Annotated in this window: 39 protein-coding genes; 17 read left to right on the top strand and 22 right to left on the bottom strand. The window is 38.0% G+C overall.

Annotated features, from left to right (window positions below; translation table 11 throughout):
* Nucleotides 1-233 precede the first annotated feature (233 nt).
* The 12 genes from rpoS to N7931_RS14815 form a co-directional block, all read right to left on the bottom strand.
* Nucleotides 234-1,181 (bottom strand): RNA polymerase sigma factor RpoS, encoded by a 948-nt coding sequence (rpoS, locus tag N7931_RS14870; protein WP_262795134.1) that lies wholly within the window; start codon nt 1,179-1,181, stop codon nt 234-236.
* An 80-nt stretch (nt 1,182-1,261) separates the two neighbouring features.
* Nucleotides 1,262-2,086 (bottom strand): peptidoglycan DD-metalloendopeptidase family protein, encoded by an 825-nt coding sequence (locus N7931_RS14865; protein ID WP_262795133.1) that lies wholly within the window; start codon nt 2,084-2,086, stop codon nt 1,262-1,264.
* Nucleotides 2,087-2,107: 21 nt separating this feature from the next.
* Nucleotides 2,108-3,061 carry a DUF368 domain-containing protein gene (locus tag N7931_RS14860; RefSeq protein WP_262795132.1) on the bottom strand — a complete coding sequence of 318 codons (954 nt, stop codon included), beginning with the start codon at nt 3,059-3,061 and terminating at the stop codon, nt 2,108-2,110.
* A gap of 39 nt (nt 3,062-3,100) precedes the next feature.
* Nucleotides 3,101-3,748 carry a protein-L-isoaspartate(D-aspartate) O-methyltransferase gene (locus N7931_RS14855; RefSeq protein WP_262795131.1) on the bottom strand — a complete coding sequence of 216 codons (648 nt, stop codon included), beginning with the start codon at nt 3,746-3,748 and terminating at the stop codon, nt 3,101-3,103.
* Nucleotides 3,749-3,790: 42 nt separating this feature from the next.
* Nucleotides 3,791-4,546, bottom strand: a complete 756-nt coding sequence (surE, locus tag N7931_RS14850; protein ID WP_262795130.1) for a 5'/3'-nucleotidase SurE — start codon at nt 4,544-4,546, stop codon at nt 3,791-3,793.
* Nucleotides 4,543-5,565 carry a tRNA pseudouridine(13) synthase TruD gene (gene truD / locus N7931_RS14845; protein WP_262795129.1) on the bottom strand — a complete coding sequence of 341 codons (1,023 nt, stop codon included), beginning with the start codon at nt 5,563-5,565 and terminating at the stop codon, nt 4,543-4,545. The genes surE and truD overlap by 4 nt, the downstream gene beginning before the upstream one ends.
* On the bottom strand, nt 5,562-6,038 hold the full coding sequence (ispF, locus tag N7931_RS14840; protein ID WP_262795135.1) for a 2-C-methyl-D-erythritol 2,4-cyclodiphosphate synthase: 477 nt from the start codon (nt 6,036-6,038) through the stop codon (nt 5,562-5,564). The genes truD and ispF overlap by 4 nt, the downstream gene beginning before the upstream one ends.
* 7 nt (nt 6,039-6,045) lie before the next feature.
* Complete coding sequence (ispD, locus tag N7931_RS14835; RefSeq protein ID WP_262795128.1) at nt 6,046-6,765, bottom strand: 2-C-methyl-D-erythritol 4-phosphate cytidylyltransferase; 720 nt, start codon at nt 6,763-6,765, stop codon at nt 6,046-6,048.
* Between the two features lie 8 nt (nt 6,766-6,773).
* Nucleotides 6,774-7,067 (bottom strand): cell division protein FtsB, encoded by a 294-nt coding sequence (gene ftsB / locus N7931_RS14830; protein WP_262795127.1) that lies wholly within the window; start codon nt 7,065-7,067, stop codon nt 6,774-6,776.
* A gap of 5 nt (nt 7,068-7,072) precedes the next feature.
* Nucleotides 7,073-7,702, bottom strand: coding sequence for a hypothetical protein (locus tag N7931_RS14825; RefSeq protein WP_262795126.1), 630 nt, complete (start codon nt 7,700-7,702; stop codon nt 7,073-7,075).
* Between the two features lie 121 nt (nt 7,703-7,823).
* Nucleotides 7,824-9,119 (bottom strand): phosphopyruvate hydratase, encoded by a 1,296-nt coding sequence (gene eno, locus N7931_RS14820; protein WP_262795125.1) that lies wholly within the window; start codon nt 9,117-9,119, stop codon nt 7,824-7,826.
* 71 nt (nt 9,120-9,190) lie between these two features.
* Complete coding sequence (locus N7931_RS14815) at nt 9,191-10,828, bottom strand: CTP synthase (RefSeq protein WP_262795124.1); 1,638 nt, start codon at nt 10,826-10,828, stop codon at nt 9,191-9,193.
* A gap of 410 nt (nt 10,829-11,238) precedes the next feature.
* Here N7931_RS14815 and N7931_RS14810 point away from each other — a divergent pair, with 410 nt between their 5' ends.
* A complete protein-coding gene (locus tag N7931_RS14810) occupies nt 11,239-12,612 on the top strand; it encodes a GAF domain-containing sensor histidine kinase (RefSeq protein WP_262795123.1) in 1,374 nt (457 codons plus the stop codon).
* Here the strand turns inward: N7931_RS14810 and yghU are convergent.
* From yghU to guaB, 3 genes are all read right to left on the bottom strand, one after another.
* Nucleotides 12,609-13,469: a glutathione-dependent disulfide-bond oxidoreductase gene (gene yghU / locus N7931_RS14805; RefSeq protein ID WP_262795122.1), complete on the bottom strand. Its 861-nt coding sequence runs from the start codon at nt 13,467-13,469 to the stop codon at nt 12,609-12,611. The genes N7931_RS14810 and yghU overlap by 4 nt on opposite strands.
* 165 nt (nt 13,470-13,634) lie before the next feature.
* Entirely contained in the window at nt 13,635-15,212 is a 1,578-nt protein-coding gene (gene guaA, locus N7931_RS14800; RefSeq protein ID WP_262795121.1) for a glutamine-hydrolyzing GMP synthase, read from the bottom strand.
* A gap of 73 nt (nt 15,213-15,285) precedes the next feature.
* Entirely contained in the window at nt 15,286-16,755 is a 1,470-nt protein-coding gene (gene guaB, locus N7931_RS14795; RefSeq protein ID WP_262795120.1) for an IMP dehydrogenase, read from the bottom strand.
* A 175-nt stretch (nt 16,756-16,930) separates the two neighbouring features.
* Between guaB and xseA the strand changes: the two genes are divergently transcribed.
* The 3 genes from xseA to N7931_RS14780 all read left to right on the top strand — a co-directional run bounded on the left by xseA (nt 16,931) and on the right by N7931_RS14780 (nt 19,998).
* Entirely contained in the window at nt 16,931-18,289 is a 1,359-nt protein-coding gene (gene xseA, locus N7931_RS14790) for an exodeoxyribonuclease VII large subunit (protein ID WP_262795119.1), read from the top strand.
* Nucleotides 18,290-18,334: 45 nt separating this feature from the next.
* Nucleotides 18,335-19,258 carry an LpxL/LpxP family Kdo(2)-lipid IV(A) lauroyl/palmitoleoyl acyltransferase gene (gene lpxL / locus N7931_RS14785; RefSeq protein WP_262795118.1) on the top strand — a complete coding sequence of 308 codons (924 nt, stop codon included), beginning with the start codon at nt 18,335-18,337 and terminating at the stop codon, nt 19,256-19,258.
* Nucleotides 19,259-19,350: 92 nt separating this feature from the next.
* A complete protein-coding gene (locus N7931_RS14780; RefSeq protein ID WP_262795117.1) occupies nt 19,351-19,998 on the top strand; it encodes a toxin co-regulated pilus biosynthesis Q family protein in 648 nt (215 codons plus the stop codon).
* Nucleotides 19,999-20,005: 7 nt separating this feature from the next.
* On the opposite strand, the gene N7931_RS14775 is transcribed toward N7931_RS14780, so the two are convergent.
* Both N7931_RS14775 and N7931_RS14770 read right to left on the bottom strand, forming a co-directional pair.
* On the bottom strand, nt 20,006-21,667 hold the full coding sequence (locus N7931_RS14775; RefSeq protein WP_262795116.1) for a FapA family protein: 1,662 nt from the start codon (nt 21,665-21,667) through the stop codon (nt 20,006-20,008).
* A gap of 304 nt (nt 21,668-21,971) precedes the next feature.
* Nucleotides 21,972-22,667 carry a DUF2982 domain-containing protein gene (locus N7931_RS14770; protein WP_262795115.1) on the bottom strand — a complete coding sequence of 232 codons (696 nt, stop codon included), beginning with the start codon at nt 22,665-22,667 and terminating at the stop codon, nt 21,972-21,974.
* A 411-nt stretch (nt 22,668-23,078) separates the two neighbouring features.
* On the opposite strand from N7931_RS14770, the gene N7931_RS14765 reads away from it, so the two are divergent.
* The 3 genes from N7931_RS14765 to N7931_RS14755 all read left to right on the top strand — a co-directional run bounded on the left by N7931_RS14765 (nt 23,079) and on the right by N7931_RS14755 (nt 26,818).
* Entirely contained in the window at nt 23,079-23,306 is a 228-nt protein-coding gene (locus N7931_RS14765; RefSeq protein WP_262795114.1) for a ferrous iron transport protein A, read from the top strand.
* Nucleotides 23,307-23,309: 3 nt separating this feature from the next.
* Nucleotides 23,310-25,622, top strand: a complete 2,313-nt coding sequence (gene feoB / locus N7931_RS14760; protein WP_262795113.1) for a Fe(2+) transporter permease subunit FeoB — start codon at nt 23,310-23,312, stop codon at nt 25,620-25,622.
* 224 nt (nt 25,623-25,846) lie between these two features.
* Entirely contained in the window at nt 25,847-26,818 is a 972-nt protein-coding gene (locus N7931_RS14755; protein ID WP_262795112.1) for an SPOR domain-containing protein, read from the top strand.
* Between the two features lie 43 nt (nt 26,819-26,861).
* On the opposite strand, the gene N7931_RS14750 is transcribed toward N7931_RS14755, so the two are convergent.
* Nucleotides 26,862-27,668, bottom strand: coding sequence for a TatD family hydrolase (locus N7931_RS14750; protein ID WP_262795111.1), 807 nt, complete (start codon nt 27,666-27,668; stop codon nt 26,862-26,864).
* A 149-nt stretch (nt 27,669-27,817) separates the two neighbouring features.
* On the opposite strand from N7931_RS14750, the gene N7931_RS14745 reads away from it, so the two are divergent.
* On the top strand, nt 27,818-28,276 hold the full coding sequence (locus N7931_RS14745; protein ID WP_262795110.1) for an Hsp20 family protein: 459 nt from the start codon (nt 27,818-27,820) through the stop codon (nt 28,274-28,276).
* 78 nt (nt 28,277-28,354) lie between these two features.
* Here N7931_RS14745 and dbpA read toward each other — a convergent pair whose 3' ends face one another.
* Both dbpA and N7931_RS14735 read right to left on the bottom strand, forming a co-directional pair.
* The gene (dbpA, locus tag N7931_RS14740; RefSeq protein ID WP_262795109.1) at nt 28,355-29,743 is read right to left on the bottom strand and encodes an ATP-dependent RNA helicase DbpA; all 1,389 of its coding nucleotides are present in this window, start codon (nt 29,741-29,743) and stop codon (nt 28,355-28,357) included.
* A gap of 195 nt (nt 29,744-29,938) precedes the next feature.
* Nucleotides 29,939-31,030, bottom strand: coding sequence for an MBL fold metallo-hydrolase (locus N7931_RS14735; RefSeq protein WP_262795108.1), 1,092 nt, complete (start codon nt 31,028-31,030; stop codon nt 29,939-29,941).
* A 134-nt stretch (nt 31,031-31,164) separates the two neighbouring features.
* Between N7931_RS14735 and N7931_RS14730 the strand changes: the two genes are divergently transcribed.
* Complete coding sequence (locus N7931_RS14730) at nt 31,165-31,761, top strand: TetR/AcrR family transcriptional regulator (protein WP_262795107.1); 597 nt, start codon at nt 31,165-31,167, stop codon at nt 31,759-31,761.
* A 193-nt stretch (nt 31,762-31,954) separates the two neighbouring features.
* On the opposite strand, the gene srmB is transcribed toward N7931_RS14730, so the two are convergent.
* Nucleotides 31,955-33,217 carry an ATP-dependent RNA helicase SrmB gene (srmB, locus tag N7931_RS14725; protein WP_262795106.1) on the bottom strand — a complete coding sequence of 421 codons (1,263 nt, stop codon included), beginning with the start codon at nt 33,215-33,217 and terminating at the stop codon, nt 31,955-31,957.
* A 221-nt stretch (nt 33,218-33,438) separates the two neighbouring features.
* Here srmB and N7931_RS14720 point away from each other — a divergent pair, with 221 nt between their 5' ends.
* Together N7931_RS14720 and N7931_RS14715 are read left to right on the top strand one after the other, a co-directional pair.
* Complete coding sequence (locus N7931_RS14720; protein ID WP_262795105.1) at nt 33,439-36,549, top strand: SNF2-related protein; 3,111 nt, start codon at nt 33,439-33,441, stop codon at nt 36,547-36,549.
* Nucleotides 36,550-37,034: 485 nt separating this feature from the next.
* Complete coding sequence (locus N7931_RS14715) at nt 37,035-37,286, top strand: helix-turn-helix domain-containing protein (protein ID WP_262795104.1); 252 nt, start codon at nt 37,035-37,037, stop codon at nt 37,284-37,286.
* A gap of 23 nt (nt 37,287-37,309) precedes the next feature.
* On the opposite strand, the gene N7931_RS14710 is transcribed toward N7931_RS14715, so the two are convergent.
* Nucleotides 37,310-37,840, bottom strand: coding sequence for a DNA-deoxyinosine glycosylase (locus N7931_RS14710; RefSeq protein ID WP_262795103.1), 531 nt, complete (start codon nt 37,838-37,840; stop codon nt 37,310-37,312).
* Between the two features lie 185 nt (nt 37,841-38,025).
* Between N7931_RS14710 and N7931_RS14705 the strand changes: the two genes are divergently transcribed.
* The 6 genes from N7931_RS14705 to N7931_RS14680 are packed head-to-tail and all read left to right on the top strand — an operon-like array spanning nt 38,026 to nt 45,305.
* The gene (locus tag N7931_RS14705) at nt 38,026-38,982 is read left to right on the top strand and encodes an AAA family ATPase (protein ID WP_262795102.1); all 957 of its coding nucleotides are present in this window, start codon (nt 38,026-38,028) and stop codon (nt 38,980-38,982) included.
* A gap of 7 nt (nt 38,983-38,989) precedes the next feature.
* A complete protein-coding gene (locus N7931_RS14700; RefSeq protein ID WP_262795101.1) occupies nt 38,990-39,949 on the top strand; it encodes a DUF58 domain-containing protein in 960 nt (319 codons plus the stop codon).
* Nucleotides 39,949-40,566: a DUF4381 domain-containing protein gene (locus tag N7931_RS14695; RefSeq protein ID WP_262795100.1), complete on the top strand. Its 618-nt coding sequence runs from the start codon at nt 39,949-39,951 to the stop codon at nt 40,564-40,566. Before N7931_RS14700 ends, N7931_RS14695 begins: the two co-directional genes overlap by 1 nt.
* On the top strand, nt 40,559-41,557 hold the full coding sequence (locus tag N7931_RS14690; RefSeq protein ID WP_262795099.1) for a vWA domain-containing protein: 999 nt from the start codon (nt 40,559-40,561) through the stop codon (nt 41,555-41,557). Before N7931_RS14695 ends, N7931_RS14690 begins: the two co-directional genes overlap by 8 nt.
* A 2-nt stretch (nt 41,558-41,559) precedes the next feature.
* Nucleotides 41,560-43,590 (top strand): VWA domain-containing protein, encoded by a 2,031-nt coding sequence (locus N7931_RS14685; protein ID WP_262795098.1) that lies wholly within the window; start codon nt 41,560-41,562, stop codon nt 43,588-43,590.
* 41 nt (nt 43,591-43,631) lie between these two features.
* The gene (locus N7931_RS14680) at nt 43,632-45,305 is read left to right on the top strand and encodes a BatD family protein (RefSeq protein ID WP_262795097.1); all 1,674 of its coding nucleotides are present in this window, start codon (nt 43,632-43,634) and stop codon (nt 45,303-45,305) included.
* Nucleotides 45,306-45,502 lie beyond the last annotated feature (197 nt).

Below are 45,502 nucleotides of genomic sequence, written 5' to 3'. Positions count from 1 at the left end.
CGCTGCGTTGTGGGGGCGCATTATAGGGACAAAACAAACCCCGTCAACGCTTTTTTTGAATTTATTTCTTTTTTTTTATCGTTCGGTTAATTAACAAGCAAATTTGAGACATTTTGTATATTTTTAATTCGTTTTAGGGAAAAGTCTTAGTTGGATGGGGAGAGATTGATTCATAAAATAAAAAAGCTTTTAACCTCAACAAGGTTAAAAGCTTTATGGAAATTTAGATAGTTTTAAATCTGGAATAAAGATTCGATAGATAAACCTTCACTGCTTAAAATATCTTTCAAACGTTTTAGAGCTTCAACTTGAATTTGTCTTACTCTTTCTCTGGTCAATCCTATTTCTTTACCTACATCTTCCAAAGTTGCAGCTTCATAGCCTAGCAAACCAAATCGACGAGCTAATACTTCTCTTTGTTTTGGGTTTAGTTCTTCTAACCAATGCACAATATTAGATTTAATATCTGAATCTTGTAATGAATCTTCAGGGCCGTCATAACGTTCGTCAGTCAGGATATCTAACAGGCCTTTTTCCGAATCACCACCTATAGGGCTATCCACCGAACTAATTTTTTCATTTAATCTGAGCATTTTACTGACATCAGAAACAGGTTTATCCAATGCAGCAGCTATTTCTTCTGCTGTTGGTTCATGATCTAATTTTTGAGCTAATTCACGAGCGGTTCTTAAATAGACATTTAATTCTTTAACAACATGAATAGGTAATCGAATAGTTCGGGTCTGGTTCATGATAGCCCGCTCAATTGTTTGTCGGATCCACCAAGTTGCGTAAGTTGAAAATCTAAATCCACGTTCCGGATCAAATTTTTCAACGGCTCTAATTAATCCTAAATTACCTTCTTCAATTAAATCTAATAATGCTAAACCGCGATTGTTGTATCTTCTGGATATTTTTACAACCAATCTAAGGTTACTTTCGATCATTCGTTTACGTGATGCTTCACAGCCTTTTAATGCTTTTCGTGCAAAATAAACTTCTTCTTCTGCAGTTAATAAAGGGGAAAAACCAATCTCCCCCAAATATAATTGGGTAGGATCTAAATTTTTATGTGAATCATCAACTGTAAGAATTTCGTCTTCAAGCTGTGAATTTTCGATTTCAGAAATTTCAGCTTCTGTTGGCATATCTCGATTAGTAGCGCGTTCAGTTTGGCTCATTGTCATTCCCCTTAGAAAACAAAGACAGCAGTAATTAGCTATTATCTATATCCATATTTAAACTCACATTACCAAGCAAATTAGCGCTTAGGTAAAAACTTTTCAGGATTAACCGTATTACCTTTGAAACGAATTTCAAAGTGTAACTTGACCCTGTTAGTATCTGTGTCGCCCATATCAGCAATATGCTGACCTACTTTCACCCAATCTTTTTCTTTAACTCTAATCAAACTATTATGTGCATACGCACTTAGATAATCGTCAGAGTGTTTGATAATGATCAAGTTACCGTAGCCTCTTAATGCATTTCCGGCGTAAACCACTTTGCCAGAATTTGCCGCGAAAACAGCTTCGCCTTTTTTCCCTATTATATCTAGTCCTTTATTTCCTAATTCTTTGTAGGAAAAACGCTCAATGACTTTGCCTTTGGCTGGCCATTGCCAGTTACTTTGACTGAAAGAAGAGAACTCACTTCCCTCGCCACCATTTGTAACATTTTGTTTACCTTTAGTAACAACATACTCCTGACGAGAATCCTTATCAAGTGTTTTTTGTGTCGAATCTGACTTTTTTTTATTCGTTTTAGATATTTGATTAGAAGAGTTTGATTTATGAGAGGAGTTAAGCCTAATGATTTGCCCTGGGTAAATTGAATAGGGTGCAGATATGTCGTTTAACCGAGCAAGTGTTTTAAAGTCAACACCAGCTCTAAATGCAATACTATATAGAGTATCTCCTTTTGATACTTTATATTGTGATTGTCTAAGTGAGTTAGCTTGAAAATCATGAATACTCTTTCCTCGATAAACTGAATCAACCGGTGCAGGAGTGTTTCTCTGAGCACAAGCCGATAAAGCGCACACGATACATATAATTAGAGTATTCTGATATACAGCTAACTTCATTGTCTAACTCAACTATATAAATTAATCAGATATTTTGTGTTTATTTAAGTTTTCAGCGATTCGTTCGATACCAACAACTAACACAATCCCCAATATAGTACATATAATCACACCAGCTAACTGACTGTCTAAGCCTGTTAAGTGAGTAAACTGAGCCGGTAAAACATTTTGTTGCTGCAAAGGGATCACCTCTCCATGCCGATTAACAGCTGAACTAATAACTTGTTTCCATGGCCAAGTGACATTTAAAGAACCAATTAAAAAACCAATTAAGACTGCAATAGTTGTATGATAAAAACGAGCTAATAACCAAACCAATACACGAGAAAATATCAATAAACCAGAGATGCAACCAGCGCCAAAACTTGCCAGTGCAATAATATCTAACTGATTAATAGCATTTAAAAAGATAGGGTATAAACCAATTAACAATAAAATGAAGCTACCTGAAATACCGGGTAAAATCATGGCACAAATTGCAATAAAGCCACCTAAAAACAACATCCACCAATCACCCGGTACATGCGCAGGTTTTGCAATCGAAATTCCCACCACAATACCAATCCCTATCAGTAAAGCTATCCATTGAGTCGCTTTCCATTTAGGTTGTACTTTTACTAATAAATAGACAGATGCAGCGATTAAACCGGAAAAGAATCCCCAAACTAACAGAGGGTAATAATTTAAAGCAGTAGTAATTAAAGCCGCAAAGGTTTTTAAACTAATTAAAATACCGCCAAAAACAGATAATAAGAAAAAACCGTTAATATGTTGCCAAAATGCAGCAAAGCCATCTTTAAATAAAATTTTTAACGCAGCCGGACCTAATTGTTTTAACGAGTTAAGTAGCTCATCATATATGCCTGTAATAAAAGCAATGGTTCCGCCTGAAACGCCAGGCACAACATCAGCGGCTCCCATGGCCATCCCTTTTGCCGTTAATAAAAAGTAATCTTTCCGATTTCTAGTTTTCATAGTGTTCCATTTAATCCATTACCCAAAAAGGTGGTATTATTATTCAGTTTCACCGGCAACTAAAGGCACAAACTTCACATTTGCGACATCTGTAATTTTATAATCATCGCCATTACGTATTATTTTTTTCAAAATTTGCTCTTCTGTACCAATAGGTATAACCATAACGCCACCATCCGTTAACTGCTCAAGCAATTGAGTAGGCAAAGTGGCCGCTGCGGCTGTTACTAAAATAGCATCAAAAGGCGCTTTATTAATCCAGCCTTTCCAACCATCTCCGTGCTTAAAGCTAATATTATGTAAATCAAGTTGGCGCAATACTCTTTTTGCCTGAAATTGTAGCGATGCAATTCGCTCAACGGTACACACTTTATCAACTAGCTGAGCTAAAACAGCCGTTTGATAACCGCAACCTGTTCCAATTTCTAATACCGTTTTAATCGGTTTATCTGCATCCAGAATAATTTCTGTCATCCGAGCTACAATGGCTGGCTGAGAAATAGTTTGCCCTTTACCAATAGGTAAGGCTGTATTTTCATAGGCTTTGTGAGTTAAGGCTGGTTGCACAAATGCTTCTCTTGGCACTCTTGCAATTGCTTCTAATACCTGGTGGTTTTTTATTCCTACTTGCATCAATAATTGCGCAAGTTTTTCTCCACTTCTTGCTTTATTTAAAGTTAACGACATCGACTAAATATTACCAAATACGCTTCAATTATTTTTAACCCGTTAAATTTGAATTTGGGTTATCCAGTTTTCTAATAATGTAACACTTTGATGCGCTGTCATATCAACAGTTAACGGTGTTACAGATACATAATTATTTTTAATAGCAGCAAAATCTGTGCCTTCAGCAGCATCTTTGATTTTACCTATCGCGCCATACCAAAATACATCCCGTCCAAACGGATCTTGTGTTTTAACCATAGTATCAGCTTGATGGCGTTTACCACAGCGGGTCGTTTTAACCCCATTAATTTCATCAAGCCCAACGGCTGGCACATTGATATTTAAAATTTGATCGGATGGAATGGGATGAGTTTGAATTTGACTAATGATCTTGGCTGCAATGTTTGCGGCAATCGAAAAATCAGCATCCGGAGCAAAAGAATCTAACGAGACAGCAACCGCAGGCAACCCCATATGACGACCTTCCGTTGCGGCGGCAACTGTACCAGAATAAATCACATCATCACCCAAGTTTGCACCATGATTGATCCCGGATACCACAATATCCGGTTCAAAATCTAAGAGTTTATTCACCCCAATGTGCACACAATCAGTCGGTGTTCCGGTAACAGAATAAAAACCAGAATCCATTTTGTGTAATCTTAATGGATTCACTAAAGTCAAACTATTACTGGCTCCGCTGCAATTTCTATCAGGAGCAATCACTCTTACATCATGAGCAACAGACAAAGCATCATATAGTGCCTTTAAGCCTCTGGCATGAACACCATCATCATTGCTCAATAATATTTTCATGATTTTGACACATCCTGATAATCTACAATTTCACGTAACACAGAGGTAGCAAAACATCCCGCGGGTAATTTAAATTCAACTTCTAAAAAATACTCATTGTTATTCTGAGAGTAAGACCAGTTAAAATCAGACACGGGTAACTGTAATGCTCTTCTTTCTTGCTTCAAGCCTGCTTCAATTAAACCTGCCACAATTTGCGGATAAGCATTTAAACAATTCTCTTCAAGCTGGGCAACTTCCCCGCTTACTATGCTATCACCTTTACCGAACAAACTACCACTTAATAAAATATCGCCAGACTCAAAACGGGCAATAATTTCATCGTCAATAACATCGGCTTTAAAAAAAGAGTTGCTCCCAGACAAAATAAACGCATCGCCAGCAACCGGTTTAAACATATTAGCCTGAATACGGGCATCCAATATCTGATTAAATAAATAAGAACGCGCAGAAGATAAATAAATACTTTGCAATTTTCTATCTTTTACTTTTAGCTCTCCGCTAAACATTTTAATGGCATTATCTAAATTATCTCCGTCGCGACCAAATCGTTGCTCACCAAAATAATTTGCAACACCAAATTGTTTTATGGCCGTTAGCCTTTCATCTAAATTAACAGCTTGCTCTAATTTAATTTTTAATCTAAAAAAATTCGCTTTGTGGGTGCCAATTTTTAGTTTCTTGCCATGACGAACCGTTTTAAAAATTTTGGCGTTTTCAAGCTCAACCGTTGGAATATCCTGCTTGATAGGCCAAGGTAAATTAAACCACTGCCTTGTCACGGCATGTCTGTCTTTTAACCCTGAATGCGATACACTTTTTGCAGAAACACCAAATGCTTTCGCAATTTCTTTTCCGATAAAAGCCGTATTCTGACCATTTTTTTCAACCCAAAGCCACAAATGTTCGCCAGCTCCATCAGGTTCAAAACCAAGCACTTCTTCAACTTCAAAATCTTCATTTTGATTACGTATACTTGCTTTTACTTCAGGTTTGCCATGTAAATAAGCTAAGTTCATGCAATTTTCTCCAATAATACAACCGAGTGAACTGCAATCCCCTCTTTTCTACCAGTAAAACCTAATTTTTCGCTGGTAGTTGCTTTCACATTCACATTATCAATTTCGGTTAATAAATCTTCTGCCAATATTGTACGCATTGCCTGAATATGAGGCGCCATTTTAGGTGACTGCGCAATAATCGTGACATCTAAATTACCTATCTTAAATGATTTTTCTTTCATTAATTCAACAACTTGCTTTAATAGAATTCTACTATCTATATTCTCATATTTAGCGTCAGTATCCGGAAATAAATACCCTATATCACCTAAAGCTAAAGCCCCTAAAATAGCATCTATAATCGCATGAATCGCAACATCACCATCCGAATGCGCAAGAAACCCCTGCTCATACGGAATTTTAACGCCAGCTAGTACAATCGGGCCTTCACCACCAAATTTATGTACATCAAAGCCATGTCCGATTTTAATATTCATTTTATTCTCTATTTAAAAAATATTCGGCAAGCGCTAAATCACTTGCTCTGGTAATTTTAATATTAGAAGCATCACCTTCAATCAATCTAATTTCTGCGTTCGTTAATTCCATTGCCGATGCTTCGTCAGTAATCGCCTTATTTTCAGCTAACCCAAGCTCTATTGCAGCTATTAATTCGTGAGTTTTAAACATTTGAGGCGTTAACGCATGCCATAAGCCGTCTCGGTTTTCGGTTTTTTCAATCACAGCCACATTATGATGTGGATTAACCAACTGGCGCTTCATTGTATCGCGTACCTGAGTTGCTAAAATGCCACCGACATTACAGCTCAGACAAGATTGTATCAATTTTTCTATATCTTCAGCTAATACACAAGGTCGGGCGGCATCATGTACCAAACACCATTGAAAACGCTCAGAATCTAAACTTCTTAAACCGGCAAGTACCGAATAAACTCTTTCCGCGCCCCCTGTTACCAATTTAACCTGAGCAGGCAACTGCGTTTGTAGCTGTTTAATAAAAGGATCACTTTCCGAAACGACTACCACAATTTGGGTAATATTGGTGATTTGGGAGAGTTTACGAATGGTATGCTCAAGAATGCTAATTTGATTAATCGTTAAATATTGTTTAGGGATATTAGCCTGCATTCTTTTACCAACCCCTGCGGCTGGTATAATAGCGGCAATTTGTATTGATGCTATCTGCTGTTCTGTCATTCTGATATTTAATTATTGGTGGCTTTTTTATAATTAGGTACAATCCGATAAAAAACTTCGTCTTGTTTTATCATACCTAACTCGTTTCTTGCTTTTTCTTCAATCGCATCTAAGCCAGATTTTAAGTCTTTAATATCCGCCATCATGATCTTATTACGCAGTTTAAGTGCTTCATTAGCTTTTTTTAATTCAGCTACTTTTTGAGTCATCGCCAAATGCTCAGAATACGCGTTATCACCAAACCATAGCCGGTAATGCAAGCCAATTAATACAATAATCAGTATGATTCGGAATATTTTCATGAATGTTAATGCGTTAAAGCTAAAGGTTTATTTAAATTAGTCCAGTTAATCACTGTGGTTAGTAATAACTCTCTTAACGTTAAAGTTCGCGGAAATGTCATATCGTTACCAATCCATTGATGGCCACAACAAGCAGCAGTCATAATATCTTTAGTTGATTTAATTAAACGTTTTTCAACTAGGCTTGATTCTAAATAATTCCCCGAAAAATTAAACCACCCATGCTCATTTAATCTGATTTTATTGCCCTCAATCACATCTATGCAATCTAGCCTAAAATGGGTTTGGCCTTTTTCATAAATAATCACCACCACCACTAAACCTAACTGTGCATTTTTTTCAAGCCAGCTTTGATTTTGTTCTGGTGTTATTTTGTCAGCGGGAGATTTGCGTTTTTGTTTAGCTGACCAAGTTCCGTTTTGCGCATCTAAAGTTAAAGGGTTTTCTAAAGATAAAATTGCTTCGGCTGCTCTTTTTATATAAAAAGGTAAACTACTCAGCCTTTTGGCAACATACTCTGGGCTAAGTTGACACTCAGCAAGTAATTTTAATTCACGCTCGTAAAACACATTACACAACTGCGCATAATCTAATAAACGTTCATTTTGATGTGCAAAATCTTGTTGTTGCAACATTGGAAAATCCGCCAATGCTTTACTCCAGATATAAAAAAGGTGTTTTAACTGACAACCAATTAAAACACCTAATCATACTAAATGGTATGCTTATTTAAAACTAAACAAGCATTTAAAGCGATTAAGCTTGACCTTTAATTTCGCTACGACCTTTGTATACAGCTTTTTCGCCTAATACTTCTTCGATACGTAATAATTGGTTGTACTTAGCAACACGGTCAGAACGGCTCATAGAACCAGTTTTGATTTGACCTGCCGCAGTACCAACTGCTAAATCAGCAATTGTAGCATCTTCTGTTTCGCCAGAACGGTGAGAAATAACAGCCGTAAAACCAGCATCTTTAGCTAACTTGATAGCTTCTAAAGTTTCAGTTAATGAACCAATTTGGTTGAATTTGATAAGGATTGAGTTACCAATACCTTGCTCGATACCGCGCTTTAAGATTTTAGTGTTAGTTACGAATAAATCATCACCAACTAACTGAACTTTTTCACCTAACTTGTCAGTTAATACTTTCCAGCCGTCCCAGTCACTTTCGTCTAAACCGTCTTCAATTGAAACGATTGGGTATTGAGCAACTAAACCAGCTAGGTAATCAGCAAACTCTTCAGAAGTGAACGATTTACCATCACCTTTTAAGTTGTATTTGCCATCAGCGTAGAATTCAGAAGATGCACAGTCTAATGCTAAAGTGACTTCTTCATTCATTTTATAGCCAGCTTTTTCAACCGCTTCAACGATTACAGCTAATGCTTCAGCGTTTGATTTAAGATCCGGAGCAAAACCACCTTCATCACCAACAGCTGTATTGTAACCTTTTGAAGCTAATACTTTTTTAAGGTTATGGAAAATTTCAGCCCCCATTTGGATAGCTTGTTTGAAAGACTTAGCACCAACTGGTTGAACCATAAACTCTTGAATATCAACGTTATTGTCTGCATGCTCACCACCGTTGATGATGTTCATCATAGGTACTGGCATGCTGTATTGACCAGACGTACCGTTTAAGTCAGCAATGTGCTCATATAAAGCTACACCTTTTTCAGCCGCTGCTGCTTTAGCAACCGCTAAAGAAACGGCTAAAATTGCATTTGCGCCTAACTTATCTTTGTTTTCTGTACCGTCTAAATCGATCATAATTTTATCGATTTGAGCTTGCTCTAATGCATTTTTACCAACTAATGCAGGTGCAATGATGTCATTTACGTTAGCAACAGCTTTTAATACACCTTTACCTAAAAAGCGAGTTTTGTCGCCGTCACGTAATTCTAATGCTTCACGAGTACCAGTAGATGCACCAGATGGCGCAGCAGCACGACCAAATGCGCCACTTTCTAACGTTACGTCTGCTTCAATTGTTGGGTTACCACGTGAGTCGATAATTTCACGGGCATGAATTTTTGCAATAGATGCCATTATTTTCTTCCTCTTTAATGATTTATTATTAAGCGCCCAACCGGCGCTTTATCAATTTTTTAATCTAACTTTTATTGATCCGTTTGCTTCTGGCATTCAAATGCAGCAGCAACAAAACCTTTAAACAACTGGTGACCATCTCTTGGCGTTGATGTAAATTCCGGATGGAATTGAGCAGCCACAAACCACGGATGATCAGGGATCTCAATCATTTCAACTAATTTACGATCAGCAGATAAGCCAGAGAAAACTAAACCAGCTTTTTCCAGTTGTTCAATATAATTGTTATTTACTTCATAACGATGACGATGACGCTCATAAATTTCAGTAGAGCCATAGACATCCGCCGCTTTAGTACCCGGTTTTAAATGACATAACTGACTACCTAAGCGCATAGTGCCACCTAAATCTGAGTTATTAGTGCGGGTTTCAACATCACCTTCTGAGTTTAACCATTCAGTAATCAAACCAACGACAGGATGCGGTGTTTTTGAGTCGAACTCGGTACTGTTTGCATTTTCTAGGTTTGCAACATTGCGCGCAAATTCAATTAACGCCATTTGCATGCCTAAACAAATTCCTAAATAAGGCACTTTGTTTTCACGGGCATATTGAGCCGCTAACATTTTACCGTTAGTACCACGCTCACCAAAACCACCCGGAACTAAAATCGCATCTAACCCTTTCAGCTTTTCAACGCCTTTAGATTCAAGATCTTGAGAATCAATATATTCAATATTAACGGTTACGCGATTTTTAAGACCCGCATGCTTTAATGCTTCGTTAACTGATTTATAAGCATCTGCTAATTCAACATATTTACCGACCATACCAATAGTCACTTCACCCATAGGGTTAGACTCTTCGTATAAAACCTGCTCCCACTCAGTTAAATCTGATTCTGGTGCATCAATATGGAAACGACGGGTAATTAGCTCATCTAAACCTTGAGATCGTAATAACGCAGGAATGCGATAAATACTATCGACATCTTTCAGTGAGATAACCGCTTTTTCTTCTACATTGGTAAATAACGAAATTTTCTTACGTTCATTAGCCGGAATCGCGTTTTCTGAACGGCAAATTAAAATATCCGGCTGAATACCGATTGAGCGTAGCTCTTTAACTGAGTGCTGAGTTGGTTTAGTTTTCACTTCACCAGATGCTTTCATGTACGGCACTAAAGTTAAATGCATGTACATAGCATGTTCGCGGCCAATTTCTGTACCTAATTGACGAATTGCTTCTAAAAACGGTTGTGATTCAATATCACCAACGGTACCGCCGATTTCAACTAAAGCGATATCCGAACCTTGTGCACCTTCAACAACGCGGCGTTTGATTTCGTTAGTGATATGAGGAATAACCTGAATAGTTGCCCCTAAATAATCACCACGGCGCTCACGAGCAATCACATCCTGATAAATACGACCTTGGGTAAAGTTATTTCCCTGCGTCATTTTGGTACGGATAAAACGCTCATAGTGGCCTAAGTCCAAATCCGTTTCAGCCCCGTCTTCGGTTACAAATACTTCACCGTGCTGAATTGGGCTCATTGTGCCCGGATCCACATTAATATAAGGGTCAAGCTTCATTATGGTAACTTTAAGACCACGAGCTTCAAGAATAGCGGCTAATGAGCCAGCGGCAATACCTTTACCGAGCGAGGAAACCACCCCACCTGTTACAAAAATATATCTAGTTGTCATGTGGAACCTGAAAAAATAGAACAAAATTAGACATTATTGACGGGGCAGCAGTATAACAGAGAGCTTATTAACAAGACAAACTTAGAGTGCACAAAGTATATAAAATTTGCTTATGCCAATTATATGATAAATAATCAAACTGACATCTAAATATAACTATCAGCAAATAAACGACACAAAGCGCAAACCTACCTTTTAAAATGCAATGAGTATAACGACTAGCCCCAATAATTTCAGGCAGTATATAACAGAAATAGTCTGATAGCGTAAACTATCCATAATTTTTGGTAAATTTCAGCAATATAAAGATATATTCAACCTACATATATCTAATAAATATCTAAATTCAGTTTTGCCTCTCTACAAGTAAAATACTATAGTTTAATTTAAAATCAGGTGAGTCAGCGACGATGAAAGTACAACTGGAAGATATTTTATTAACAGTTTCTAAATCTGAAATGATTGATGATGGTAATATTGATCAGGCCAGAAGACTGATCATTCATTCACTGATTCAAGGCTTACAAATTAAGAGGGTTGGTATTTGGCTGACAGATGCAGATAAAAACTCAATAGAATGTAAATTATTGATCGATACCTATCATGATACCGAGTTAGAATCTTTAAAACTACACCGCTCTGACTTTCCAAATTATTTTTCTTATTTGGATACTGAACGTGCAATTATTGCACACAATGCGCACACACACCCTGCCACATCAGAATTTTCCAAAGTTTATTTATCACCAAATAAAATAAACTCAATGCTAGATATTCCAATCCGACACAAAGGCAAAATGATTGGAATTATTTGTTGTGAAGAAATAGGCAATGAAAAAAACTGGTGCCAAGATGAAATTACTTTTGCCAGCGCGATGTCCGATCTATACGGAAGAGCTCTAAGTGCTTATCAACGTAATCAATATCAAAAACAACTTGAAGAACAAAATATTAATTTAGAAAAACTGGTTCAGAAACGAACACAGGCATTAGAGTCCAGTCTTGATGATTTAAAAAGTACACAGGAAAAATTGATTGAATCTGAAAAAATGGCATCACTTGGTAACTTAGTTGCGGGGGTTGCACATGAAGTCAATACACCAATAGGAGTAGCTATAACAGGAACAACTCATAGCATTGAAAGTATTAAAGAGTTAGAAAAATTAATAACTGATAACCAATTAAGCAAACAAAAATTTTTAAGCTATTTAACTAATATAAAAACAGCTAATGAATTAATTTATAATAACTTAAGCCGAGCAGTAGATTTAATTCAAAATTTTAAACAAACAGCAGCAGATCAGTCAGGACATACACAATATCGATTCAATTTAGGTGAGTATTTAATTTCAACTCTTTCCAGTCTTAAACCATTATTAAAGCGGCATAATGTCACATTAACAACCCAACTAGATGATGGTATTGAAATTTATGCTCCACCAGGCATTTTTGCTCAAATTATCACAATATTAATTCAAAATGCATGCGCCCATGCATTCTTAGCAGACCAACCGGATAAATCATTTCAATTAACACTTAAACAGAGTGAGAATAAAATTATATTAACAGCACAAGACAATGGCCAAGGTCTAGCCAAAGAATATCAAAGACGAGTTTTTGAGCCATTTTATACAACTAACCGGCAAGGTGGCGGGACAGGCTTAGGATTATCTATCTTATATAATCTAGTGGTTAATCAACTTAAAGGCGAAGTTCAGCTTCAATCTGAACTTCAACACGGTTGTATGTTTACTTTAGCTTTCCCAAACAATCTTAAAGACTAATTTTTGTCTTGAGTTTTTAACTCAAAGTCACTTGATTGATGCCGCTCGTGCAACTGTTCTTCCGGTTCTCCCCATGTTCGGTTAACCATTTTCCCCCGTTTAACAGCAGAGCGAGAGTCAATTAATCTAGCCCAGCGAATCACATTTTGATAGCTATTAGTTTGTAAAAATTCAGCTGCATCATATATTTTGTTCTCAACTAAAGCACCGTACCAAGAAAAAATAGCTATATCAGCAATAGTATACTCACTCCCACAAATATATTGATTGTTAGCGAGTTGTTTATCTAACACATCAAGTTGACGTTTGACTTCCATTGTAAATCGGTTTATTGGATATTCATATTTTTCAGGTGCATAAGCATAGAAATGACCAAAGCCACCACCGAGTAAAGGTGCTGTACCAACTTGCCAGAATAACCATGATAAACATTGAACTCGATCTGATATTTGACTAGGTATAAACTGCTTAAATTTTTCAGCAAGGTATAATAAAATTGCGCCTGATTCAAAGACAGCTAAAGGTTTAGTCAGGCTGTAGTCAACTAAGGCTGGAATTTTAGAGTTAGGGTTAATTTCAACAAACCCAGAGCTAAATTGTTCACCTTCCATAATTTTAATTAAATGTGCATCATATTCAGCCCCTTTAATGCCGAGCGCGAGTAACTCTTCTAATAAAATAGTCACTTTAACCCCATTAGGTGTTGCTAGAGAATAAAGCTGTATAGGATGTTGTCCAACTGGGAGAGATTTATTATGGGTAGCGCCAGATACCGGTCGGTTAATATTAGAAAATTGACCACCATTACCCTGTTCCCATTGCCAGATTTTTGGCGGTGTATAGATTTTATCAGTCATTTAACTCTCCATTATCTACTAAAACACAATATTAGTTTTAGCATAATAACGAAGCTAGCTAAATCAATACAAAAATGCCACCCAATTAATAAAATTGAGTGGCATTTTTAAACTTTTGCATTCAGGACTTTAACGCTGTATTAGATTATTAAGCTGCGAGAAAAATTATTCCCACTCAATGGTCGCAGGCGGTTTACCTGAAATATCGTAAACAACGCGTGAAATACCATCAATTTCGTTAATAATTCGGTTAGATACATGCCCTAAAAATTCATAAGGTAGATGTGCCCAAATTGCGGTCATAAAATCGATAGTTTCTACTGCGCGCAGTGAAACAACCCAGTCATATTTACGTGCATCGCCCATCACACCAACAGAGCGAACTGGTAAGAATACCGTAAATGCCTGACTCACTTTATGGTACAAGTCTGCTTTATGTAATTCTTCAATAAAAATAGCATCAGCACGGCGTAATAAATCACAGTATTCTTTTTTGATTTCGCCAAGTACACGCACACCTAAACCTGGTCCTGGGAATGGATGACGATATAACATGTCGTACGGTAAACCCAGTTCTAAACCAATTTTGCGTACTTCATCTTTAAATAATTCACGCAGCGGTTCAACCAAACCTAATTCCATATCGTCTGGTAATCCACCCACATTGTGGTGCGATTTAATCACATGCGCTTTACCCGTTTTAGAACCCGCAGATTCAATAACGTCTGGATAAATTGTGCCTTGCGCTAACCATTTAGCTGTCGTTAATTTTTTAGACTCTTCGTCAAAAATTTCAACAAATACACGACCGATAATTTTACGTTTTTTCTCAGGATCATCTTCGCCTTTAAGCGCATTTAAAAAGCGATCTTCAGCATCGATATGAATAATGTTTAAACCAAAGTGATCACCAAACATATCCATCACTTGTTGGCCTTCGTTTAAACGTAATAAACCGTTATCAACAAATACACAAGTTAATCTGTCGCCAATTGCCTGATGTAATAGCATCGCAGTGACAGATGAATCTACACCGCCGGATAAACCTAAAATAACTTCATCATTACCCACCTGTTCTTTAATTCTGGCAACAGCATCTTCAATAATAGAAGCTGGAGTCCATAATTTTTCACAGCCACAAATTTCAACCACAAAACGCTCTAACAGACGCATACCTTGTTTAGTATGAGTCACTTCTGGGTGGAACTGAACACCAAAAAACTGTTTTTCATTATTAGCAATCGCGGCATGCGGGCAGCTTGGCGTGCTTGCAATAGTGGTAAATCCAGCCGGAATTTCAACCACTTTATCACCGTGGCTCATCCACACATCTAACGCAGCATTACCATTGTCTAAAATGAGATCTTCAATATGTTCAAGTAATGGGTTTGCTTCAACAATCTCAACTTTAGCGTAACCAAATTCTCTATGTTCAGAGCCTTGTACCTGACCACCTAATTGTTGCGACATGGTTTGCATGCCATAACAAATACCAAATACCGGCACACCAGCATTAAATACGTACTCTGGTGCTCTTGGCGTATTAGCTGCGGTAACGGTTTCCGGTCCGCCCGATAAAATAATCCCGGTTGGGTTAAATTCTTTAATTTGTGCTTCGGTCACATCCCAAGCCCAAAGTTCGCAATAAACGCCAATTTCACGAACTCGACGTGCAATTAACTGAGTGTATTGAGAGCCAAAATCTAAAATCAGAATGCGACTTTCGTGAATATTTTTACTCATAAAAAATTCCGCTTTATAAATAAATCAGGCCAGCAAAGGCTAGCCTGAAGAAAAATTTTAAGTTTTAAATCGCTTAACCTAAACGATAGTTAGGCGCTTCTTTAGTGATTTGAACATCATGCACGTGAGACTCACCCATACCAGCAGATGTAATACGAACAAATTCAGCTTTAGTATTTAGCGCTTCAATTGTGCCACAACCGGTTAAGCCCATCGCAGAACGCAAGCCGCCCATTTGCTGGTGAATAATATTTGCAATTGGACCTTTGTAAGCGATACGACCTTCAATACCCTCTGGTACTAATTTGTCAGCTTCATTTGATTTTTGGAAATAACGGTCACTTGAGCCTTCTTTTTGTGACATTGCACCTAAAGACCCCATACCGCGATAAGATTTGTAATAACGGCCTTGGAATAATTCAACTTCGCCCGGTGCTTCTTCCGTACCCGCAAACATTGAACCAACCATAACACAACTTGCACCGGCTGCTAATGCTTTTGCAATATCACCAGAAAAACGAATACCACCGTCAGCAATGACAGGAATGCCTCGTTTTGCCATTGCAGTTGCCGCATCATTTACTGCAGTAATTTGTGGTACACCACAACCAGTTACAATTCGAGTTGTACAAATAGAGCCTGGGCCAATTCCCACTTTAACGGCATCTACACCAGCATCAGCTAACGCTTCAGCACCCGCTGCGGTTGCTACGTTACCGGCAATTAATTGTACGTTAGGGAAGTTTTCTCTTACCCATTTAACGCGATCAATTACGCCTTGTGAATGGCCATGCGAGGTATCCACTAAAATCACATCCGCGCCAGCCTCTATTAACGCTTTAACACGTTCGTCTGTCCCTGCACCAACACCAACAGCCGCCCCTACACGTAAACGACCTAATTCGTCTTTACACGCATGTGGTTTATTTTCAGCTTTATAATAATCTTTAACTGTGATCATACCAGCCAGTTTAAAGTTATCATCTACCACTAATACTTTTTCGATACGATGTGTATGCATTAAATCTAAAATATTAGCTGGATTTTCACCTTCTTTAACTGTGACCAATTTTTCTTTTGGCGTCATCACAGTTGAAATAGGTAAACTAACATTCTTTTCGAAACGAATATCACGCGCAGTAGCGATACCAACTAAATTATTTTCAGCATCAACAACTGGGAAACCAGAGAATTTAACCTGTTCAGATAAAGCGATCACTTCATGGATCAGCATATCAGGTGTTACCGTAATAGGATCAGATACAATACCCGATTCATATTTTTTAACCTGACGAACCTGAGCAGCTTGCTCTTCAATGGTCATATTTTTATGGATAAACCCTAAACCGCCTTCCTGAGCAAGCGCAATAGCTAAACGCGCATCGGTCACAGTATCCATAGCTGCAGCCAGCATAGGAATATTCAGCGTAATTTTACGGGTTAGTTGAGTTTTTAGGCTTGCCGTATGAGGCAAAACAGTAGAGTGTCCTGGGACAAGTAAAACGTCATCAAACGTTAAAGCTTCTTGAGCGATTCTTAGCATTGCAACTTCTCACCAATATTCATGAGGTATAAACAGTTGCGGCAGAATTTTAACGACTTTATTGCTCAAGGTAAACTAAATTTTTAATTAAAACCGATTATTTAGCCTATATATTTGCTAAAATTCGCTTTTAATTAAAGTGATTGAATTTAAAACAATAAAAACGCCCTTTTTTATGACAAATTCGCAACAAATTTATACCGTTTCCAGTTTAAATCAGCAGATTAAAGTTTTATTAGAGCAAAACTTTATTTCATTATTATTAGAGGCTGAAATATCCAACTTAACCAGAGCCAGTTCAGGGCACTGGTATTTTTCGTTAAAAGACGACCAATCTCAAGTGAGATGCGCCATGTTCAAAGGTGCTAATCGTTTTGTGCAGTTCGAGCCAAAAAATGGTACTCAGGTTTTAGTGCGGGCCGGGGTTAGCCTGTATAAACCAAGAGGCGAATACCAGTTACTGGTGGAATCAATGCAACCTGCTGGTGTTGGTCAACTTCAACAAAAATTTGAAGCATTAAAACAAAGACTTGCTGGCGAAGGTTTATTTGATCCGGCAGAAAAACAATCACTCCCAGTTAATATTCGTAAAGTAGGTATTATTACTTCAGCTAAAGGGGCAGCGATTCATGATATTTTAAGTATTTTAAAAAGATTAGCGCCAAATATTGAAGTGGTGATTTACCCTTGTCTGGTTCAAGGCGAGCAAGCAGCCCCTAATATCTGCCAAATGATAGAACTGGCCAATCAAAACACAGAACTAGATTTGATTATTGTTGGCCGCGGTGGTGGTTCAATTGAAGACTTGTGGGCATTTAATGAAGAAGCGGTTGCTTATACTATTCACTATAGCCGTTTACCCGTTATTAGCGCAGTTGGCCACGAAACAGATATCAGCATAGCAGATTTAGTTGCGGACATACGCGCTGCAACACCATCAGCTGCGGCAGAAATGATCAGCCAAAGCAGTGTGAAAATTAAAAACCACCTACCTGGCCTTAGCCACCAACTTAACCGCAGTATTGAACGCATTATCGCGCTTAATCAACACAAGTTAAACCGGTATGAGCTTAGATTAAATCAGCAAGATCCGGTTAAACAAATGTTTAATCAACAGCAATGGTTAGATGAAAAGCTCAATCAACTTCATCACCATTTGTTACATAAAAAGCAAACTAAACAAACTCAACTTAACCGATTAGAGCAATCTCTTTGGGCTGCTCACCCTAAATATCAGTTACAACAGCAACAACAAAATTTATCTGGATTAGCAGCTAGATTAAACACTGCATTACAAAATCAATTTAAATCGTTAAGTTACCAACATAGTTTACTGATAGAAAAATTACAGGCTTACAGCCCACTATCGACGTTGCAAAGAGGTTATAGTGCAACATTTGATAATCAAGGCAATGCACTGCATAGCGTTGAACAAGTTAAGCCGGATGAGATCATTCAAACCCGCTTAGCCAATGGCAGTATTTTCAGTAAAGTCACAAGCTTAAACGTTAATACTGGCAGTCAGTCTGATTAGCGCTTAAAATACTTCGCAAATTTTTAATTAGAGTAATCAATAACAGTGCATACGCCAGAATTTAGCTTCAAATTTTTTCATCCCCGTTATTGGATAAACTGGATTGGCCTCGCCATTTTATATTTAATTTCTTGGCTGCCTTACCGGCTACAACTTAGTTTAGGCAAATTAATTGGTCGTCTTTTATACACCTTTGTAAAAAGTAGACGCAAAATTGCCAAGAGAAATTTAGAAATTTGTTTTCCTGATATGCCGGCGCACGAGCGCCAGCAATTATTAATTAAAAATTTTGAATCAACCGGTATTGCACTATTTGAAAGCAGCATGGGTTGGTGGTGGCCCAAGTGGCGAATCCAAAGATTAGCCCATTACGAAGGTGTAGAGCACTTAACCGAAGCACTTGAATCTGGTAAAGGCGTATTACTGGTGACATATCACATGATGTGTTTGGAGATTTGTGGACGAGTATTTGCACAAAAACATCCATGCGTTGCTTTTTACCGACCGCATAACAACCCTTTAATGGAATATTTTCAGTACAATGGCCGCGCACGCGACAATAAATATTTAATTGGCGCTAAAAATGTAAAAGGATTATTAGAGGCATTAGCCAACAATGAAGCCTGCCATTATTTACCGGATCAGGATTATGGTCGCCGCCGCAGTGTTTTTGTCCCGTTTTTTGCAGAGCCACAAGCTTGTACTACAACAGGCACCACTTTATTTGCGAAAGAAGCAGACTGTAAAGTGATTGTATTAATGCCTGAGCGGTTAGCTAACGGTAAAGGTTATAAGCTTACTTTAACCCCAGCATTAGATAATTACCCAAGTGGAGATGATGAAGCCGATGCCGCACGCTTAAATCAGTTGATAGAAACTGGCATAATGAAAGCACCGGAGCAATATATGTGGCTTCACCGCCGCTTTAAAACCCGGCCGGATAAAAAGCAACCCTCGGTTTACAAATAAGCTAAAAATCGCCTAATCTGTTATCAAGCAGTTGCTATTTAAACCAATTATAGGCAAGCTCAGAAAATACTAACAAGGATTTAAAACGTATTATGTGGTTCTGGATTAGGCATATATCAGCCGCTCTCATTTTAATTGCTTTAGGTGTCTATATTGCCGTAGCCGAAAAACCTTTTTTATCTCAGGAAACTAACTTAGGATCAAACCAAAATAAATCCAATAATAATGCTTCAGGCACTAAAACCGCTGAAGGTTTTACTAATTTTTATGCCAGCCTCAAATCAAAAATAGACAGTTTAACCAGCCCAGATCAAGAACAATATGTGATTGAGTTAAAACGACCCGATACCAGTTTAACTGCAGAACTAATGCGAATTGGACCAAGTGTAAAACCCGTTAGCGGTCACTGGGTTGGGCCTTTTAGAAATCGCCGATTTGTTGAAGGTGATACTTTACGCGAACGTATGATAGATATTGCTAACGAAGAACACATGAGTCTAATCTGGTGGCTTGAACGAGATTTTGTGGTAAAACTGCCTTTTAGAGTAGAAGAAACAGCCGTTGGCACTTTATATAAAATGACAACCGCAATTGATGCTGATTTTGAAAAAGATGTTTTTAGCTTTTTTTGCCCCATTCAGCGCGCTTTAGTTATCACAGATGCAGTTGATCACTATGTCAGAGAAAACTGCACACCAACCCGTTCTAGCGACTCAAAACGCTGGCGATTATTCAAATGAATTCGACTTACACTTTAGTAAACTGGCCGTCTTTATAACCTATTTTGGTATTGCGCATATCATCTTGTGAAACATAACGTACCTGCCCCATACGTAAATGAGTTTTACTAAAGAACTCCCGACTGGCGTATACAGTTACAGCCTGCATCCCTTTTTCAATTTGAACATTTAAATGTTCAATTGCTTTGGAAAACTTCTTTAATTCTTTATCATGCAGTTTATATGAAGCAATAGTCTCTTCTATTAGTTTTGCTTTGTTTTCTGAACTATCATCTTCCCTTAAGTGCTCCCATGCAGCTTTAATTTCCTGCAAAATCTCTTCTTTGTTTTTAAGTAACTTGATCAAAGTTTGCTTTTTTTCTAACTTTTCGTTTAATTCCGGATAAAGATGAAAAATAGTGTTAGTAGAGGCAATTGCGCCAATTGTGGCACATCTGACACCTTTAGATACCTGATAAAACCCGCCAACAATTTTTCCAGCTGGAGATTTATCTGTACCACCATAAATGCTGTCTGCAATAATTCTCGAATGTAAAATCTGCCCTTGGAATTGGACTTGTTTTCCAGCATCGACAAATGCATTTTGAATATACTTGGCGCAGACATTACCTGATACTTTGACATTACATTGAAATGCAGTTTGTTCGGGATCACTATCATCATCGGTTTTACGGCCTATAATCCCTTTCATTACGGTTAAGTCGCCATCTATCTCTAGCTCAGCATTTTCAACAAACCCCGCAATGGTTACATTCCCATTCGCTTTTAGCTTCATCCCTTCAGATACGTCACCATTAACAATAACGCCGCCCTTAAAATCTATATGTCCAGTTGAAACATCAATTTTTTGCAATTCCAGAACATTATCAACCCTAGCCCCTTTTTCAAATGTATAAGGTAGTCCATGGATCTCTGATATTAATAAATTAGGGTCCTGAGGAGAAATACAGCTACCAGAACCTATCTCAAAAGGAATTTCACTACCAGGTTCCGCTAATACAGCTTTTCCTAATACATTATAGCCTGCTCGCCCTTTTGTTGGAGGATGACGGCGAACCAAAGGGTCTCCTGGTTTAACAGACATCAATGAGCCTAAATCTCGCATGTCGACTTTACCATGATCAACTTCTTGAGGTTGAAGTACTCTGTCTTTAATCGATTTTGTTAAGTACTCAAATGTACTATCGTCTCCTCTCTTAGGTAACTGTCCATTTGCTATCACCTGATGGTAGACTTCACCTATTGGACCCGTTTTAATTTTTTGAACTAATTCACCGAGCGCAGATTCATCAATCCCCATGACAACCCCTTTTTGGGTCGCGCATTTTATAATTTGTTTTTCATTTAAATTAGGTCCGCCAAATGCCGCTGTTAGTTCAACACTGGCAGTCATCTTATCTTCAGCTACTCGAATTTTAATTTTGGCGGGACGAGCTTCCGCTATAGCAAACCGTACTTCTTTACCAAACTGCTTTGATGTAAAATACTGGGTTACTAAAGCAACAGCTTTAGAGGCTTCTTCAGGGAAATAAAAGAATTCTTTATATTTAGATTCTTCAAACTGTGCTTTTATACTTGCGTCGGTAGGTAAGCTATCTCCTTCAGTACAATTTATTAGAACAAATAATTTATTATTATTTTTATCAAATTCAAATGCCAAATTAGACATAGCACAGCCCGTCAATTACAACTTAAATATTAACATTCATAAATTGTTTCTTGATTGAATCAATTCATGACCTAAAGTGGTTATTAAGATAACCTAACAACCGAATACTACGATAACGGTCATATTTACATAAAAATGTGATAATTGCTTGTTTAAAGAATGTATTTTCAGGTTTAACTTTAAAATTATTTATCAGACAGCCGACATTATTATGTTTTATGTTACTCCAAATTGAGATTAACAAAAAAAAACATTTTAAAAAACTTAATTTACAACTTTTTAAAGCCTTATATAAACTCTCTCATCAAACATTATTTACTACTTCATTTTGAAATTGCTTAAGTAATACCAGAAAGTCTGCTGCATCTCTATCTAAAGCCGTTGACGGAATTAAAATATCAAATCCACTAAATTGCCTTAAATAGTTCATTCGGTGTGCAAACATCCCTCTCAGCCCTTTGTATACATAACCAGATTTATCTTTATATGGATCAGTATTTAGTGATAATTCAGATGCGCTTTGGTTTAAATCTTTAGCCTGATTACGCAAATATTGGTGAAAAGTAGCTCTTTGTTCAATTAATAAATGAGAGATTAAACGTAAACTAATACTGGGTAATATCTTTTCAGGATCTTTTAATTTAATCCCAATAAATGCTAATTCATGAGTTTGCATACCCTGATGCAAAGTTGGGATCCCATACCGTTGAATATTCTCCCACTCAATTAACAAAAATCCTTTTTTATGATGATAAACCAAACCCTCTTGACTCAGCATAAAACTATAATCAGGCTCCAGTATTTTAAATACCGCAATCACAACCCCAACAATACTGGCACTGATCAAAAAAATTAAAGGCAGTTTAAGTTCTGCAATATGTGCTAACTCTGAAAATAAAATGATAAGAATAAATAGTGAAAACAAACTAACCAAAGCCAAACTTCGACCATTATGTTTAACCACAGAAGAAATATATTGAGTCTTTACTTGATTTGACATAAATACGCCTAAAAGCTAATTTAACCTCAATTCTGGTTATTGCATTTTCTAACTAATTGAATGATTTAACCTTGGTTAATTTAATGTGTAAAGTACATACCAAAGCATCAGCACGCCCCACACTGCTATCAAGCGCCATTTACGACAAACAGGGCAATCTGGCCATAAAACTTTTTTAAGTTGAGTTTTAAATTTAGAATTCATTTAACAAATCGTATTATTTGGCATCAAGCTCATTTTGGCGCTCAAATCCATTAAATTCAACTCAAAAAATAAATCATTGATACAGCATATAAGTAAGTGCAAAGTTTAAAGAAAGTGTAAAGATTGAAAAAACCATAGATTAAAGATGATAATCAATATCATTTAGCATATAATCGGGCTTTTACTCGTTATCAATCAGGGGAATGTATGACTTTAAACTTAGTTAATGTAGGTGAGTCAGTTAGAGTAGTTTCGATAGCCCCCAGTCAAGCAGGCTTTCGCCGTAAATTATTATCGCTCGGAATGACTCCGGGTGCTCAAATTAAAGTTAAGCGCTTAGCACCGCTTGGTGATCCAATGGAAATCGAAGTTCGTGGATTTAACTTAAGTTTACGTAAAGCCGAAGCTGAAACCATATTAGTTGAGAAGTGTTAATTAATGCAAAAAAAGTTATCTATTGCTGTAATAGGCAACCCCAACTGCGGTAAAACTACCCTCTTTAATGCCCTAACTGGCGCGAAACAAAAAGTAGGTAACTGGTCTGGTGTAACAGTAGAAAAAAAGACAGGTCAGTTTAATTTAAATTCAGAACAAAGCGTTGAATTAGTCGATTTACCGGGCACATATTCGCTTGATGTTGAAGATAAAGATATTTCACTTGACGAAAAAATTGCGCGAGACTATTTAAGCTCAGGCCAATCTGATCTTGTGCTTAATATTATTGATTCATCCAACCTTGAGCGTAGCCTTTACTTAACCATTCAACTACGTGAATTAGGTGTACCAACTTTAATTGTGCTGAATATGGCGGATATTGCTGCTAAAAAAGGCATTATTATCAATGAAGCAGAATTAACAAAATTAACCGGTGCTCCGGTTGTGAGCATTAGCGCCAGTAAAAAAACAGGCTTAGATAAGCTAAAACAAAGTATTATCGATAATGCGTCTAATCAACCGCCTGAATTCCAGTTAGATATTTCGGACTCAATTGAAATCGCAATTGAAGAGCTTCAAACCGAATACAACCTAAGCCATACCCAAGCAAAATCTCTGCTAGAAGGCAATTACGATAAAAAATCAGCGGTTGCTTGGTTATCACAAAGCGAAGCTGTATTTAACGAACTAAATGAAAAATTGGAGCAGGATTTAGCGACCTATCTCGCTTCTAAACGTTACCAAATAGCACAAGACTGGGTTTCACAAACCGTAAAACATGATAGCAAAGGCCATGTCACCTTTACTGATAAAGTAGACAACATTGTGCTTAATCGTTGGTTAGGTATTCCTGTATTTTTAGGCATGATGTACTTAATGTTTTTATTTGCGATTAGTTTTGGCGGCGCATTTATCGACTTTTTTGACATTTTATTTGCCACTATTTTTGTAGATGGTTCAGCTGAGTTATTTAGCGCAATTGGTTTACCAGAGTGGCTCGTTACTTTATTGAGCCAAGGGCTAGGTGGCGGTATTCAGTTAGTTGCTACTTTTATTCCGGTTATTGCTGGTTTATACCTGTTTTTATCAGTTATCGAAGATACCGGCTATATGGCACGAGCAGCCTTTGTAATGGACAGATTAATGCGCGCTTTGGGTTTACCGGGTAAATCTTTTGTCCCTTTAATTGTCGGTTTTGGCTGTAATGTACCGTCTGTGATGGCAAGCCGAACTTTAGATACCCATAAAGACAGATTATTAACGATTTCTATGTCGCCATTTATGTCGTGCGGCGCAAGACTTTCGGTATATGCCTTATTTGCTGCGGCCTTTTTTGCTCATACCGGTCATAATCTGGTATTTCTGCTTTATTTATTAGGCATAGTGATGGCGGTTTTAACTGGTTTATTATTAAAACGTACATTATTTAAGCCAACTTTAACCCCATTTGTGATGGAACTACCTGCTTACCATGTCCCCTCAGTTAAAAATGTTTTAATTAAGACTTGGGATAAGTTATATGGCTTTATTACTCGTGCCGGTAAAACTATCGTCATAGTTGTAACCTTATTAAGCTTTTTGAATTCATGGGGCACAGACGGCAGTTTTGGTAATGAAGATTCGGAAAACTCTGTATTGAGCCAAATCAGTAAAACCATTACCCCTGTTTTTAATCCTATCGGGATCAGTGAAGATAACTGGCCTGCAACGGTTGGTATTTTTACCGGTATTTTTGCAAAAGAAGCGGTAGTTGGTACCTTAGATGCGCTGTATGCACAAATTGGCCAGCCTGAATCTGACGAAGGTGAAGCTACTGAATTTGATTTAATGGCTGGTATTAGCGAAGCATTTGCTACTGTTCCAGCAAACTTAGCCGATGTTGCTAACAATTTGCTCGATCCATTAGGTTTAGGCATTATTCAGGATGCTGGCTTAGAAGCCGCAGCAGAAGAACAAGAAGTTCAATTATCGACATTCCAAGCGATGGGTGACTTATTTAATGGCTCAACCGGCGCATTTGCTTATCTGGTTTTTGTTTTGCTTTACACTCCATGTGTGGCTGTAATGGGCGCAATGTATCGTGAAGCTGGATTAAAATGGATGAGTTTTATTGCACTTTGGTCAACCGGTCTGGCTTATATCACCGCTTCATGTATATATCAGGTAGCCACTTTCAGTGATAACCCTACATTTAGCGCAAGCTGGTTAACTGGCTGCTTAATCATCAGTATGGCTGCAATTTATGCAATGCGCCGTCATGGCCGTAAAATAGCGGAAAAAGAAGCCTTAATTATTCCAGTGGTGAATATCCCGTAGCTTTTAACCAGATAAATCACGCAACAAAAAAAGCGAAGTGCCTAAAACACTTCGCTTTTTATTAATACCCGCACTTTCAAGATACTTAGTTTCAACCAGAGAAAAATGTATTTTGAATTTACACAAATATATAATCCTGTTTATTTTTTATATAAAAATGATTAGACTCATTGCTTATTCACAACAATCTTTTCAATTAGCAAAATAATAATAGATCCTCTTTAATGAAAAATAACAGCTTATCTTTGCGTATTGGTGCGCTTAATTTACCTCTTTCTTTATTAGTAACCTTTGTCGCATCTTTTTATACGCATGCAGAGCAAGCAGTCGAGCTTTTTTATTATCAGGCAAAAACAGATATTAACTCAGAGGGCTACAGTCTTAATTATCAATACAGGTTTATTAATAACAGCGCTTTAAACTTAGCCTATCTGCAAATTCAGCAACCAATACTATTATCCTCAACAGAGCAAAACGAGCAAGCGCTTGAACTTATAAAGCTTGGTTATAGTTACCCATTTGACCTAAACGAATTTGTCGAATTTGAATTAAAAGCAGATGCAGTTTATTCATTAAGTGATATTGCTCAAAACGACCAAATATTACATCAACAAGGTGATGTAGGCGTAAGTTATGCTGCTGGATTAAACTGGAAACTTAGCCAGAATCTAAGCTTAAAAATTGGCCTTGAAAAATTACAGGGACTTAAAAATTTACCAAATTTCTCTTTAAGTTATCTAGGAATTAGTTATCAGTTTGGTAGCGATGCTCAACGAGTCAACTTCAATAGCCAGCCAGCACCAACAACTAATCAAATAACTAAAACGACTTCAGAAAATAATCCACGCCATTTAACTCACCATCAAGAAGCTGAGTTAATTACAGATGAATCAATTAAAATTCAGCAACAATTAACACAGAGTCAACCATACTATATTCAGTTAGGCACATTCTCAGTTAAAACAAACGCCGAACAACTTGCTAATAAATTGATTCAAGCCGGCTATCACACCCAGCTTAAAGCAGTTGAGCAATTTACTTTAGTATTCGTCACCGGAAAAGTCGCCGAAGCAGACAACGAACAAAATCAGCAATCTGGCCGTATTTTAATGGATTTAAACCAAAGCGAGATAATCCGTGATCAACTTAAAAAAATTACGGGCTTAAACGGGCTAATTAAAAAAGTTAAAAAATAAAATTTAAGGCTAAAAGCTTTAAGTACAAATTAAACCAATAGAGCTAAGCCGTTATTCCTTTTAACTTTGGAAAACAATCTAATGTATTTTGCCACAATACCCGGCTGAGTTGCTCAGCGGGCATTGATTTTAATGCCACTAATTGATTAAATATCTCAATTAAATATTCAGGTGAGTTAACCTGCCCTTGCCTGCCATTTAACGGCATATCAGGCGCATCAGTTTCCAATAAAAAATGCTCACAGCCAAATGTTTTAACTACCTGCCGGGTTTTATTTGCACGCGGATAAGTAATAATGCCACCAATGCCTAACTTAAACCCAAGCTCAATTAAGTTTTTCGCCTGCTGCTGACTACCACTAAAAGCATGTACAACACCGCCATATTCAAATTTTTGCTCACGGATTAACTGACAAATTTTATCTATACTTTGCCTGTGGTGAATGATCACAGGCAAGTGATAAGCTTGTGCTAATTTAAGTTGCTCAATCAATAATATTTCTTGCTGCTTATGATTATCCATTTGTTTGGCAACAAAGTTATCCAGTCCAATTTCACCGACAGCAACAACAAATTTATCTCGTTTCAGTTGGGTTTCAAGCTCAGTTAAATCAGTTTGAATATCATGCTCTGCGATAAAATAAGGATGTAAACCAAACGCATAATCCAGCTTTAGAGTCTGATCAGAATAACCATTCGCAATCTGTTTAATTTCCGACCAATTATTTTTGCTAATGCCCGGCATTAAAATTCGGTTTATTTGATTGTTTTTGCAATTGATAACAACCTGATTTAAATCCAGTTTTTTAGCGAGTAAATCCAAATGACAATGTGAATCAAAAAAAATCATAAAAATCTCTTGAAAATAAAATAGCCAGCCTTATATATAAATTAGACGCCGATGACGGGTCTAAACTGCCAGCCCATATAGGGTGGCACTCAATTTAATTTAAAACGCTTAGATTGCGTTACATATTGCTTAATAGTGAGGATATGATTATGAAAACTTTCGATTTTACACCATTATACCGTTCATTCATTGGTTTTGACCATTTAGCAAACATGATGGATGCTGCTGCCAGAAGCGATAAATCAGCAGGTTACCCGCCATACAATATCGAATTAACCGACGAAGATAAATACCGAATTACCTTAGCGGTAGCCGGCTTTGCAGAAGACGAACTGGATATTAATTTAGAAAACAATACACTCACTGTCACAGGTAAAAAAGCAAAAGCTGACAGCGAAGATACTGAAAAACGCTTTATTTACAAAGGCATTTCGGCACGTAATTTTGAGCGAAAATTCCAGTTAAGCGACCATATAAAAGTGAGTAGCGCAGAGCTTGAACAAGGTTTATTGCATATAGATTTATACCGTGAAGTACCGGAAGCACTTAAACCAAAATCGATTCCAATCGGGGTTAAAAAGTCACAAGACTTGCTTGAGAATAAATAACCTAACTCTGAATAACAAACTGACTTTAAAATAAAAAAGCCGCAAAATTTGCGGCTTTTTTATTATCAACTGGTTAAATTAAAGCGCTAAAATCCTGGCGCGTACTGAACGCCCTTTAATTTTATTACGATTGAGTTTATTCAATGCCTTTTTAGCTATCTGGCTATCCAATGCAATAAACGCCCAGTTATCATAAACGTTAATTTTACCGATTTGTTTACCATCTATATCTTTATCTGCGGTTAACGCGCCTAGAATATCACCGGCTCTGACTTTTTGTTTTTTACCCGAATCTATTTGAATCGTTTGATACAGTGCCGATTGAACTAGCTGCCGATCTAATGCTTGCTCAGGTAAATTATCCGGGTTAACCACAGGATCACTGGCTAAATCTAGCATAGCTACTTTAAATGCTTCTTTTTCATCAAATAACGAGCAAGCAATGCCCTTGTTACCGGCACGACCGGTGCGGCCAATTCGGTGAGTATGAATCGCCGGATCATGTGCCATATCATAATTAACCACCAGCTCAACTGAGTCAATATCAATACCACGTGCGGCAACATCGGTTGCGACTAATACGTTTGCACTTTTATGGCTAAATAAAATTAATGCCTGATCTCTGTCTTTTTGCTCCAAATCGCCATGTAGACTCACCACGCTAAAACCAAAATCGGCCAAGCTATCCTGCACTGCCTGAACTTCTCGTTTGGTATTACAAAATACAATGGCGCTTTGTGGCTGGTGAATCAATAAAATACGTTTTAAATGGTTTGCTCTTTGCCCGCCACCATCCACCGGATAAAAATATTGGCTGATATTATCTGCTTTAATATCCGCCTTAACTTCTATCATTTGTGGCTGTTTCATAAATGCATTGGCGATAGATTTAATTTTATTATCGTAAGTTGCGCTAAACAATAAAGTTTGTCTTTCTACCGGAATGGCTGCAATCACCGCGTCTAACGCATCTTGAAAGCCCATTTCCAGCATACGATCAGCTTCATCTAATACCAAAGTATCAACATTATCCAGTGTTAAAGTTGCGCGTTCTAAATGATCAACAATGCGACCCGGTGTGCCAACAATAATGTGTGCGCCATGTGCAAGTGAACCAACCTGAGGGCCAAACGGAGCCCCTCCACACAAAGTTAATACTTTAATATTATGAATTGCACGAGCAAGTTTACGGATTTCATTTGCTACCTGATCAGCCAGCTCGCGGGTTGGGCACAATACCAAAGTTTGAATTCTAAATTGTTTTACATTCAGTTTATTTAAAATGCCTAAAGCAAACGCGGCTGTTTTTCCTGAACCGGTTTGAGCTTTGGCGATAACATCCTGATTTTTCAAAATAAGCGGTAAACTTTCAGCCTGAATTTGAGTAGTTTGAATATAACCCAATGATTCTAAATTCTGGATAAGCTCTGGTTTAAGTGGTAAAGCTTGAAATGTTGTCTGATTCACAGGTAACCCTTAATCGTTTATAGCAAGAGCGGTTTATAACAAGAGTGATTTAAAATAAGAAAGATTGTTAACCAGAACAATTAGGCTTGTTCTGGTTCTACAAAATACACTAAAGGATACAGGCAAAGCCGGACAATGTCGCTAAAACGCATCATTTTTCCGGTTAATTTTGAATGATTAACCTAACATGACAAATTACATAAAACTTTGCCACCATTTTTGGCTATCCGCTGTTTTATTTAAATTAATCACTTCGCCAACAACCGGAGTCATTAACTCAACGTTTTTCTCCTGTGCAATTGCAGCCGCCTGCTCAAGAGGTTCATACCAAGCATGAAATGCTAAATCAAAAGTCCCGTTATGAATTGGCAGCATCACCCTACCCTGTAAATCAAGGTGCGCTTGTACACTTTGCGCGGGGGTCATGTGAATTTCAGGCCAATCTTTATCATAAGCGCCGGTTTCAATCAGGGTTAAATCAAACGGACCATACTTTTGACCGATTTGTTTAAAACCATCAAAATAACCCGAGTCACCGCTAAAATAGATACTTTGCTGCTGAGTTTTTATCACCCAAGATCCCCACAAAGTGCTGTTGGCATCACCCAAAGCTCGCCCTGAAAAATGTCGAGTTGGGGTAAAAGCCAATAGTGCATTTGGCGTTTTCAGCTCTTGCCACCAGTCAAAAGTTTGAATATTAGCTGGTTCAACACCCCATTTAATCAAATCATTTTCAACCCCTAACGGCACTAAAAACTGTTTGGTTTTATCAATTAATTGTTTAACTGCGGATTTATCTAAATGATCATAATGATTATGTGAAATTAACACCCGCTCAATTGGCGGTAACTCAGCAATTGAAATGGGCGGCTGGTGAAAGCGTTTTGGTCCCAAAAACGAAAACGGTGAAGCCCGCTCGGCAAACACCGGATCTAACAACCAAAATTCCCCATATACTTTAAGTAACACAGACGAATGGCCTAATTTAATTAAATGCAGTTGGTCGTTGCTCAAAGCCAATAATTGCTCACGCGTTAATGTGTTAACCGGTAAAGCTTGTTGTGGGACGGTATTAATTTTTTTCTCGGTAAAAAAGCGATAAAAAATTGCGAGGGTTTTCATCAAACCACCGGATTCAACCGGTTTTTCATTAAAAAACTGTCCGCTTTTAAACTGACTAGACGAGTAACTCTGAGTTGAACTGGCTAAATTTTCATTCACGGCGCAGGCTCCTATTAATAAAACAACCACCAAAACCAAACTAATACTGACAATCCACTTAAACATAACGATCCACTTAACATCCCAAACCAAAAAGTAAACTACACCGAACAGTTTACTTTTAAAATATAAAAAGTAAACTTGTAAGTGCATTTTTCAAATAAAAAGTTAAAATAGCGCAGAACAAATTAAGGTAAATCATGAAATTATCAGATAAAAAAAGATTGGATATTCTTAGCGCAGCACAAGATTTATTTTATAGTCAGGGTGTTGAGCACACCAGTATGGATCAAATTGCAAAGCAAGCAAATGCATCTAAGCGTACGGTTTATAATCACTTTTCGACCAAAGAAGTGTTATTTGAAGCGATTCTAAACCGTATGTTTTTGCAGTTAGACTCGATTGATAAAATGGATTACAACCCTGCCCTGCCAATAAAAAACCAGCTTTTACAAATCGCTCAGCAGGAGGCTCAGTTATTAAGCTCTGATAGCTTTTTACGAATAGCTAAAGTAGCCTTTATGCAAATGCTGCAACAACCAGAGCTGGCAAAACAACTGAGTAATAACAAAATAGGTTGTCTGACATTTCTTGAATCTTTTTTAGAACAAGCCGTTAATGCCAAAGCACTCAATATCAATGATCCTGAATTTGCCGCGAAGCAGTTAATTTTTCAGCTTAAATCTTTTATTTTTTATCCAAGATTATATGGCTTCGAAATCCCAACCGCCGAGCAGGAAAAAACCATTATTGAAGAGACGATTGAACTATTTTTAGCAAGATATAAAGCTAAATAACCTAAGCTGTCGAGCAGAAAAATTGCCCAACAGGCTATTACCTTTCACCGCTGGAATATAAAATAAGGTTGATGTCGTATTATTTAATCGAATTGTTACTAATTTTGCTGCAACATTTCTTATACGCGGTTCAAGTTAAGATACTCGTTTCGAAACATCCCTGTTAAATCAAATAAACGAGTCAATTACAAATTTAATCGAGATTCTTTATTGACTTTTTTGCCCGTTTTTTAGCTTTAGCCGCTTGCTGTTTTTTATGCAGTAATTTGCGGGTTTTAGGTTTTGCTTTTTTCGATGGAATCCGAGCTTCTTTATTTTTAGGCTCTAACCCTTCAATTACCCGTCTAACCAGTTTTTCTTTAATATAACGCTCAACTTTACCTAACACAGCAACATCATGCGCTTCAATAAAACTAATCGCTGTGCCCTTTTTACCAGCACGACCAGTACGGCCAATGCGGTGCACATAAATATCAGCGGTTCTTGGCATATCATAGTTAAAAACATGGCTCACATCGTCAATATCGATGCCACGCGCAGCAACATCGGTTGCCACTAAAATATTTCGATAGCCACTAACAAAAGCTTTAACCGCTTTTTGGCGTTTATCTTGCGCCATTTCACCTTGTAACCAAGCGCAAGGTAAATCAGCTGAATTTAACTGGCCGCATAATTCAGCTACCCGTTCGCGGGTTTTTACAAAAACAATCGCTTTTTTAACGTCTTCTTGTTTTAACCACCAAATAAGCTGTTGCAGCTTATGGTTGCGATCATCCGATAAATGCACCCACTGAATAATTTTAGCTTTTTCACGGCGTGGCGATTCGGCTTCAACTAAAATAGGAGCAGTTAAAAACTGAGCGGCAAAACTATCTACCCCTTTACCTTCCAGCGTGGCTGAAAATAATAAAGTTTGTTTACGCCAGCGGGCTTCTTCACCTATTTTAGCTATGGTTTTACCAAATCCCATGTCTAACATGCGGTCTGCTTCATCTAAAACCAGCCATTCAATTTCACGACAATCAAAGCTTTCTTCTTCAATGTATTCCATTAAACGGCCCGGTGTGGCCACCAAAATATCAACTTTGCCCTGTGAAATATCTTTATGTTTGCCATAGTTAATTCCGCCGGTAATAATGGCGCAATTAAATTCGGTGAATGCACTGAGTTGTTTTGCAACTTTATAAGTTTGCTCTGCCAGTTCACGGGTTGGTGATAAAATTAAAATCCGCACCCCGTTTGCCGCTCTATTTCTTGGGTAATCCAATAAATGTTGTAGTGCTGGCAAGACAAAACCGGCTGTTTTTCCGGTACCTGTTGCGGCACTAGCTAATACATCTTTGCCTTCCAGCGCAGGTGGAATAGCCAGTTGTTGAATAACGGTAGGTTTTTTATAACCGGCTTGCTCAACCGCTTGGAGCAATACGTCATCAAGTTCTAAATCAGAAAAATTCACAGATACATCTCAATTAGCAATAATGCGCACATTCTAACCCTATCCCCTTTTAAGTAAAGCAATCACTTAGGATTGTCATTAATTACTAATAATTTTTTGTTAAATTGCATAATTTTCCGGATTAGTTTGATAGACTGGTCGATGCTCAATTAGACAAACTTAAATCAAGCACTCTGAAACATTTGAGTTTAGAAGTAGATAAAAACAGGCGAAATAAATTAATGAATGTATACGACGCTGAATTAACCGAACAATTTGGGAAAGCGACTTACAAAAAAGGCTTAGAGCATTATTTGCAGGATAATGTAAAAAAACTCAAATCAATCAGTTTGCTTAATACAGTGACCGCTGTGGTTGAAAACAAAAACCAACAGTTTAGAGTTGCCATAGATAAAGCAGATTTATCCAGTATTTGTACCTGTGATAACAGTGGCCAATGCGAACATGCTGTCGCAACATTAATTGCAGCCGAGGCAAAAAATTTAATTAGCCGAACACCGGTTAATCCATTTGATAAATGGCAGCAGCATAGTGAAAACGCCCTTAACTGGTCGCAGCAAACTCAAACAATCCAGCAACCAGAAAAAGCTATTGCTTATTGTTTGCAACCGGTTTTAGATACAGATACCCAATTTACCCGAATTCAGCTCAATTTAGCGACACTGCCAACAACCAAAACCGAAGAAGACAACGAAATTGTCGCTATTTTAAATGCAGGAATTACCGCATCAGGTAAATCAACCAATCAAACTTATTTGGAAGGTGAAACCGCAGCTAAAGCTTTGCCCGGTATGTTAGAAACCGGCCGCTGTTTTTGGCAAAATACCAACTCAACACCATTACAATATGGCGCGCCACGTAAATTAAAGCATCACTGGAAAAAGCAGGATGATACTTTTAAGCTCAGTTTTGAGCTGGATAAAGCCGACAAATGGTTTTTAATTCCGGCTGCACAACCTTGGTATTATGATCCGGCAAAAGGCACAATCGGCACAATTTCCACTCATTTAAGCGGCCAAATGTTATTAAGTCTGATTAATCTGCCCGCATTAGATGAAAAAGAACTCATCGAATTTTCAGTCTGGCAAACTCAACATGCTATCGAGCCAAAAATTGAACTGCCACTCACCAAAGAGATTAAAGTGGTAAAAGAAAAACTAACGCCGGTTTTTCGGATTGGTTTAAACGACTCAGGTTATATCGCCAAACTCAGACTAAAATATGGCGAATACGAGATTCCGATGACATTGGTGAGCCAACCTTATTACCAGTTAGAAACAACCCACGCCAGTATTCAGATTTACCGTAATCAATCGCAAGAGCGTAAAGCCTTTTATTTGCTCGAAAATTATGGGTTTGCCCATATTAAAGGCACCACCAAAAATAACGACTTTATGTTTTTCTACAATACCGAAATTGGTATTCGATATGACCAATTCTGGCTCAATATTTTTGAAGAAGTCATGCCTCTACTCATTTCACAGGGCTGGCAGGTTGAGTTTGAAAAAGGTGTGCATCCAATCAGTATCATTAACGATCCTGAGTTTGAATACCAAATCAACGAGAATAAAGACTGGTTTAAACTTGGGATGAAAATTGATTTTGAAGGCCAAAAAATTGATTTAATTCCGGTATTAGTCAGTTGGTTAAAACAAACCGAAAACTGGCGCAACCAAACCGGACGAGTAAAAATTGCACTTAATCGCCACCAGTTTGTCCGTATTCATATTGATAAACTCAAACCTGTACTCGACATTTTACAGGAAGCCACCAACAAACAAGCTCAGTTTTCTAACCGCCAAGCACATTTATTAAATAATATTCCTGAAATTAACTCTTGTATTGGCGGTGCGCATGTCAAACGCTTAGCCAATATTCTGGCTAATTTTGAAGGTATTCGTCCGATTGATTTACCGCCAAGTGTGAATGCCGATTTACGCCCTTATCAACAGCAAGGGTTAAACTGGCTGATGTTTTTAATGGAATACCAGTTTGGTGGTATTTTGGCTGATGACATGGGCTTGGGTAAAACCCTGCAAACATTAAGCATGCTGGAAGTTTTGCGCTTGAATCAACAACTGGATAAACCAGCATTAGTTGTTTGCCCAACCAGTTTAGTTGGTAACTGGCTGAATGAAGCAGAAAAATTTACCCCAGAGTTAAAAATAAAATCAGCTCACGGTATTAACCGCCAAAGCACGCTGGATAATTTAGCTGCTTACGATGTGGTGATCACAACCTACCCGCTGATTAACCGTGATTTTGAACAACTTGAGCAGCAAGAATTTAAAATTTTAATTTTGGACGAAGCGCAAAATATAAAAAACCCACGCGCGCAAATGACCCAAAGCATAAAACGCCTAAACGCAAACTACCGCTTATGTTTAAGCGGCACGCCAATTGAAAACCACTTAGGTGAACTTTGGTCTTTATTTGACTTTTTAATGCCCGGATTTTTAGGCCCACAAAATAAATTTAGCCGCGAATACCGTAAACCCATTGAAACCATTGGCGATAAAGACGTGCAAAAACGCTTACATAAAAAAATTAAGCCGTTTGTACTACGCCGTAAAAAAGAAGAAGTGGCCAAAGAGCTGCCGAAAAAAACCGAAATAATCAAATACATTTCACTGGATAACGACCAACGCATGTTGTACGAAGCGATTCGCGTTAGCATGGAAGATAAAGTAAAGAACATATTAAAAGACAAAGGATTAGCCAAAAGCCAATTAGAATGTTTAGATGCGCTGTTAAAGCTCAGACAAATTTGTTGTGCGCCGCAACTGCTTAATTTTGAAAGCACCCAGCAAATTCGCACGTCCGCTAAATTGGAATATATCAAAGAAACCTTGCCAGAAATGCTTGAAGAAGGCCGTAAAATTTTACTGTTTTCTCAGTTTGCGCAAATGCTGCATATTATTTCAGGTGAGCTTGAAGCCTTAGGCATTCCGTACGCTAAGTTAACTGGCGAAACGCGGGATCGCCAACAGCAAATTGAAAAATTCCAAAATGGTGAAGTCTCTGTATTTTTAATCTCGTTAAAAGCAGGCGGCACAGGTTTAAACTTAACCGCAGCCGATACAGTTATTCATTATGATCCTTGGTGGAATCCTGCCTCGGAAGCGCAAGCCAGTGATCGTGCTTACCGAATTGGCCAAACCAAACCTGTGTTTGTTTACAAATTAATTTGTGAAGAAACCATAGAAGAAAAAGTCTTAAAAATGCAAGAAAGCAAAAAGTCGCTTAATCAGAGCATGTTTGGTAAACAAAGCATAGATTCAATTAAAGATTTAACCGCAGATAATATTTTGGAGTTATTTAAAACCACCTAATAAAGCCCAATTTATGAAAAATCTTTAGAGCTGAACTCAAAAATTCAGCTCAACTTATAGTAAAAAAAACCAATATAAATTTATATTCAATAAATTAACGCTCAGTTAATTCCCCCTCATATATCAATCAAAAACGCTCAATTACAAAAAGTTACATTTAAATTTAAAATGTCTAGTTTATTGAAAACTCAGTAAGAATTTATATTTTTTAAAAACCAACACCTTGAAAAACATATATAAAATCTTATTTAAATTTTGCTATCACTAATATTCGTGGTATAAAATAAGCGTATTCGCTCTTAAAATTTATATTGCAGCCGGAACTTTAAGGTACTTGTTATATCAAAGACTTTATTTACGGTGGTGATGTAAAATGGACTAAATTAAGAAGGATTATAGAGCGCATTGCTATGCTATTAATTGGTGTTGGGTATGTAATATATCCAGCTGTATTCCATTATCACATAACAAGACAGTCACTATTTATGAATATTGAAGCATCGGGCCAAAACTTAGAGCAGACCCGCAAATTAATTGGAATTTCTCAAAAAGACTTATATCAAGCAGTTAATGTTTCACGAGCCACTTACCACAACTGGGTAGTGGGTAAAAGTGAACCTAGTGCCAGCCAATTTTTCACTATGTTACAAGTTTGCTGGCGTAAACGAAATCCAGATGTATCACCGGCATTGTTTGATCAGCAAGTTAATAAATTGATTAGCCTAGAAGCAGAATAATACCTAAACGCTTAGTGAAATAACTAAGCGTTTTTTAATGAACTCTTTGGTTGTAAAATATCCCGCCAAATTTCTAACTTTTCATCAAACTGAATACTCGCATAAGCCGGACTGGTTGACGGCATTAAATAAGTTTCTAGCTTAATATTAGCTTGTGTCAGCTTTGGCATAACTTGGCGTTTAAATAAAGTTGCTGCTTTTTGTCCGTTTAATAAAACGGTATTTAAGTTTGGATATAACTCAAAACAACTGACAAAGTCATTCACCTCTAAAGCGTCGGCTTTAATTGCACTGTCTAAACTGCCCTGCCGGTAACAACTGGCGATCACATCCCAAAGCCCAACGCCATGCTGATTTAATTGCTCAACTCTGGCTGAATAATCTAACGTCGATGAAAAGCCAAAAATAGCTGCCATAATCGGCCAAAACGCATTACGTGGATGGGCATAATAAGCCTGTTGTTTAAGTGAAATTTGTCCGGGCATACTGCCTAACACTAAAAAACGGCAGTTATCGGTTATTTGAGCATTAAAACACTCGGCTTTTTGATTCATTTAATCGCCACTGCTTTTTAAAAATCGACGCATAAATTTAACACAATTTACCTTGTTTTTCTTTTTTTGAACCTTATATAACTTATCTCAGTATATAAATGGAACTGTTTAGGGTTTAACAAGTCTGACAGTCAATTAAAAATTCATATTCAACCAAGCTCAAAATAAGCGTAAGAATAATAATTATGGCAGCTGAACAATTTTCGCAACTTAAAACCTATCTGGATTCACAAGTAATTGGTCAACCTGAATTAACGCAAAGCATGTTAATTGCCCTATTGGCAGATGGCCACCTGTTAGTTGAAGGCCCGCCGGGGTTAGCTAAAACCAGAGCCATTAATGCACTTGCTAACGGTATTGAGGGCGATTTTCATCGGGTGCAATTTACCCCAGATCTATTACCGGCAGATTTAACCGGCACAGATATTTATCGCCCGGAAGATGGTAGCTTTATTTTTCAGCAAGGGCCGTTATTTCATAACTTAATTTTGGCAGATGAAATCAACCGAGCCCCCGCTAAAGTGCAGTCGGCACTGCTTGAAGCAATGGCTGAGCATCAAATTACAGTAGGCAAAAAAACCTATAAATTACCTGAGCTTTTTTTGGTGATGGCGACTCAAAACCCACTTGAGCAAGAAGGCACTTACCCATTGCCAGAAGCTCAGTTAGATCGCTTTTTAATGCATTTGGATATTGCTTATCCGGGCGCAGAAACCGAGCAACAAATTTTGCGTTTAACCCGTGGCGAAGCCATAAGCGATACTAAAATCACCCCACCTAAACTGACTCAACAAGATATTTTTAACGCCCGTAAACAGGTGTTGCAAATTCACATGGCTGAAAGTTTAGAGCAATATTTAGTTGAGCTAATTATTGCAACCCGCCAACCGGAAAAATACGATCAGCAATTAAAACAATGGATAGCTTTTGGCGCATCGCCTCGCGCAACCATAGCGTTAGATAAGTGTGCCCGAGCTAAAGCTTGGTTAGCCGGACGCGACTTTGTTACACCGGAAGATATTCAGGCGGTATTTTTTAATGTACTCAGACACAGATTATTACTGAGTTACGAAGCAGAAGCCGAAGGCATTTTAGCCAACGATGTATTAAACCGTATTTTACAATTAGTCGCTGTACCTTAAATTTAAAATGAAAAATGTGAATTCGCATCTAACTTGGCTGAATCAGCTCAGTGCTAATGGTATTCATGCGGCAACTCACGAGCTGTTATATTATCGCGGTAAAACGGCTCTGCTAAATTTATCGCCTAAACAAGCTCAAAAAGCGCATTTATCTGGTCAGTATGTATCGCAACATAAAGGCCGTGGCATGGAGTTTGACGAAGTGCGTCATTATCAGCCCGGTGACGACATTAGAATGATCGACTGGCGCGTAACCGCTCGTACCGGTAAAACCCATACCAAATTATTCAGAGAAGAGCGCGAACGCCCTGTATTTATCTTAACCGATTTATCTGAGTCGATGCAGTTTGGCAGCCAACTCTTGTATAAATCAGTACAGGCAGCGCATTTAGCTGCGCTCATTAGCTGGAATGTGATTAAACGTGGCGACCGCCTTGGTGGTTTAATTTTTAATCATCAGTCGCATAAAGAGCTAAAACCTAAAAGTCGCCAATCTGGGGTTTTACATTATATTCATGCATTAGATATGCTGAGCCAGCCAGAACACAATAATTCAACTGAGACAAAAAATTCAGCTCTTAACGATAAGCTGGATTTTAGTCAGGCTTGTATGCGTTTGCGCAGACTCGCTAAACCGGGCAGTAAAGTGATTTTAATTAGCGACTTTATTAAACTAGATGAGTCTTGTGTAAAACAGCTCACTTTATTAAGTCAGCATTGTGAATTACAAGCGTACCGGATTTTAGATCCGCTAGAACTGAATTTACCTCAAGTGGGTATTCGTCAAAGTTTAAAAGTGCAGGATCAATCCCAAACCGGCACATTGGTGCTTGGTGATAAACGTGCTGCGGCCGCGTATCACAATGAAGCACAAGCATTTTTAAATCAGCAGCGCCAGTTATTAAATAAATGCCGCTGTAGCCTAACCGAACTCTCATCCGCTTTACCATTGGAGGAGCAGTTATAATGCCAACCGATGCTAAGCAAAATATGATCAACAACGTGGCCGATCCTGCGGCGAGTCAACTGGCTAATTCGCCTGTAGCGCCAGCAGTTAATCCGTCACCAATGAGCAATGCAGCCGATCCGCTTGCCGCCTTTAAAGATATACAAATGCCAGATCCGGTTTCGTGGTGGCCTTTAGCATGGGGTTGGTGGCTGCTAATTGCACTCGCTATTTTATTAGTGACTGGATTAATCTTTGGTTTTATCCGTTATCAAAAAAAGCAGCGCGCCAAAAAACAAGCTATCCGTTTAATTAATCAGTTGGACGATAATGCCAGCATTAACGCGCTCAATACTTTGCTGAAACAAGCCATGTTAAGTTATTTTCCGCGAGAACAAGTTGCCAGTTTAAGTGGTCGTGCTTGGTATGAGTTTTTAATCGCTCAGTTAAAACCAAACGATCAAGCTGAATTTACAGATTTAAAAGCATTTTGTGACCATCAATATCAGCCTAATAAACAGCTAAGTGCACAAGATAAAACCCTGATTATTCATTATCTTAAAAAAGCACTTCCGGCTAAATCAACTAAAGCACCGATCCAACCTGCAATCCATACAAAGGAGGCATCCAATGTTTGAGTTTGCATGGCTGTGGAGCTTTTTATTTTTACCACTACCGCTACTGTTTCGATTATTACCTCAGGTGAAAAATCAGCAAATGGCGGCGTTAAAAGCCCCTATTTTACATTTTCACCAATTACCACAGCATCAGCAGTCTGGTAAAAAATCTATTTTTAAATTGCTAACGATCAGCTTAATTTGGTTACTGTTAGTAATAAGTGCAGCTCGTCCACAATGGTTAGGCGAACCAGTGAGCATGCCAACCGAAGGCCGAGATTTAATGCTGGCGGTTGATTTATCCGGCTCAATGCAAATTGAAGATATGCATGTACAAGGTCAGCAAGTGAATCGTTTGGTGATGATTAAGCATGTAATGCAAGACTTTATTCAGCGCCGCGAAGGGGACAGATTAGGCTTAATTTTATTTGCCGATACAGCCTATTTGCAAACCCCACTCACTTTTGATCGCAACACAACCAATCAAATGTTAACTGAAGCGGTTATCGGTTTAGTCGGTGATAAAACCGCAATTGGCGATGCCATTGGCCTTGCCGCCAAACGCTTTGATCAAAAAGAGCAAAGTAATCAAATTTTAATTTTATTAACGGATGGCCAAAATACTTCCGGCGCACTAGAACCCATGCAAGCCTTGGAACTTGCCAAACAGCAAGGAATAAAAATTTATACCATAGGGGTTGGCGCGGATGAAATGCTGGTGCAAGGCTTTTTTGGGTTTAGCAAACAAAATCCATCACGCGATTTAGACGAAAACATGCTAACCAAACTAGCAACTGAAACAGGTGGACGTTATTTTAGAGCCAGAGATGCCAACGAACTAGAACAAATTTATCAGGAACTGGATAAACTTGAACCCGTCAGTGACGAAAGTTTACAAATGCGACCTTTAACTGCCCTATTTTATTGGCCTCTTGCAATTGCACTCGTTTTATCTGTGTTATTAGCCATTCAACCCGGCCTAAGCAGTTTATTGAATCGAGGTAGATTATAATCATGGCTGATTTTCATTTTTTACGACCTTATTGGTTTTTAGCTTTGATTCCGCTGTTAGCGGTTTTATGGTCTCTGCGCCATTTAACTTTAAAAAGCTCTGGCTGGAACAGTGTTATTCCCAAACATTTAGCCACCCATTTATTAGTCGGCAGCGAACAAAAGGCTAAACTGCCGGTTTGGCTAATTGCTTTTGGCTGGTTAATTAGTGTAATTGCGTTGGCTGGTCCAACTTGGCAACAACAGCCTCAACCGGTTTATCAAACTAAAGCCGGCAAAGTGATTGTGCTCGATTTATCTATGTCTATGCGCGCCGATGATATAAAACCAGACAGATTAACCATGGCTCGTTTTAAAGCCATTGAAATTGCCCGCCAATTAAAAGAAGGCGATATTGGTTTAATTGCTTATGCCGGTGATGCTTTTACAATTAGTCCACTCACCCCAGACAGTAAAAATATCGTTAATCAAATACCCGGTTTATCACCAGAAATTATGCCAGTGATGGGCAGTAATGCCGTTTTAGCAATTACACAGGCAATTGATTTACTTAAAAACGCAGGTTATCAGCAAGGTGATATTTTTTGGTTAACCGACGGTATTTATGATGATGAATATCAGGACTTACAAAAGATTTTAACAGCTAATCAATACCGGTTATTAACTTTAGGGGTGGGTACAAAAGAAGGCGCACCAATCAAACTTAAATCGGGCGAGTTATTAAAAGATGGTCGCGGCAGTATAGTAATCCCAAAACTTGAAAGCCATTTATTAACTCAACTGAGCAAAATTAATCAGGGTTATTATCAGGATATTCAAGCGGGCGATGCCGATATTAAAAACCTAATTCAACGTATGCAAAAAGCCGATCAAATAAAACAGGATATTCAGCAAAATCAATTGGGCGATCAATGGCAAGAAGCCGGCCCTTGGTTGATCATTGCATTATTACCGTTTGCTGCTTATGCGTTTAGAAAAGGGTTAATTTATGTGCTATTGGTTGGTTTTTTTAGCCTGCCAACCAGTCAAAAACTTCATGCTTCCACTTTGGATGATATGTTTAAAACGCAAGATCAGCAGGCATATCAAGCGCTTAAAGATAACCAATTTGAGCAGGCTGCTAAACTGGCACAGAACCAGAAAATTAAAGCCGCCGCTTTATTTAAACAAGGTGAATATCAAGCTGCCATTGAGGCTTATCAAGGCTTAAACGACGCTAATTCATTGTATAATCAGGCGAATGCCTATGCTAATTTAGGCCAATTAGATAAAGCGATTGAAACTTACGATAAAGCATTAGCCAACCAACCAGATTTTGATAAAGCGAAAAAAAATAAAGCTTTGGCTGAACAGTTAAAACAACAGCAACAGCAGCAAAATCAGAATCAACAAGGTGATAGCCAAGATCAACAAGACGGTGATCAGCAAAATAGTGACCAACAAAATGGTCAGCAAAATAATGAGCAGGGAAATCAAGGTCAACAAAACCAGTCGCAACAAGATCCTTCATCTCAAGATCAAAACGGCCAAAATTCAGAGCAAAATGCGGATCAAAATAACCAGAATCCAAACCAATCAGATCAAAGCCAAGATCAAAAGCAATCAGATCAACAAAACCAATCGCAGCAGCAATCTGGTGATAATCCGCAAAATGATCAAGCCCATCGTTCCGCCGAACAAATGGCAAACGAGCAACAACAGCAAGATAAAAACCAGCAACAGGCTCAGCAGAAAAATCAATCACCGCAAAACAAAGCCGATGATTCAAAACAAGATTCAGCTCAACAAATGGCTAATCAGTCAGAGCAACAGCAAAAAGATAATGCTGAGCAAACAGAGCAGCAAGCAGCAGCTGTCAGCCAACAGCCAATGACAGATGAAGAAAGAGCTAAACAAGAACAGCAAGAAATCTATCGCCAGCTTTTAAATAAAGTTGAAGATGATCCGTCTTATTTAATACGTCGAAAAATGCAACTTGAATACGAAAAACGTCGTCGTAGCAATGCGCCTACAGGAGTAACCCAGCCTTGGTAAGTAAAATGATTAAAACAATTTGCTTTAGCTTAGCAATGCTTATGAGCTTTCATGCAGCGGCTTTATCTAAAATTACCGCCAGTGTGAGTGAAAATCCGGTTTCGTTAAACGAATCAATTGATTTGGTATTAACGGTGGATGATAAAGTCGATTCTAATATTTTTGATTTTAGTGTACTTGAGCAAAATTTCAGAGTATTAGGGACTTCGGTTAGCTCCGAAACCCGGATGATAAATTTTGATACCAGCCGCATTACCCGTTTTACAACCAGATTAATGCCGCGCACAGCCGGAAAATTAACCATTCCCGAATTTACGCATCAAGGCGTTAGTTCAGCGCCAATTACGCTAACGGTAACAGCGCAAGCTGATAGCCAACAAGCCGAAAAAGACATTTATGTTGAAACTGAACTCAGCGCAAACTCAGTATGGTTACAACAACAAGTTACCTACACCACCCGCTTATATTTATCGACTCAAATTTCAAGCGGCAGCTTAACTCAGCCAGAAATTGAAGGTGCAGTGGTTGAACAACAAGGCAAAGACAAAGAATACGACAAAATTATCAATGGTGTCGCGTATCGGGTAATAGAGCGCAGCTATAAAATAGTCCCGCAAAGAAGCGGCGAATTTACCATTGAAAGCCCGCTGTTTCAGGCTGAAGTAATAGATACTAACCGCCGTCAGTTTGGCTTTGGCCGAACTAAAACCATTAGCCGAGTTGGCCCTAGCCAAATATTAACGGTAAAAGCTATTCCAGATAATTATAGCGGCCATTGGCTGCCGTCTGAACTGGTGATGCTTAATGATGAGTTAGAGCCAAAACAAGCAGAATATTTTGTCGGTGAGCCTATTACTCGGGTGATCACCCTATCCGCTTTAGATGTCAGCGCAGAGCAATTACCACAAATTAAAGTCGAGTATCCGGCCAGTATTAAAGTGTATCCGGATCAAGCAGATGTTCGTTCTAATTTAAGAGATGACCATTATGTTTCTCAACGGGTTGAAACCTCAGCGATTATTCCTAACCAAACCGGTACATTAACCTTACCAGCGGTCAGTGTCACTTGGTGGGATACCAAACGCGAAAAAATGCAAACCACCAGCATTGAAGCCAAAACCATTAAAGTGGTTGCCAATCCGAATATTAAATCGCAGCAAGCCCCAAGTAATGTACCGGCAACGCCGATTACATCTGTGCCATCACAAAATAATCAACCAACTCAAACCGACTGTAATTGCCAAAACGAGCCAACAAGGTTAATTAAACCATCGCCTTGGCATTTTAATTATCTTGCGATTTTATTATTTTCGCTTTGGATTGTGACGCTTATTGGCTTGCTTTGGTATATCAATGCAAAAGCAGCGACTAAACCAAATCAACAGCCAACAGATAATAGCCAGTCAGAAAAAATTGCATGGTCACGTTTGCTTAAAGCTTGTGAAAAAAATAATATTGAGCTTATTCAGCAACTTTTACCAAACTGGACAAGCCAAATTACTGGCCAGTCGGTTGCCACTGTATATCAGGCAATTAACCAGCTAAACAATGTTGCAATTAATGAGCAAATTAGCCAAATGCAAGCCAGTCGTTTTGCTAAAAACAGCAGCCAATGGCAAGCAAATAAATTAATTAGTTTATTAAAAACAGAACGCCAAAATCGACTACAGCAAAAGGCACAAGCACAGGATTTATCACCACTCAACCCTAAATAACCTTGTACCGTTTCTATAAAATTTTGAGTAGTTGAAATGACATTGTAGAGCGGGCGTTAGCCCGTTTTACGCCTGTCGCTTTGAACGCCATAAATGGAATACTAGAGCCTGTTTATCTTTGTATTATTTTTGAGCAATAGGCTATTTTAATCATTAACAAAGCAGAATGAGTGTGGTTTAGTTGTTCTAAATAAACG

This window comes from Catenovulum sp. 2E275, assembly GCF_025515275.1.
In the GTDB taxonomy this organism is placed as follows: Bacteria; Pseudomonadota; Gammaproteobacteria; order Enterobacterales; family Alteromonadaceae; genus Catenovulum.
The sequence above is the reverse complement of the archived record's forward strand: the minus strand, read 5'-3'. Positions and strand labels throughout refer to the sequence as shown.

Coding starts and splice junctions, on each gene's coding strand:
- N7931_RS14700 (WP_262795101.1), top strand. CDS start 38,990: ATGAAAAATGTGAATTCGCATCTAACTTGGCTGAATCAGCTCAGTGCT.
- N7931_RS14750 (WP_262795111.1), bottom strand. CDS start 27,668: ATGATTTTTTTTGATTCACATTGTCATTTGGATTTACTCGCTAAAAAA.
- N7931_RS14775 (WP_262795116.1), bottom strand. CDS start 21,667: ATGTCTAATTTGGCATTTGAATTTGATAAAAATAATAATAAATTATTT.
- guaB (WP_262795120.1), bottom strand. CDS start 16,755: ATGCTAAGAATCGCTCAAGAAGCTTTAACGTTTGATGACGTTTTACTT.
- N7931_RS14685 (WP_262795098.1), top strand. CDS start 41,560: ATGGCTGATTTTCATTTTTTACGACCTTATTGGTTTTTAGCTTTGATT.
- N7931_RS14860 (WP_262795132.1), bottom strand. CDS start 3,061: ATGAAAACTAGAAATCGGAAAGATTACTTTTTATTAACGGCAAAAGGG.
- N7931_RS14780 (WP_262795117.1), top strand. CDS start 19,351: ATGTGGTTCTGGATTAGGCATATATCAGCCGCTCTCATTTTAATTGCT.
- xseA (WP_262795119.1), top strand. CDS start 16,931: ATGACAAATTCGCAACAAATTTATACCGTTTCCAGTTTAAATCAGCAG.
- N7931_RS14680 (WP_262795097.1), top strand. CDS start 43,632: ATGAGCTTTCATGCAGCGGCTTTATCTAAAATTACCGCCAGTGTGAGT.
- guaA (WP_262795121.1), bottom strand. CDS start 15,212: ATGAGTAAAAATATTCACGAAAGTCGCATTCTGATTTTAGATTTTGGC.
- N7931_RS14710 (WP_262795103.1), bottom strand. CDS start 37,840: ATGAATCAAAAAGCCGAGTGTTTTAATGCTCAAATAACCGATAACTGC.
- rpoS (WP_262795134.1), bottom strand. CDS start 1,181: ATGAGCCAAACTGAACGCGCTACTAATCGAGATATGCCAACAGAAGCT.
- N7931_RS14865 (WP_262795133.1), bottom strand. CDS start 2,086: ATGAAGTTAGCTGTATATCAGAATACTCTAATTATATGTATCGTGTGC.
- N7931_RS14720 (WP_262795105.1), top strand. CDS start 33,439: ATGAATGTATACGACGCTGAATTAACCGAACAATTTGGGAAAGCGACT.
- N7931_RS14695 (WP_262795100.1), top strand. CDS start 39,949: ATGCCAACCGATGCTAAGCAAAATATGATCAACAACGTGGCCGATCCT.
- N7931_RS14735 (WP_262795108.1), bottom strand. CDS start 31,030: ATGTTTAAGTGGATTGTCAGTATTAGTTTGGTTTTGGTGGTTGTTTTA.
- N7931_RS14770 (WP_262795115.1), bottom strand. CDS start 22,667: ATGTCAAATCAAGTAAAGACTCAATATATTTCTTCTGTGGTTAAACAT.
- N7931_RS14855 (WP_262795131.1), bottom strand. CDS start 3,748: ATGTCGTTAACTTTAAATAAAGCAAGAAGTGGAGAAAAACTTGCGCAA.
- N7931_RS14745 (WP_262795110.1), top strand. CDS start 27,818: ATGAAAACTTTCGATTTTACACCATTATACCGTTCATTCATTGGTTTT.
- ispD (WP_262795128.1), bottom strand. CDS start 6,765: ATGACAGAACAGCAGATAGCATCAATACAAATTGCCGCTATTATACCA.
- N7931_RS14810 (WP_262795123.1), top strand. CDS start 11,239: ATGAAAGTACAACTGGAAGATATTTTATTAACAGTTTCTAAATCTGAA.
- eno (WP_262795125.1), bottom strand. CDS start 9,119: ATGGCATCTATTGCAAAAATTCATGCCCGTGAAATTATCGACTCACGT.
- N7931_RS14705 (WP_262795102.1), top strand. CDS start 38,026: ATGGCAGCTGAACAATTTTCGCAACTTAAAACCTATCTGGATTCACAA.
- N7931_RS14730 (WP_262795107.1), top strand. CDS start 31,165: ATGAAATTATCAGATAAAAAAAGATTGGATATTCTTAGCGCAGCACAA.
- N7931_RS14815 (WP_262795124.1), bottom strand. CDS start 10,828: ATGACAACTAGATATATTTTTGTAACAGGTGGGGTGGTTTCCTCGCTC.
- surE (WP_262795130.1), bottom strand. CDS start 4,546: ATGAAAATATTATTGAGCAATGATGATGGTGTTCATGCCAGAGGCTTA.
- N7931_RS14715 (WP_262795104.1), top strand. CDS start 37,035: ATGAATATTGAAGCATCGGGCCAAAACTTAGAGCAGACCCGCAAATTA.
- feoB (WP_262795113.1), top strand. CDS start 23,310: ATGCAAAAAAAGTTATCTATTGCTGTAATAGGCAACCCCAACTGCGGT.
- N7931_RS14755 (WP_262795112.1), top strand. CDS start 25,847: ATGAAAAATAACAGCTTATCTTTGCGTATTGGTGCGCTTAATTTACCT.
- truD (WP_262795129.1), bottom strand. CDS start 5,565: ATGAACTTAGCTTATTTACATGGCAAACCTGAAGTAAAAGCAAGTATA.
- ftsB (WP_262795127.1), bottom strand. CDS start 7,067: ATGAAAATATTCCGAATCATACTGATTATTGTATTAATTGGCTTGCAT.
- yghU (WP_262795122.1), bottom strand. CDS start 13,469: ATGACTGATAAAATCTATACACCGCCAAAAATCTGGCAATGGGAACAG.
- N7931_RS14690 (WP_262795099.1), top strand. CDS start 40,559: ATGTTTGAGTTTGCATGGCTGTGGAGCTTTTTATTTTTACCACTACCG.
- N7931_RS14825 (WP_262795126.1), bottom strand. CDS start 7,702: ATGTTGCAACAACAAGATTTTGCACATCAAAATGAACGTTTATTAGAT.
- N7931_RS14765 (WP_262795114.1), top strand. CDS start 23,079: ATGACTTTAAACTTAGTTAATGTAGGTGAGTCAGTTAGAGTAGTTTCG.